A 57,671-nucleotide genomic window follows, 5' to 3' on the forward strand; every position below is an offset into this window, starting at 1 on the left:
AATCCACCGCCAAAGGCGTCAAGAAGTATCAAACTTCCGTTTTTTAGGCGACCTTGCTCATAAGCGTCATTCATAGCCATAGGTATAGAAGCTGAGCTTGTGTTGCCGTAGTTTGCTACTGTCACGACACACTGCTCATCGGTGAAATTTAATCTCTGTTTTACTGCTTCTATAATCCTAAAATTTGCTTGATGAGGGATAAAAAGATCTATTTTATCACTGGTTATCGAGTTTTTTTCTAAAATACCTTCAACGTCCTTAGTCAAGGTTTGAACAGCTATTTTAAAAACTTCATTTCCAGCCATCTGAAGATAATTTAGTCTATTTTCGATAGTCTCTTTACTAGCTGGATGAGCTATAGCACAACCAGGAGTTATAAGAAGATCGCCCTTAGAACCATCACTTGATGTATGGACATCTATAATATAATTATCTTTTGCTTCGCTGATTATAGCAGCTCCCGCTCCATCTCCAAAAAGTACGCAGGTGCTTCTATCTTGCCAATCGATTATAGTGCTTAATTTTTCAGCACCTATTATAAGAACATTTTTTTTAGCACCACTTTTTACAAGCGAATTTGCAAGCTCTAAAAGATAGATAAAACCAGTACAAGCAGCACTTATATCAAACGCCGTTATATCATACAATCCAAGTTTGTTTGCCACTTTACAAGCAGTCGATGGCATACAAAAATAATCAGGAGTTATAGTGGCACAGATGATAGCATCTATATCGCTTTTATCGATATCTGCCCTATCTATAGCAACCAAAGCGGCTTTGTAAGCTAGATCGCTAGTAAGCTCGTCTTTTGCTATATGTCTTGTCTTTATACCGGTACGTTTTACAATCCAATCGTCGCTAGTTTCAACTATTTTTTCAAGGTCTGCATTTGTCAAAATATGTGGCGGAACATAGGCTCCTACTGAAATCATCGATGCTTTTTTCATATATTACCTAAAGTTTATCTCGCAAAATGTGATAATTCATCTTCAATAGTCTTATTTATATCAGACCCGGCAAATTTTAATGCTTGAAAAATAGCATTTTTAACTGCCTTTGGACTACTTTTTCCATGGCTTATTATAACACACTCTTTAACACCAAGAAGCGGTGCTCCGCCATACTCATCGTAGTCAATCTGTGTTTTTAAATTTTTAAATATACCTTTCATCAAAACTGCACCTAGCATCGCAAAAGGTGATTTTTTAACATTTTCTTTAATAATTTTTTTGATGGCGCTAGCCACGCCTTCACTTGTCTTAAGCAAGATATTACCAACAAAACCATCACATATTATCACATCCACGCTACCATCAAAAATTTGATGCCCTTCAACGTTTCCAACAAAACTATCAAGCTTAGACATCATCAAGAACGCATCTTTTGTTACTTCGTTGCCTTTACAGTCTTCTTCACCGTTGCTAAGCAGTCCAACTTTTGGATTTTGGATTTTCATAATTTGTTTTGAGTATGCTTCGCCCATGACAGCAAACTGAAATAGATGTTCAGCTTTGCAATCTACATTGGCTCCGACATCTAAAACGAGAGTTTTTTTACCTATGCTTGTTGGCATAAGAGTAGCTATCGCCGGTCTTGTAACATTTTTTAGCCTACCTATTCTTAGAGTAGCTAAACTCATAGTAGCACCGCTATGACCGGCTGAAACTACTGCTTTACATTCGCCATTTTTTACTAATTCTATAGCTTTAAATATACTACTGTCTTTTCTTTTTAAAGCATCAGTAGCACTTTCTTCCATAGAAAATACTTCGGCTGATTCTACAAAAGTTATAAATTTTTTGTAATTATCTGGTATAAGGGGCTTGATCTTTTGGATATCACCGACTAAAACAGCATGAAACTCCTTTGTTTTTAGAGCATCTATCACGCCATTTACGATAGGATCTGGACCAAAATCCCCTCCCATAGCGTCTATTGCTATACTAATCATAGTATTTATCAATATTCGCCGGTTGTTTTATTTATACGATGTGGCATCTTCCAACTACCGTCTTTATCTTTTACAGGCATAGGAAGAGTTACTTTATAATGAGTTCTACGTTTTGCTGCACGTGTATGACTCACTCTACGTTTAGGTACTGCCATTTTATTCTCCTTCTAAAATTTTACATTCATCACAGTAAAAATAGTCGCTTTTGTAAGCTTCTATTTCACCTTTAAAAATTTCATCGATGTCAATCTCGCCATCATAAAATTCAATAGTATCACTAAGTACGTTATCTAAATCTTTATAAATACCGTTACTTAAATTTACAATTATATCTTCATCTAAATTTAAAATCAGATCTTTGCCACATCTATCACAATAGTGGTTTAATCTGCCAAAAATCTTTGCTTTACACTCTACCATTTGCGGGTTATTTTTTCTAAAATTCCCAGTAAATTTAATATCTTCATATATAACTTCAAATGGATATAGTGAAGTAGTTATTTTATCAAATGGTATTTTCAATGTTTATTCTTAAAATTTAGCAAATTTCTCTTTTTGCGAAGAAAAACGCTATCTCTATAGCTGCATTTTCCAAGCTATCACTTCCATGAACTGCATTTGCATCTATGCTTTCTGCAAAGTCTGCTCTTATAGTGCCTTTAGCAGCCTCTTTTGGATTTGTAGCTCCCATAAGCTCACGATTTTTTGCAACCGCATTAACACCTTCTAATACCATAACAACAACAGGTCCGCTAGTCATAAACTCAACTAATTCTCCATAAAATGGTCTAGCAGCATGAACTTCATAAAATTTTTTTGCATCTTCTGTGCTAAGTTGAACTTTTTTTGCAGCCGCAATTCTTAATCCGTTGCTTTCAAATCTATCGATTATTTTACCGATAACACCCTTTTTTACGGCATCAGGTTTGATTATAGATAAAGTTTGTTCCATTAAATCTCCTTTTAATGATGGTTGAAATTTTTTACAGAACGATGATTATATCAGATATTAACTTAAAAAAATAATAAAGCCACTTAAATGTGGCTCTATTATTTATGCGATAACTGGAGTTTGTGAATTTCGTAAGCTCGCGTCTATATCGCTTCTGCTTGGCTGACCAGTTACTACTTCGCTCCAAACGATACAACCATCAGTTGGACAGGCATCAGCACAAGCTGGAGTATCATTGTGACCTACGCACTCTACGCATTTATCTGCATAAACATAGTATGCATCCTCACCTGTTGGGTTATCGCTATCATCAACTATAGCGCTCACTGGACACTCGTCAATGCAAGATCCACAACTTATACATATATCTGTAATTTTTACTGCCATAAATATCTCCTGAATTTAGATTTGGTTTATAAGATTATCAAAATTTGACTAAAATATGACTTAATATACTATTTTTATTTGATTTCACTGATAATGTCAAGCACGGACATTTGGACTTTTTTATCTTTTATATCCACTCTAAAATAAATTTTAGCTAGTTTAAGATCTGAATTTTTTATTTTTACACTATCACCAAATGATGAATATCTAAGTCTTTTTGGATCTATACCATTGCTTATAAGCATTTTTAAAACATTATATGCTCTATCAGACCCTAATTTATAATCATCTAGTTTGTTATCGTAGTCATTAGCAAATCCTCTAATCTCTACAGATACTGACTCTGGCATTTTATTTATTATCATAGAGATTATCTTTATGAAATTTATCATATCAGGATTATAAATTTCAGCACTTTTATCATCAAATTTAACACCTGTAGGAAGATCTATAGCTACTTGATTTTCTGCTTGATCTAAAGAAATTTTATATCTTTCGTTATTTGTATTTTGCTGCTCTGCTGTATTGTCGCTATTTTGTATAGCGATACCTGGACCATCAAACTGTTTTTCATTTTTTGAGTTTTTAGAACTATCTTTTACAGCCTTAGTGTCTGGAAAATCAAATATCTTTATAATTTCAGTTTTTAGAGCTTCAACTTTTGCGGTATTTACGGCTGATATCGCGTAAAGCGCGATAAAAAGAGCAAGAAGAAGTGAAAGAAAGTCCGCATACGGAACAGCCCATTTTTCACCAGCTGGACACTCAGGACATTTCTTTTTTTTAGCCATTTGTTTTCCTAATTAAACTGTGAAACTCTAGGTTCGTTTTTATCTAAAAAGTTAAATAGCTTAGCTTCCAAGCTTCTTGGATTTGCGCCCTCAGCTATACCGACTAAAGCTTCTATTATCATAGTTTTTTCTTTTATTATATCTTTTGCATTTCCAAGTATTTTTTGCCCCCACGGCCCAAAAAAAGCGTAAGACCCCATAATTCCAGTAACGGTTGCTGTAAATGCTCCTGCGATACCTGCTGCCATAGCTGCTGGATCATCTAGTAGTTGAAGGGCGAGCATCAGACCCATAACGGCTCCTACTAGCCCAAATGTAGGGCAACTTTCGCCGGTTTTTATCCAAAAGTGTCCGCACTCATGATAATACTCTTCGGTTGTTTCTATGGCAAGCTCAAGATTTTCTTTTACCTCATCTATAGGCTGACCATCAACTAGCATACTAAGTCCGGCTTTTAAAAACTCGTCATCTATCTGAGCTGCTTTTTGCTCTAATGAGAGAATTCCATTCTTACGAGCTAGAGTACTATACTCTACCATTTCTGATATACGCTTTGACATATCAACGCCTGAGCCTTTAAATGCGACTTTGAGCTCCTTAAATGCTGCCTTTACATACTTTTTATTTGTAGCTGTTACAGCAGAAAACATCGCCGTCGGAATAACGATCAAAACCGAACTTATATGTATAACATGAAGTGGGTTTCCACCCTCTAATATATCGCCCACAGATATACTAGTAATGGCTAGAACCATACCTAATAGAGTTGATAAATCCATAAAATCCCCGATTGTTAAAATAGCTAATTATCGCATAAATAAGCAAAAAATTAACTTAATTTTAGCTTTAATACAGATAATTGTTTTAAATTTACTTTAAATCACCCCAGTTTTTAGCTATAGCCCAGTTCGCTATCAAAGGCACTTTTAGACTTACGGCGTTTTGCATAAGCTCTTTTACTTCAGATGCAAAATGCTCTGCTTTTTCATCACGCACTTCAAAGATCAGCTCATCGTGAATTTGCAAAAGCAGTCTTGCATCATCATTAAGCAGATCTTGAACTCTAAGCATCGCTATTTTTATGATATCAGCTGCGCTACCTTGAAACTTCGTATTTACTGCTTCTCTTTCGAACATTGCAGATTGCATAGGCGATGCATTTGAAAAATCAAACAGGCGTTTTCTACCTAGTAAAGTTTCGATAAAACCATTGTTTCTAGCTGATATTTTTAAGCTTTCTAAAAAATCTTTTATCGTTGAAAAAGCTTTAAAATATAGTTCGATATACTCTTTTGCACTTTTTTTATCGATCCCAAGCTCACCACTTAGTTTATTTGCTCCCATTCCGTAAATCAAACCGAAATTTATCGATTTTGCTATGGCTCTATTTTTAGGATTACTCTGTCCAAATATACTTATAGCCGTTCTTGCGTGGATATCCTCACCGCTGAAAAACGCATTAAGCAAAGCTGGATCTTCACTAAAATGTGCTAGCAACCTAAGCTCTATCTGTGAATAATCAAGAGAGATGAAACTATACCCCTTTTTAGCTTCAAAAACAGATCTCATATCCTTAGCAAGGCTTCCTCTAGCAGGTATATTTTGCAAATTCGGATTTTTACTAGAAAGCCTTCCGGTTGCTGTTCCTGTATGTATAAAATTCGTATAAACTCTATGATCTTCATCTTTTATAGCTAAATTTAAAAGAGGTTCGCAATACGTACTTTGAAGTTTATAAAGCTCCCTATAAACTAGTAATTTTTCTATGACGGGGTGAGTTTGCCTAAGCTCTAAAAGCACACTTTCATCGGTGCTATATCCCGTCTTTGTCTTCTTTTTAGTAGGAAGATTTAGATGTTCAAACAAGATAACGCCAAGCTGTTTAGTGGAGTTGATATTAAACTTTTCTCCGCAAAGCTCATAAATTTCAGAGGTTAAAGCTCTTAGCCGCTCATCGTTTTGTGCTATCAAATTTCTAAGCTTAAATGTATTTATACCGATGCCATTACTCTCCATATCAAGCAAAACACGGATAAATTTAAACTCTATCTCATCTGCGATCTTTATTAAATTCTTATCCATAGTATTCATAAAAGTGCGGTAAAATCTAAGAGTTATCCATGCATCTTCACTAGCGTATTTTAGTGCGTCTTCTAAATTTACACTCGCAAATGTTTCACCTTTTTTTACGATACTTTCAAATTTAATAGTATCGTAATCATAAAGTTTTTTTGCCAAACTATCCATACCTACGCTACTTTGCGGATCATTTAACCAAGCTAGTATCATCGTGTCTGCGTAATGTTTTGGCGGATTTAATCCAAAATTATTTTTGATGATTCTAAAATCATATTTTAAATTTTGCCCAACTACAAAACCTTTGTAAATTTGACTTATAGCCCATTTTGCACTACTCATTGAAATTTGCTTTGGAACACCTAAATAACTATGATTTAAAGGCACATAATAGCTTTTTTCTAGGTTAAAACAAAAGCTAAATCCGACTATTTTTGCAGTTTTTGCATCTATACTTGTGGTTTCAGTATCAAAGCTTATTAGCGTATCTTCATCTATGCTTTGCAAAATTCGCTCAAGCTCGTTTTCGTCATTTAAAAGCGTAGGTTCAAAACTCATCTCTTTTACTTCATTTGATGATTTTAATGACGCCAAAAGTCTATTTAAAGAGTAGTCTTTTAAGGTCTGTGTAACTTTCATGAGTGGATTTTCTTTTGGAAATACAGCCTCATCTAAACTAGGCGTAGCAAGCCCGTCATATAAAGTAGCCAACCGCTTTGACACAAAGGCGCTATCTTTGCTCTCATATAGCATATTTTTAATGCGTTCATTTCTGACTTGTGATAGATTATCATATAAATTCTCTATGTTTTCAAATTCATCAAGTAGCTTTTTAGCGCCTTTTTCACCTATGCCTTTAACGCCTGGTATATTATCGGCGCTGTCGCCACAAAGCGCTAAGAAATCTCTAACTTGCTCTGGATAAACACCATATTTTTCATAGCAACCATCTCTGTCATAAAGCTCTTTTTTTGCAGGAGAAAAAATGCTAACCCGGTCATCTATTAGCTGATACAGATCTTTATCGTGAGTTACGACTCTAAACTGAATATCTTTGCCTTTGTTGTTTTTGATAAAACTTGCGATGATATCATCTGCCTCATAGCCTTCTACTCTTAGGCTACAAAGCCCCATTTGTTCTATCATTTCTATGCAAACTAGAAGTTGAGCTTTAAGATCCTCAGGCGGACTTACGCGATTTGCTTTATAGTTTGGATCTATCTCATTTCTAAATGTTTTACCGCCACTATCAAGAGCAAAAACTATATAATCGCTTGGGAAGTCTTGTTTGAGATTGTAAATAAAATTTGCAAAACCATGCACCATACCACTTGGCTTACCATCGCTACTTTTTAGTCCGCTCATCGCGTAATAAAGCCTAAAGAAAAATCCAAATGTATCTATAATAGTAACTGTTTTCAACGTTTTCTCCTAAATTTATCACAAATCTTACAAAATCTAGCCGCTCGTTTTGCCATATTTTTAAATCCATAAAGAAGCACCAAACCTACGTAAGAACCAAAAAAATCTTCAAAGAAATATATAAAGCTCTTTTGTACTCCAAAATACGGCTCCTTAATCAATAATCCACAAGATAAAAGAAACGCAAAAAACAAAAATAGCCACTTTTTGTATCTATTTATATCCCAAAAAAATCCTATGATAAATCCAGGCAGTAAGCACAAGATCGCATGCATAATGCAAACTAAAAGCAATAAAACTATAGCCATATCATTCTCTTTTATAAAAGCATTTTAGCAGCTACGCTTATGATAGCGGTGTTTGATCTAAGGATATTTGGCGAGTTTAAAGCGTAACTTTTTGTAAATTTAGTTCGTTCAGCATCGCTAAATCCACCCTCACTTCCTACAAAAAGTATCTCATTTTTAGAAGCCATATCTAAATTTACTCCACCAAAATCCACCAAACTCACATTTTTATAAGCATTTAAAAGCTCACTTACACTAGCAAAAATTTCAAATTTGATTATAGAATTTCTACCGCATTGCTCAGACGATCCTATCAAAATACGCTCAAATCTATCAAAATCAAGCCTTATATTTTTTTGTGAAAAATCAGTATAAACAAAAAGTATTTTTCTAACGCCTATTTCATTTAGGCTAGGCAAAGTTTTTTCTATCACGCTTGGCTGGACTACAGCCCACGCTAAGGTAAGGTCGCTTTCGTAACTTTTAGCAAGACTTTTAAAAACTAGCTCACAGACCGCTTTTCTACTAAATTCTTTTATTTCATAAAGATAGCTATAGCCGTCTTTTAAATTTCTTATATCTAAACGCTCACCTACGCTAACACGCCTAGCTTTTAGGTGATTGAAATTATCGCCTTTTATCTCTAAGAAGTCATTTCCGGCATTTTCATCGTATAAAAATCTCAAAATAAAACTCCGATCAAAGTGGCAAAAACTACAAGAGCTATCTCGCAAACTATTTTTACTAGCATAAATTTTTTAAATTTATTAAATTCTTTAGTGACTTTGACTCTTTTTAATCTTTTAAATCCTATAGCCCCAAGCGGGATCAAAGCAATCTGGCAAAATATCATAACCCAAACAGAAATTCCTACACTAAAATGCGTAATAGCCAAATTTAAAATGCCGGTAAAAAACACAAAAGCCATAAAAAGATAGTAAGTCGGTAAAAAATACATAAGCCTTTTTATATAAGCAAATTTAGCCGTGTCGCCTACAAAAACGAGTATAATATGAAGTATTAGTAGCCCAAAAAGCACCTTTATAAAAAGTAGGTGTAAATTTAGACTCATTTCATAAACTTCACTCATAACTCACTCCGCTACTGGCGATGGCGGAAAATCTTTATCTATAGCGATGTTTGCATCGCTTTTTGCGATAGGCACATCAGGTGGGGGCGTAGTTTGATTTATATCTATAGATATAGGTTGTTTTTCGTCATTAGAACAGCTTGCTAAAAATAGAGCTAAAAATAGCAATAAAACTTTCACTAACACTCCTTTGGATTGGTAAATTTAATACCATTTTTTAAATTTTCATAAAAGTCTTGTTTGTCCCATTCTTCTTTGATACCGTCGCTAAAAATGATATCTTCTAAGTTTATCTTACCCATATTTGGATTATAAGCATCTTCTCTAAAACACTGCGCGTAGCCAGTCGCTGTTTCATGCACAATGATGCTATGAAGCTTTACGCCCTTTTCTCCATTTATCATATTAGTAAGCTCTAAAAGTCTGTCAATGAGAACAAAAAATACCCTACTAAACTGCTCAGCACTTGGATTTAAAGGTAGTTCTATCCAGCGACGCGAATGCCTTTTTATATCGTTTTTATACTCAATGTCATCTTTTGCATAAAGCGTAGTACTGTGATCAAAACTATCAATTATGGTTTTGATGCCTTGTTTCATAAGTCCAAAATCATAAACCATTTCAGCGTTATCAAGGTAGTTTGAGCTTAGCAATACTTCACATTTATAACTATGCCCGTGGATACTTTCCTTGCATCTTTTCGAGCTACAAAATCTAACTATATGAGCATTTTCATAATCATACATTTTTCTAATAATCATAAATTTCCTACGTAGTTTTGAGTTATTTTATCTAATATTTATTAAATTTAAGTCAATCTTATAATTTTTTGATACAAGAAATCAAATGCTATTATTATTAAAAAAGATAAGGCATAGATATTGCTGATTTTTGATTGATGATATGTGATTTTGAAATATTAAAATTAATTTTCTATTTTTAAGGCAAAGAAAACTCGGCAATTTTAATAATCCTTGCTCATTCTATGCTTACTTGATGGGAAGTATCTGACCAGTAAAAAAACATGGCTATAGAATGCTAAGGCTAGTGGGAGCGTCCTATGGGAATAGTATTTATGATATAGACAAGATTTTACTTGATACACAATACCCAAATCCCGCCATAAAGCCACAGTCGTTTTCATAAAAATCCTTAAAAACTAGCAAATAGAATTTGCGATGCTAACATAATTATTTTAATTTATTGGCAAATTTAGCTTTATTTCCCATATAAACAAAGCTTAGCACTTCGGCTACTGCTTGAAATAAATTTACTGGTATCATAGAATCCACATCACAAACCTTGTAAAGCTCCCTTGCAAGAGGTGGATTTTCCACTATTTGAATTCCATTTTCAGCCGCTATTTTTCTTATACGAAGCGCTAAATGATCTACGCCTTTAGCCAAAACTACAGGAGCTTTTTCCTTTTTCTTATCATAGCGAAGTGCTACTGCGTAGTGAGTAGGATTTGTGATAACGACATCAGCAGTAGGAATATTTTGCATCATCCTTTTACGCGCGGCTTGCATTTGAAGCTGTCTTATACGCCCCTTTACTCTTGGATCTCCTTCCATCTGCTTAAACTCATCTTTAACTTCTTGTTTGCTCATTCTAAGCCCTTTAAAATACTGAAAACGAACTATAAAAATATCTGCGATAGCTATGATCAAAAACAAAAGTAGCATAACTCCAGCTAAGATGAGCATTTTCTCTTTTAACCAAAATAGCTGGTTAAACATAGGAAAAAATATTGTATGAGGAAGCTCTTTTACAAATTGCAAGAAAAAGTAAAATGCCACTCCAAAAACGGCACTTACTTTTAGTATGATTTTGATAGAATCAACAAGTTTTTTAAGTGAAAATAAATTTGCTAAACCTTTTATAGGATTTATCTTACCAAAATTTGGCATCAAAGGCTCAGTTGTAAATAAAAATCCAAATTGCATTACATTTGAAAGAATTCCTGCTATCATGATAGAAACGGCAACTGGAAGTATGATGAGTATGACTTGAAGCATAGTATGGATAACTATTTTAAAAAATAGCTCTTTGGTAAGCTCTATACCAATCAAATTTTGATAATAAATATAAAGCTTGATAAGTCTCTCACCCATAAACGATAGCAAAAGCACAAGTGCGATTATACCGACTAAAAGCGTCACAAAACCGCTTGCGTCTTGCGATTTTGGGACATTACCTTTTTGTCTAGCGTCTTCTATCTTTTTACTGGTGGGCTCTTCTGTTTTTTCTTGATCGTCTGCCACGGCTATCTATAACTTACTATATCTTTTATATCGCGTCTGTATTTTTGGCTTATGGCATTTTTTCTATATCCAAAAGTAAGCACTAAAGCAACTCTTTTTTGTTTTGTATCTATACCTAAAACACCTTCTAGCTGATCACGCACAAAACCTTCAATAGGACAACTATCTATTCCTAAAAAAGCGGCTTGCATCATCATATTTTGCGCAGCCAAATAACACTGCGCCCTAGCCCAACCAAAAAGTTCTTTGTCGCTAGTGCCCTCGTTGTCTTTAAGCATATTTGCATATTTTTGTAAGTATGCTTTTTGTTCGTCTTCACTTTTATCTTTTCTACTACAGATTATGGATTTAGCATAGTCTGAACTAGCTCTTAGATCATCTATTTTAGCATATATTACTACAACTTTTGAGGCAGTAGTTATCTGAGCTTGGTTCCAGCATGCCTTCTTCAAATCTTGCAAAAGCTCTTTATCTTCAACTACTTCAAATTCCAACGGCTGCATACCCATAGAAGAAGGGGCTAGTCTGCCAGCCTCTAAAATATCATCAAAATCTGCACTGTTTATTTTTTTATTTTCATCAAAAACTTTACACGCATGACGAAAGTTTAAGGCTTCTTTGAAATTCATCTTAATCCTTTTAAATTAAATTTATTTTATGCTCTTTTTCTTTTGTTACCACGCCTATTATCTCAGCTTTTTCATAACCGGCATTTTTTAAATTCGTTAGTGCTCTATAAGCATCTTTTTGGGCTATACTTAAAATTAATCCGCCACTAGTTTGTGCGTCGCAAAGCAAGATATCTGGGCTTATTTGGCAAAATTTGGATATAAATTTAGCATTTTTGTAGCTACCTTCTGGTATAAGTCCAAGATCTGCGTATTTTCTTGCACTATTTAAGATAGGAACTAAATTTTGATATATATCAAAGCAAATATCATCTCTTAACATCTCGCTTAAATGCCCTAAAAAACCAAATCCAGTAACATCAGTAGCAGCATTTACCTTTATATCTTCTAATGCTTTAAGTGCATAAAAATTAAGCTGCGCCATTACATTTACTACTTCATAAGTCTCATCTATGCTTAAAAATCCACCTTTTAAAGCCGTGCTTAAGACACCACTTCCAAGAGGTTTGGTAAGTATCAGCAAATCACCTAATTTAGCCGTATTGTTCGCCCAAAAATCATTTGGATTTACGATGCCAGTTACGCTTAGGCCGTAAATATTTTCTACTGTTTCTATGCTATGTCCGCCGACTAAAACAGCGCCGCATTCGCTTATTTTATTTTTGCCTCCAAGCATAATCTCTTTTAAAATATCTCCGCTAAAATGACAACTATCAAAACCCACTATATTCATAGCCGTTATCGCTTTTGCACCCATAGCAAAGATATCGCTGAGCGAGTTTGCAGCTGCTATTTGTCCATATAAAAATGGATCATCGACCACCGGGGTAATAAAATCCAAAGTCTGAACGATAGCCGTATTAGCATCAAGCTTAAATACTCCTGCATCTTCATTGCTAGTTAGCGATGAAATGAGTCTAGGATCGCACCCGATTATGTCGCCGATACTCTGTGTTAGACCCAACGGGTCTAGTTTGGCTGCACAACCTGATGCTTTTATAAATTTAGTAAGATTTTTATTATTATAAACTAACTGTTTCATTTTCTAAAAGTATATTCATTATCTCAAAAGCATTGCTCATACTTCCTACTCCTAGTCTATCTACAAGCCCCATAGCTTCTAAACAACTACCACAACTCAAGATCTTGACGCCTAAGCTCTCTAACTCTTTTAAAGCGGCATAGCTAGGATGAGATCTACTAGTAGTCATCAAAACTGCTTCATTTACGCATACTATATACGCCGGTCTTTTACTAGCCTCTAAAGAATGAATAGAGCCTAAAAACTTAGCTAAAAGTCCTCTTCCAATAGGATCGCTTCCGACTTTATCTTCTTTTAAAAATAAAACTTTATCTTTAAATTTGATATCACAATTATAGTTTTGAACATTTTGGTCTATCAGCTCGTGAGTTTTTTTAAGAATAAGAGTATGATCGCCATCTTTTGAACTAACGCTAAACTCAAATTTATTTGTACTTAAAAATTTTTTAACATTTGTAAATGAAGCTTCACTATTTAGTAAAATCTCCAAATCATCGCCTATATTTAAATTCTCTATGCTATCTTTTGTCCTGATGATCGGCTCTGGACAATCTAAATTTCTACAATCTATTTTCACTATTTCTCCTTAAATTTTGTATATTCAAACCTTGAATCAATTATAACAAATTTTTATATCAATAACGATTAATAAAAATTAATTTCTCCTAGCGTACTCTTCATAGCCAAACTCACGCACGGTCTTTATCTCTCCATCTTTACATATCATAACTAAATTTGGAAGTTTTACGCCATTAAACGTACTATTTTTGACTATGGTGTAGTGAATTTGATCTTCAAAAATAACCCTATCGCCAACTTTGATCTCATTATCAAATTTAAAAATAGGATCGCCAGCAGCTGCTCCTATGACATCTCCTGCAAGACAAGTAGCGCCACCAAAACGATAAGCAAATTTACCATTACTGCTCTCACCACGCATTTTTGGGCGGTAAGGCATAAGAATGGTATCTGGCATATGACACTCAGCAGAAGCATCTATGATGCAAGTTTTTTCTTTGTTTTCTACGATATCAAGCACACTTGAGATCAAAAATCCGCACTGCCAACCTACTGCTTCGCCTGGTTCTATGAAAACCTCTACGCCATATTTTTTTCTAAATTTTTTTATAAGTTCTATGAGTAAATTTATATCGTATCCGCTTTTTGTAATGTGATGTCCGCCACCAAAATTTACCCATTTCATTTTTGGTATAAGATTTCCAAACTGTTCTTCAAATTTACATAAAACAAGCTCTAAACTTTTAGCACTCTCTTCACAAAGTGCATGGAAATGAAGTCCGTCGATACCATCTATATTTGCCTCATTAAAATTTGCTTTTGTTATACCAAGCCTTGAAAACTTAGCACAAGGATTATACATATCAACAGGGCTTGATGAGACTTCAGGGTTTATTCTTAGTCCTATACTTTTGCCACTTTTTATAGCTTTTACTTTAAATTTATCCCACTGCGAAAAACTGTTAAACACCACGTGATTAGATATACTTAAAATCTCATCTATATCATCATCGCTAAATGCTGGTGAGTAGGTATGTATCTCTTTAAATCCGTGGAATTTAGCGTATTTTGCCTCATGCAAACCGCTACAAGTCGCACCGCCAAGATACTTTGCGACCAACTCCATACCCCCGCTAAATGCAAAACCCTTTAAAGCACAAAGCACCTTTGCTCCGCTTTTTGTAGAAATATCTTTTAAAATTTGTAAATTTTTTTCAAGTTTAGCCTCTTCGCAGACATAAGCTGGAGTTTTTATCTCATCAAATTTCATATGCTCTCTTTTTTATTTTTGAAAGATTATACTAAAAAATATCTGAAATTTTGTAATGTTTTTGCGATAATAAATTTACAATATTAGTCTATTTTACAGACCAAAGTCAGCAGGTTTTCTTGTAAAATCAGAAGAAATTTGTTTGATATCATTTGTCTGTATGAGCCTTAAAACAGCCTCTTTGCAGTGAGCTAAGATCTCTTTTAGTGCTACTTTTTCTTCTTGAGCAAACTCACCTAAAACATAGCTGATAACTTCGCCTTTTGTGCGTCCTATACCTATGCGAACCCTATCATAATCATTTCCTATAAGACTATCTATAGATTTTATACCGTTGTGTCCGCCACTACTTCCACCATTTTTAAATCTTACACTTCCAAAAGGAATATCAAGATCATCGTGAATAACTATTATATGATCAGGTTTATAAAAATCGTTGATAGATTTGACACAAAGTCCGCTAGAATTCATAAAAGTAGTCGGTTTTGCAATGAGTTGTGAGCCTTTTTTAAAAAGCTCACCTTTGAATTTCGCAGAGCTAACATCGCTAAATCCGCCATCAAAAAGTAGCAGATCGGCTAACATAAAACCTACGTTATGGCGAGTATTTTCATACTCTTTACCTATATTTCCAAGCCCTACTACTAGAGTCATTATTTTGCTTTGATGACGCCTACTACAGCAACACGTCCAGCCTCAACTATACTAACGCCCTCAGGAACTTTAATATCACGAACAAGGATTGTGTTATCAACATCAAGCGGACTTACATCTATATCAAAACTATTTGGTAAATTTTTACCAGTACATTTAACAGTTAAACGTTTTTTAGATTGCAATAAAACGCCTTTATTTTTAAGACCGACTGGAGTTCCAAATACCTTAACAGGCACCATATATTTTGATACTTCATCATCAAGCACGACTTTTAGATCTACGTGTTTTAAAGCACTTGTTACTGGATGTTTTTGATAATCAACAACCACGACATTATAAGTTTTGCCACCAACATTTATAGGGAATTTCAAATCGCTTTTGCTTTTTACAGCTTTGATAAAATCATTTACTTTGAATGTAGCATTGATATTTTCAATACCTTTTGCGTAAATGTTAGCGATTAGATAACCATCTTTCCTAAGAGCTTTTGTACTTCTCTTATCTATACTCTCTCTAACGATACCTTCTAACATCGTATTTCCTTTTAAAATAAAATAGTCGTGGATTATATCTAAATTTAGTTAAATTTAGACTTAGTCTATAGGTTTTAGAGGTATGATATCATCTATCTCACAGCTTTTTGGCTCATCTTTGTCGCCCAAAGCTCTGTTAAGATCGGCATTTTTTAGCCTTAGTTCTAGATCATTTGAATTTGAAGCATTTTCTAATGCTTCTTTTTTGTCTATGATGCCTTTTTTATAAAGTTCTAGCAGATGAGCTTCAAATGTTTGCATGCCACTATTTCCACCAGACTCATTTATAGCATCATAAATTTCGTCGTCTCTTCCTTCTAAGATCATATTTGAAATTCTAGGACTTGAAAGCATAATCTCAAGTGCTGCTATCCTACCTTTGCCATCTAAAGTTTTGCAAAGTCTTTGACTGATTATGCCTTTTAAAACAGAAGCTAGTGAGAGCTTTATACGATTTTGTTCTTTTCCAGGAAACATTGCAACTATTCTATTTATAGTATCTTTTGCATCTACGGTGTGAAGAGTAGAAAGTACAAGGTGTCCTGTCTCAGCTGCGTGCATAGCTGTTTCTATGGTCTCAAGATCACGCATTTCACCGACTAAAATAATATCTGGATCTTCTCTCAAAGCACTTCTAAGAGCGTCAGCAAAATTTACCGTATCTTGCCCTACACTTCTTTGATTTATAATACAATTTTCATCTCTATAAACAAATTCAATAGGATCTTCTATCGTTATGATATGTGCTTTTCTATGCTTATTTATGTAGTTTATCATACTTGCTAAAGTCGTAGATTTTCCACTTCCAGTAGGTCCAGTAACTAGCACGATACCTCTATATACTTTTTTGCATATATCTTCAACAGCACTTGGAAGTTTAAGCTCTTCAAACGAAGGCAGATTTACCGGAATAGTTCTAAAAACAGCACTTACACCTTCCATTTGAAAAAAGATATTTACCCTAAACCTATAATCTTTATTTAATTTATAGGTAAAATCCACGCTCTTTTTTTCTACTAATTCACCAAACCTGCCACGAAGTAGTTCCTTAGCAAGAGTGAGTGCTTCTGAAGGATCTAAAACCCTTTCATTTTCTACTGGGATTATCTCGCCTTTGACTCTTTTTCTTATAACCCCACCAGCTTTTATATGAAGATCACTTCCTTTGGTATTTATGAGTTCTAAAAGATACTCATCTAGCTCTGCTTTTAGTTTAAAATCAAGCTCATTTATGTTTATATCATAATTCATAATGTTTTATCTTAGGTTTTTAAGTATCTCTTCAAAAGCATCGCAAAACGCTTTTAATCCATCATCAAGCAATGTTTTACAAATATCATCATAATCTATACCCGCATTTTTTGCATCTGCAAAGAATTTATCCAAAACACTATCTTCTAAAATCTCTTTTGGAGTGTGATCTGCTTTTATAAACGCTTTGATAGTATCAAGCGGAGCTGTGTTTATCGAATTTGGGTATAAAAGCTCTTTTATATAATAATCGCTTTCTAACTCGTTTCCTTTTACTCCAGTACTAGCAAATAAAGCTCTGACATTGCTAAGTCCTGCGTTTTGTATCATTTTATAAGCTTTTGCAGCATTATAAATACCATATTTTGACGTCTCTAAATTTGCCTCTTTTAGCTTGCTATCAAGCAATCTATCAAAACGGCTTACAAATATGCTTATAACGCCTTTTGGTAAAGGTGCTCCGGGAAATCTTTTAGAGTAAGCTTTGCTTCCTTGTTTAAAGGCTTCTAGGCATTCATTTACAGCAGATGTATTAAATATAAGAGTAGCATTTACGCTTATACCTTTTTTCATAAGCTCACTCATAGCCTCAAATCCAGCCTGAGTAGCAGGGACTTTTATCATCACGTTTGGCATTTTTATAGTGTTAAATAGCCTTTTTCCCTCTTTATAAGTTCCTTCGCTATCATCATATAAATTTGGATCAACTTCTAAACTCACAAAGCCATCATCGCCGTTTGCATAATTTTTAAGTAGCTTATTTGCAGCGTTTTTAATATCTGATGTAGCTAAAATTTCATAAAGCTCTTTTGGGCTTTTTCTCTTATAATCATTCTTCATCTCTTCATAAGCATTTGAAGAGCAAATAGCTGATTTAAAAATAGCAGGATTGCTTGTAGCTCCATTTATAGTAGAGTTTTGTATCAAATTTAAAAACTCGCCGTTTATAAAATCTCTTTCTAAAAAATCACACCAAAGTGAAAATTTAATATCTTTCATATGCATAAAACCTTTATAAAATTTGTCTGATTTCTCTTAGATCTTTTACATCTACTATGTGAGTTGCTGCTTTTTTAAGTATTTCGTTTGCGCAAAATGCTATACCAGTGCTTGCCTCTTTAAACATAGAAACGTCATTTGCTCCATCTCCTACGCAAGCCACTTCTTCGTCTTTTAAATTTAAAAACTGCTTTAAACGTGCTAACATTTTACCTTTTGAGTCACTAAACATCATCTCTCCGCCAACAGCTCCTGTAAGAATCCCGTTTTTGTGATGAAGTTCGTTTGCGAAGTTTATATCAAATCCAAGCTTAGCTTGTGCAACGTCAGTTGCGATATGAAAACCGCCACTAAATACAACCGTTTTTATATTTTTGGATTTTAGATAAGTTATGATCTCTTTTGCACCATTTATAAATGGTAAATTTGAAGCAATATGTGTAGCATCTTCAAGTTTTAAACCTTCTATAAATTTTACTCTTTTTACTAAACTTTCGTAAAAATCAAGCTCTCCAGCCATAGCTCTTTTTGTGATATCGCGAACTTCTTTATCTTTTCCAACTGCTTTTGAAAGGATGGTGATAGTCTCACCATCCATCAAAGTAGAATCAAAATCAAATACGCAAAGTTTGATCATCTAAAGCCTTAAAAATCACGTTTTAAAAGTGCTTCGACTTTTAATATAGTAAGGATATTATTGTCTCTTTTACCTATACCTTGGATCATTCCTTTATCTCTTGCTAAAGTCTCAGGTGGCTGATCTATGCGGTTTTTATTTATCCTAATAGCCTCTGTAAGCCTATCTATAACAAAGCCTGCAATATTATCATCATCTTTCATAACTATATAGCGTGTATTTGCAGTCATTTTTGTCGCTTCTAGATTAAATTTGATTCTCAAATCTATAAGTGGTATTACGCTACCTCTTAGATTAAACACGCCTAAAACATAGTCCGGAACACTAGGCACCCTAGTGTATTCTATAGGTTTTATTATCTCTTTTATATACAAAATAGGAATCGCAAATTCTTCCTCGCCAACTATAAAGCCAACAAGTTGCTCAACCTCTTCTTTATCTTTAGTAATAGGCTCTTCTATTTGTTGTCTCTGTTTTTGTAAAACTTCTTCTAATTTATCGCTCATTTTACTTTCCTTACATTAGCTTGATGTTTTTTCTAACAACATTTTCAAGGTATTCTGGAGAGTAAGGTTTTGTTATATACTCAGTCATACCAACTTCTACACCTCTTAAGCGATCGCTCTTACTGGTTCTACTAGTAACTGCTATGAGAGGTAAATTTCTATATTTAGAGTATTTTCTGATCTCTCCAGCTAGTGTATATCCGTCCATTCTTGGCATTTCTATATCTATTAATATAGCATCAAGTGCATGATCGCCTGATTTTACTAAATTTAACGCTTCAACGCCATTTGTCGCCTCTATAACCGTTATGCCTAGTGGTTCTAATGATTTTTGCATTATAGTTCTATCCATTTTCGAGTCATCGACTATAAGAACTTTATAATCACTAGGTTTTTCTTTCGTCGCAGCTTTAACAGTAGATTCTATGCTAGCTCTTATATCTATCTTGATCTCTTTTGCCATATCCATTATCATACCGACATCTACTATAAGCGTTACTTTTCCATCTCCTCTTATCGTACCGCCTGCTATTCCTCTGATATTTTGCAAATAATTTCCAAGCGATTTGATAACTATCTCTTCTTGACCTATCAAGTGATCAACGATGATGCCTAGCTTACTTTCAGCTACATTGATAACCACCACATAGGTTTGATCTCCACTTTCAAATACTTGCTTTACACCAAATAGATCGCTAAGTCTAACTAGGCTAAGCACCTCATCTCTAAGACGAAGAACGTTTTTACCTTCTATAGTATATATGTCTTCTACAGGTACTCTAACCGTCTCTTTGACACTTGCTAAAGGAATGGCATAAAACTCTTCTTGCGCACCTACTAGAAGCGATTGTATAATGGCTAGAGTTAGAGGTATTTTTAATTTGATTATAGTACCACGTCCTATCTCGCTATCTATATCTATGGTACCATTTAGCTTATCGATATTTGTTTTAACAACATCCATTCCTACGCCACGTCCGCTTACGTTTGTAACTTTTTTAGCCATAGAAAATCCAGGTTTAAACACTAGAGCATAAGCCTCTTTATCGCTCATAGCATCTGCTTCTCTCTCGGTAATAATACCACGCTCTACAGCTTTTGCTTTTAACGCTATAGGATCTATACCCTTACCATCATCAACTATTTCTATAACTATATGATTTCCCTCATTGTAAGCTTTTAGCTGGATAGTACCTTTTTCTGGTTTTCCTGCTTTAATCCTATCTTTAGGCTCCTCAACGCCGTGATCGCAAGAGTTTCTGATGATATGAACAAGCGGATCGCCTATCTCTTCAACAATAGACTTATCAAGCTCAGTCTCTTCACCGCTGATCTCTAGATCTATCTGCTTACCTAACTCACGGCTAAGGTCTCTTACCATTCTTGGGAATTTATTAAACACTTTAGCTATCGGAAGCATTCTTGTTTTCATAACAGCAAGCTGTATATCTGTGGTAACTAGACTTAAGCTTGAAACAACTTGATTTAACTCTTCAAGAAATTTCTCACCCTCATATCTCTCTTCTACATCATCATATATCTTAAGAAGTCTATTTTTACCTAAAACAAGCTCACCGATCAAATTCATAAGATTATCGAGTCTTTTTACCTCAACACGTATGGTCTGCTCCATAGCCGTGCCTCCGCTTTGAGCTACTTGATTAGCGGCCGGTTTTTCTTTAGATGACGGTGCTGGTTCAGGTTTTTTAGCTTCAGCAGGCTTTGCTTCTTGCTTTGGTTGTTCGTTTTTCTTATTTTCTTTTCTCGCTTTATCTTCGGCTTTTCTAACCTTTAAAAGTCTTTCTATCTCTGCTTCTACTTCTGCTTCGCTAAGATTATTTACATTTATATCCTCATCGTTAGATTCTTCTGATTCTTGCGGTGTGGCTTCTTCGTTTGCTTGTTCTTGGCTTTCTTCTTGCGGTGCGACTTCTTTGCTTGCTTGTTCTTGAGTGCTTTCTTCTTGCTTAGCAGGCATTTCATTGCCTTCGCTTATAGCAGTAAGCCTAGCGCAGATATCAGTGATATCTATACCAGCACTCGCATCACTACCATTGTCTCTGATGCTTTTTAATAGAGCTTTCATCATATCTACAGACTCAAGCACAACATCCATGATATCAGGAGTTATCTTTAAGTCTCCATGGCGTGCCTTATTTAAAACATCTTCCATGTGATGAGTAAGTTTTGTGAGTATATCAAAATTTAAAAAAGATGAACTTCCTTTAACAGTATGCGCAACACGAAATATACTATTTAAAAGCTCCAAATCTTCCGGATTCGCTTCAAGTTCTACTAGATCGTGATCAATCTGTTCAATAAGTTCAAACGCTTCAACTAAAAAGTCTTCGAGTATTTCTTGCATATCGTCCATAAATCACCTCTTATCCAAATATTTTTTATGAGCATCTATCACTTTTATGACCTCTTTGTAAAGCTGAGTAGCATTAAATTTAGTCAAGTATCCATCAGCTCCAGCCTCTTTTCCGTGCATTTCACTAAATTCATTGCTAAGAGACGAGTTGAAAATAATAGGAATATTTGAAAATCTATTATCTTCTTTTAGGCTAGCTGCAAAGTGAAAGCCATCCATTTGTGGCATCTCAATATCACTTATGATAACTCTTAGATTTTGATCTAAATCATCTTTATAAAGAGCGTAAAGATCATTTATCTTTTCTAACCCCTCTGCTCCGTCTTTTGCTTCAACAACCCTAAGCCCCATTTTCGTAAGAGCATCACCGACCAAACGTCTTGCAGTAAGACTATCATCTAACACCAAAGCTATACCGCTAAGTTGAGTCATCTCATCTACTTCCATTTCGATCTTTGGCTGATAAATTCCAAGTTCTTCAACTATGCTTTCTAAATCCAAGATCAAAAGAACTTCATCATTTTCTATCCTAGTTACGCCGGTTATCTTTGATTTATCAAGAGTACCATTTCCGACGCCGCCGCTAAAATTTGCCGGTTCAATATCTTTCCAGTTTATACGACGAATTCTTTTTGCTTCATGGACGATAAATCCTATAAATATATCGCTAAACTCAGCGATGATAACACGAGGTTTTAATATACTATCTTTTGGTTCGATTATATTCATCCATTTTGCTAAATTTATAACAGGGATAACCACACCGCGAAGGTCAAAAATACCTTCTATATAGTCTGGGACTCCCGGAAGTTCGGTAAGATTTGGCATTTTGATGATTTCTTTAACTTTGGCAACATTTACTCCGTAAATTCCTTCATAAACTCTATCTTTGCCTTGTTTAAATATACGAAAATCAACAAGTTCCATCTCATTCGAACCCGTTTTAAGAATATTATCATCAAACATTTGGGCTCCTTAAGATTTGAAATTTCATTTCATCTGTGTATTCTACTATAAAATACCTTTGCTCACACGCAAAACAAGGTAAATTTATATAAAATTTATCATCAAACTGCAAATTTACACCTTGATGATAGTGTCCTTCGATGATTTTTGGAGTTTGGTAGTTATAAATCTTAGCTCCAATAACAAACTCAAAATCAACTATTTTATAATCAAGTCGCTTTATAGCTTGAGCTGCTAAGATCAGCTTTGATATCTTAAATTTAAAAAATCTATCTATGAGATCCATTATCCATAAAAATGCTTTATTTCTCAAAAATCTAAGAGCCAAGCTCTCAAACGGCTTTAAAAAAATATCGCCGTGTGCTAAACTGACTTTTTGTCCAAATTTATCTGTAAAAATTTGAGGCTGAGCATAAATGTTAAACACTTCTATATTTGGGAAAATTTCAGCAAGATTATAATCATGATTTCCCTCGAAATAATAAATTTCCATCTCTTTACTGAGTTCGTTTAAAAGCTTAATTTGATCTTTAAAAAACTCTTTAGAATAAGTCGTATTTGAGAGATAATCAAACATATCTCCCATTATAAAAAGCTGTGGCGGCGTAGAGATGGCTTTATTTTTTAAAGATTTTAGAAAATTTAAAAAACCTTTTTTGTTTGCATTATCATGAGCATCGGCTATAAACAAAGCGCCGTCTAGAATTTCTCTCATATAGAGTCGCCGACTAAAGGAAGCCCCAAGCTTTCATCAAAACCAAACATCAAATTCGCATTTGCTAAGGCCTGAGATGAAGCGCCACGAAGAAGATTATCTATACTAGAATTTATCCAAATCTTGCCACCATTATTTATCGCAAAAATATCACAAAAATGTGTTCCGGCGACATCTTTGATACTAACAGGCTCACGCCTAATGCGTATAAATTTCTCATTTTTATAAAAATTTTCTAAAACGCTTATTAGGTCAATATCATTAAATTCAGGCTTTAAAATCCCATAGCTACTCACTAACATTCCACGAGTAAGCGGGATTAAATGTGGCACGAACATTACATCAATATTAGTATTATGAGCTAAATTTAGATGCTCTTTTATCTCATCGCTATGCCTGTGAGTAAGTGGCGAGTAGGCATTCATATTCTCATTTACGCTTACAAAATGGCTAGTTTGTTTTAGGCTCTTGCCCGCTCCGCTTAATCCGCTTTTTGCATCGATCATAACACCAAATTTAGGATCTAGCATATTGGCAAAAGGCAACAAACCCAAAAGCGAACAAGTAGGATAGCACCCTGGATTTGCTATTAAATTTGCGTTTTTAATCCTATCTCTATTTATCTCCACTAGCCCATAAACAGCGTCTTTTAGCCCATCTAAATCGATATGAGAGCAGTAATTTTTCTCATAATTTTCCTGGCTTACCCTATAATCAGCTGAGAGATCTACTATCTTTACGCCACTTTTTCTAAGTTTGCTAGCTAAACTCATAGCCTCTTTATGTGGCAAAGCCAAAAATACCAAATCGCATTTAGCTTTTATCTCATCAGCATTTGCCACCTCAATTGGCATATCGATCACGCCTTTTAAACTACTAAAGCTATCAGATAACTTCCCGCTACTACTAGCCCCAGCATAACAAAGCTCAAAATTTGGATGAGCCACCAGCATTTTAACTAACTCAAGCCCAGTATAACCACTAATTCCAACTATCCCTACATTTATTTTCATATTTAACCTTAACTAAATTTAATCGGTTTATAGCATACTGAAACTATCTCTATCTCACTTTTGCCATTTGGTAGGGTTAAAACCACCTCATCGCCCTCTTTTTTGCCTATTAGCTGCTTAGCAATTGGGGTAGATATTGAGATTAGCCCACGGCTAAGATCGCTCTCTGTTATACCTACAATCGTGTAAGTTGTCTCCACTTCGCTATCAATATCCATTATAGTTACAGTTGAGCCAAATTTAACCTTATCATGCTCATACTCGCTTGGGTCTATGACCTTTGCTCTACTTACTATATCGCTAAGCTCGGCTATGCGGTTTTCTATGAAGGCTTGCTTCTCTCTAGCGGCGTGATACTCGGCATTTTCTTTTAGGTCGCCGTGGCTTCTTGCTATATCTATCTCTTTTACTATTGCTGGTCTTTGGATTGTCTTTAGATCTTTTAATTCAGCCGTAATCTTCTCATAACCATAAATTGTCATTGGCTCAGTCATAAATTTTCCTTACAAATATTTAAATTTAGGATTTTATCCTATTTTATCTTAAAAGCATATCAGCCACGCCCTTTGCACTTCCGTGCTTTAAATATCCCCTAAGCTCATTACAAGCGTCTAAAAATTTAGCCCCATCATAGCTTTTATAGCTATTAAGTAAATTTTGTAACGTAACTTGCTCTTGGATTAACTCATCATGTAAAGGCTCTTTTCCCATAAAATCAAATATTATATTTGCAAGTCCTGCGTGTTTTAGCTTCACAAGCTTTCTAGCAAGCCATATATCAATCGCTTTTGCCTTATAGCAAAGCACAAAAGGCGTTCCTATAAGAGCCGCCTCAAGCGTAGCAGTGCCTGAGCAGATAAAGGCAAATTTACTTTGTAAAAGAGCTTTATGAGTATCAAAAACCACCTCAAACTCACTAATGTCACCATAAATTTCATCTATATCATCTTTTAAATTTGGCGGGATAACTAAGAGTTTTTTATGCTTTAGACTTAACGCAACTTCTTTATAAATAGGCATTAAGCGACTTATCTCACTCCTTCTAGAACCTGGCATAAATGCTATAACTTCGCTATTTAAAAGCTCTCTTTTTTGCACCTTTATCTCATCTAGCAAAGGATGACCTACATATACACTTTTACTATAATATCTCTCATCAAAAGGCAAAATAGAAGCTAGATTATCGCAGTATCTCTCCACCTTAGCCACTCGCCCACTTTTCCATGCCCAAACTTGTGGAAGTATGTAGTAGGTTATCTCACATTTTAAATTCGCCTCTTTTATCGCTTTTGCTAAAGGCAGATTAAAAGCTGGGCTATCAATTAGCAAAACCTTATCGCAAGTCTTAGCTAACTCCACCATCTGTTTTAACGCTCTTTTAGCCTTAAAAATCAGTGGTAAAATCTCCACAAACCCCATTGCGCTAAACTCTTTGCTATCATAAAGCACCTCGCCAAATTTCTTATCAAAAATCCCGCAAATCTCCACCCCGTCAAGATAAGCCAAAATCTCTTTAAGGTGTAGATTTGCCGAAGCTTCAAGGCAAGAAACTAAAATTTTCATAATTTCCCTTTTAAATTTAGCTCAAATTATAGCCAACAATTTAAAAATTGTAGGTAAAATTCATCAAAAAGGATATAAGTGAAAGAGATTTTAATAACAAACGATGATGGCTTTGAGGCAGCTGGGATACTAGCTTTGCGTGATACACTTAGCCAAATAGCTAATGTAGTAGTAGTCGCTCCAAGTAGCGAAAAATCAGCTTGTTCGCACTCCATTACTCTTACTCGCCCACTTAGATTTATTCAGCTTGATGATGGATTTTTCAAACTTGATGATGCTACGCCTAGTGATTGTATCTATCTTGCGCTTGAGACAATGTATAAAAATAAAAAGCCTGATCTTATAATAAGTGGGATAAATCACGGCGCAAATGTAGGCGAAGATATCACCTATTCAGGCACTTGCGGTGGCGCTATGGAGGGCACACTTCAAGGCATTTGCTCTATTGCGGTTTCGCAACTATATAAAAATGATAGTTTGGATAAATTTGGATTTAGCTTAGCTTGTGAAATTACCTTAGATTTAGTCAAAAATATCTTTGAAAATGGCTACCCATTAAGCGGTAGAGAGTTTTTAAATTTAAATATCCCCGCTGTCCCAAAAAGCGAGTATAAAGGGCTAAAAATCGTCCCAACTGGTCAGCAAAGCTACAACACAAACGCCCAAATCCATCGCAATCCAAGAGGGCTAGAGTATTACTGGCTGGGGACACCGGGGATTAGATATGCTGCTAATTTAGGCTATGAGTGCGATATATCGGTGCTTGATGAAAACTACGCTAGTCTAACGCCAATTAAGCTTGATATGACCGCTCATAAAAGCATAGAAACTATAAAAAAATGGATTTAAAATGGTTGATAGATTTACTAGAAGTCGCTGGATTTTTGGCGATAAATTTGAAAAACTCCAAAGCTCAAAGGTGCTAGTATGTGGCTGTGGTGGTGTAGGCGGTGTGTGTATCGATGCGCTTTATCGTAGTGGCGTAGGCAGTATCACGGCGATTGATTGCGATAAATTTGATATAACAAACCAAAATCGCCAAATAGGAAGCGACTTTTTAGGGGAGTTTAAAACTGATGTATTTGCTAGACTCTATCCTGGTATAAAAACGATGAATTTAAAGCTAACGCCTAGCGTGATAAGCGAATTTGATTTTAGCGAGTTTGACCTTATAATAGATTGTATCGATGATATCCCTGCCAAAGTAGCAATAGCCAAAATTTGCTCCAAAAGACTGCTTAGCTCAATGGGTGGCGCTAAAAGGCTAGATCCAACAAAAATAAAAGCCGCAAGTATCTGGAAAACTACAAATGATCCATTTGCTAGAAAAATACGATATGAGCTTAAAAAAGCTGGATTTAAGGGTGATTATAAGGTGGTATTCTCTACCGAAGCACCAAATTGCGTGAATTTAGGAAGTTTCATAGGTGTAACTGCTAGTTTTGGACTAAACTTAGCAAGCCTAGCTATAAAAAAGATCATAAATGCTTAATTTTTGGCAAAATTTTATGATTTTGCATAATCCGGTAAAAACAGAACCAAATTTGAGTAAAGTAGCAGGAAATAACGGCGAAAGCGAGTTTGCCGAGCTACTTGGGCAGATAAAACGAATTCGCGTATTTAAAAACAAACGCATAAAAGATAATGGCGCAGGTCTTCACGAAATAGATTTTATCGTGCTTGATGGTAAAAAAATTTATCTCATAGAAATCAAAAACTGGTCTGGAAGTGTCAGCGTAAATGAAGATGATCAATGGATACAAAATAGCAAACAAAAAAGTATAAATCACTCAAATCCACTCAAAAAACTACTTAGAAATACCTTATTTTTCGTTTCTCACTTAAGATCTCTTGGCTTTGATCTAAAAGGTTATGAAATATATCCGCAAGTTATTTTTATGAATAACTCTTTAAAACTCGCAAATGAGCTAAAAAACAGCATTTATATAAAAACAAGTAAAGATTTTGTAGCTATGCTAAACAGAAAAAATAGATTTTTAAAATTTAAAAAGCAAGTAGCGTTTGATGAAAAATTAGTAAATATCCTAAGCTCTCTAACAATATTTTCAAAACTATACTTATACGGCGGCGCTGAACTTTGCGGAAATATCAGGTACTTTGTGATAAATGGTAAAAGAACAAGATTGCCAAAACATTTTAGGGCAAATTGCTCTCTTAAATGGAACAGAAAAATTCCATTTAGCTTTTTAAGCTCACTGATAGGTAAAAAGAAAAAACTAAAGATAAAATCAAAAATATTTAAAGTAAAACCAAACGATAGCGTTGGATTTGTAGAAGTAGGAAAAAGTGGCGTTAAGCTCATAAAATTTGGAATAATCGAAAAAATAGTCAAAGACGACGAAGCTTAATGCAAATTTTTCAAAACACAGAGACTATAGCTTATCTGATTTTTAATAAATTTGTGGTTGAAAGCTTATAAATTTTTGAAGGTGGAAGCTCCTTAAAATCACCATCTAAAATAACATCCGCACTATTTTTTGCAAATTCTAAGTCAAATTTTTGCCCGTGAATATTCGCACTACTTGAATACGCCCAGCCTATTTCATCTAAAAATTTAGCATGATCGCAGTCTTTGACAACGCGAATAGCTTTTGAATTTGGATAAATAAAAGTCGTTTTTTTAGCACGTCTAACAAGGTTTTTAAACTTGCAAGGAACCCTAGTAAAGTTTTTTAACATTTCAAATTTGCTTACACAAATCAAGCAAGGCTGATTTAAAGGGCGATTTTTTAGCCTATTTAACTCTTCTAAGTTTTGGCTTAAAAATCCAGCCGTGGTATCAGTCTGAGCCAAATAAATCATAAAAGCTCTATCCTAGCTCCAAAATCAGCCACGCCCTTATAAACCGCACTCGTAACTATAGCGTTTATACCGGTTTTTGCGTATTCTTTGGCGTTTTTCTCATTGATTCCACCAGCTGCTAAGACTATGGCATCGGTGAAATTTGTATTTTTAAATTCAACCACTTTTTTTATATCATCTACGCTCATCTTATCGCACTGCACACCATCACTTCTAGCTTTTAAAGCCTTTAAGGCAAACTCTAAATCACTAGCTTCAACGATGATTTTTCTCTCACAAAGCTTCTTTTTAAATTTAGAGATATCAGATAAAAACTCATCTAAATTCCCATAAGCATTTGTGTGATTTTCAAAAAACAAAACACTATCGCTAAGCCCAAGCCTATGCACTTTTGCCCCGCCTTCAAGCGCAGCTTTTAAGCAGAGTTTTTTAGCAAAGGGAAAGACCTTTCTAGTGACTAAAACTTCGCATTTTGGACTAGCTTCTTTTACTATTTTTACTAGATTATTTGCGCTAGTTGCGATACCACAAGCATACTCAAGCAAATTTTGAATACTCTTATACACGGCATGAAGTTCGTTAAAATCGCCAATCACGCTTAAAACTTGAGCTCCACTTTTAACCCTTGTAGAGTTTGTAAAATCAGAATTAAACTCAAGCTCTCTTAGCCTACAAATCTGTTCTATCGCATCTAAAGAGCTAAGCACAATCTCGCCCCTTGAGAGCAAAGTTAGCTTAGCCTTAGCCATTACTTCCATAAGCTCAGTTGTAAGGTCATTAAAAGATATATCGCTATTTATAAGCTCTTCTAGCTCCAAACTACTAAATTTAACCATCTAAACGCCTATAAAGTTTGATTTATTAGCGTAATTTTATTTAAAAATTTTAAATCAGTAATTTTGTTTTTGAAAAACTCAATATTTTTATCAAGCTCTTTTTTTCTATTCATTGATATTTTGATAAATTCATTTTCTTTTTCAATTCCAACAAATTTTCTACCAAGCAAATTTGCTGCAATTCCTGTTGTGCTTGAACCGCTAAATGGATCAAAAACCAAGCTATCTTCATTAGTTGCCATCAAAATCAAACGCACTAAAAGTGCGAGTGGCTTTTGAGTTGGGTGTTTTCCACAACTTTTCTCCCAAGGTGCAATAGCTGGGAAACTCCACACATCCTTCATTTGTTTATTTTCATTGAGTTTTTTCATAACTTCATAATTAAAAATATGTTTGTGATTTTTGCTCTTTCTAGCCCAAATAATCTGCTCTGTTGAGTGAGTAAGATAGCGACAACTAAAATTTGGTGGTGGATTTGTCTTTTGCCAAGTGATGATATTTAGAATTTTATAATCTAATTTTTGTAAAGCTCTACCTATCGAAAATATATTATGATAAGTTCCACTAATCATAATGCTACCATTATTACTTAGTAAATCCTTAGCTAATTTTAGCCATTGAAAGTTAAAATCATCAATTTCATCTATATCGGTGCCTTTATCCCATTCTCCTTTATTTACACTTACTATTTGTCCGTTTTGGATACTAAGTCCATTATTTGAAAGAAAATAAGGTGGATCAGCAAAGATGAGATCAAATTTAGATTGAAATTTAGGTAAAATTTCAAAGCAATCACCTTGATAAAGATTAAATTTTCTATCTTCACTTAGAAATTCAAACATTTTTTACCTTATTTATAAAAATATCTAAATTTGATAAATTATAAATTTCTACACTATTATATGCTTCTTGAAGTTTGTTCCTTGCTTCAAGCCACCCTCGCCCGTCTGTGATCCAAACAAAATTAAAATTATTTTGTTTGAATATTTTCTGTGATAATTCTATATAAGCTCTAGCAACTTCATTTGGCTTAGAACCAGCACTATTGTAAAAATTTGTTTCTATTAAATATGTAACATTTTTATCTCTTATAATAAAATCAAATTTTTTAATATCTACACCTAAATTTATACCTAGATCACCAGCTTTTACTTGTTTATCAAATTTTATTTTATTATTTTGAAAAATATTAGATATCAATATCTCCATAGCCGTTCCACTACGATTTTTACGAGCATTTGTATCTAATCCAACCTCTATACCAAACACATAATCGCATAAATTTGTTATCTTGCCACTAGCAAAAATTTCTGCTAGTCCAGTTTGAATAAAAAAATCATATATTTTTTGTGGATTTTCGAAATAGGTATCTAATGGTATTAAATTCCCATCCATATCTAAAATATCTCTATTTTTATCTCTAACAGCAATCAACAAATTTAATATACTAAAACACTCTTTATTTTCACTAAAGAGAATATTAATAGCAGTTTTTAAATCTGATTTATTTAATAAAAAATTAAGCGTATTTAATTTAATTTCAATTTTTTGGATATTATCACTACACTTTTGAAAATTACAAAAATACGCCAAATTTTCGTTTGTTACTTGTAAAGAATTCATAAAGTCTGTAAATTTCGTGCTATTTACCATTATTTAAATACTCTTGCAAGCTTTTTACTTCTAAGGCTGCTTCATTTGCACTGATAGAGCTAGCGGCGACTAGAGCTGCGTTCATATTGGTAAAATATGGGATTTTAAATCTAAGCACCGCTTGGCGGATTTTCACAGCGTCGCTTGTGCTAGATTTGCTATCGCTAGTATTTACCGCTAGGGCTATATCGCCATTTTTTAGCCTGTCTTCGATATTTGGGCGACCTTCGCTGATTTTATAGACCATTTCACAAGGCACATTTGCAGCATTTAAAAATTTATATGTACCGCTAGTTGCAAGCACCATAAATCCTAAGCTAACAAATTCTTTGGCTAGTAAAACTCCACGCTCTTTATCAGTGTCAGCTAGGCTGATAAAGACTTTTCCACTGCTTGGAAGACTATTTTTGGCTGCGATCTGAGACTTGACAAAGCTTTTAGCAAAGCTATCACTTATGCCCATAACTTCGCCTGTGCTCTTCATCTCAGGACCTAAGATGAGATCAGCTCCACTAAGCTTATTAAATGGAAACACGCTCTCTTTTACGCATATATGAGAGCTAATACTAGGCTTATAAATGCTTCCGCTTTTGCTAACTACACCAAATTTATCATAAAATTTAAGTGCTTCAAGTAAATTTCCTTGCCACATAACTCTAGTTGCTACTTTTGCCATAGGAATTCCTGTAGCCTTGCTCACAAACGGCACAGTGCGACTAGCCCTTGGATTTACTTCTATGATATAAAGCTCGTTTTGATACACTGCAAATTGTATATTCATAAGCCCTACTACACCTAAATTTAGCGCGATATCTTTAGTACAAACCTCAACTTGACTTATGATATCTTTGCTTAAGTTTTGTGGTGGAAGTATGCTAGCACTATCGCCACTATGGATTCCTGCTTCTTCTATATGCTCCATAATAGCACCGATATATACATCTTTGCCATCACTTATCGCATCTACATCTAGCTCAGTAGCATCTTGTAAAAATTTATCTAAAAGCACAGGAGAGTTGTTGCTTACTTTTACAGCTTCATTCATATACTCTTTAAGCTCACTCTCACTATGGACTCTTCTCATAGCTCTACCACCTAAGACATAGCTAGGACGAACAAGAACTGGATAGCCTATAGCAGAAGCTTTTTGAACGGCTTCAGACTCGCTAGTTGCTGTATCATTTTGCGGCTGTTTTACGCCTATTTTGCTTATAAACTCACTAAATTTCTTTCTATCTTCTGCTATATCGATGACTCTAGCACTCGTGCCTATTATCTTAGAGCCTATCATTGTAAGGCGTTTTGAAAACTTAAGAGGAGTTTGACCACCAAAATGCACTATAACACCATCTGGTTTTTCACGCTCTATAACCGCTCTTAAATGTTCAAAATCTATCGGCTCAAAATACAAAATATCGCTAGTATCATAGTCTGTTGAGACGGTTTCTGGATTGCAGTTATACATTATAGTAGTGATGCCAAGGTCTTTTAGAGCATAACTAGCATGAACACAACAATAATCAAATTCTATGCCTTGACCTATTCTATTTGGACCACCGCCGATGATGAGAACTTTTTTATTGCTGTTATCTACTTTTAAATTTGGTAAATTTGGCGTGATATTTGTACTGCTATAAAGATATGGAGTAAGCGCTTTAAACTCACCGCTACAAGTATCGACTTCTTTGTATTCTAAATCTAGATTATGCTTCATTCTAGCGTAATATATATCGTTTTGGCTAAGCTCAAGATTATCTTTTTCATTTATAAGCTGAGCAAGCATCTTATCGCTAAATCCCCAAGTTTTGGCTTTTCTTAGAAGTTCTTTATTGTTTAAGATATCCATATCTACGCTTTTTTCAAATTCAGTTATCTCATAAATTTGATTTAAAAACCACGGATCTATTTTAGTTAGTTCATAAACTTCATCTACGCTTTTACCATTTCTAAAAGCTTGAGCTACATAAAGAATTCTCTTTTCATGTGCATTTCTAAGTCCAAATATGAGTTTTTCATCATCTAAATTTAGAAAATCAAATCCAGCATAGTTCTTTTCTAAAGAACAAAGAGCTTTTTGGATACTTTCTTTAAAGCTAGAACCTATCGCCATTACTTCGCCTACGCTTTTCATAGCAGTACCTAAGTAAGGGTTTGAGCCTGGAAATTTTTCAAATGTAAATCGTGGGATTTTAGTTACTATATAGTCGATTACAGGCTCAAAACTCGCCGGTGTGCCTGTTATATCGTTTTTTATCTCATCAAGAGTAAATCCCACAGCAAGCATAGTAGCGACTTTGGCTATCGGATATCCTGTAGCTTTTGACGCAAGAGCTGAGCTTCTGCTAACTCGTGGATTCATCTCGATCACTGTCATTCTGCCATTTTTTGGATTTATAGCAAACTGAACATTGCTTCCGCCTGTATCTACGCCTATCTCACGCAAGATTTTAAAGCTAGCGTCTCTCATATGCTGATACTCTTTATCTGTAAGCGTTAAAGCAGGAGCTATAGTGATACTATCTCCAGTATGCACACCCATAGGATCAAAGTTTTCTATAGAACAGACGATTATGCAGTTATCATTTCTATCTCTGATAACTTCCATCTCAAACTCTTTCCAGCCAAGCAAACTCTCTTCTATCAATATCTCACTTATAGGACTTGCATCAAGCCCCCCTTGAGCTAACTCACGAAAATCATCTATATTATAAGCCACGCCGCTACCCGCTCCCCCAAGAGTATAACTAGCTCTTATAATAAGTGGAAATCCTATGTCAGCAGCTGCATTTAAAGCCTCTTGCATATTATAAGCATACATTGATTTTGGAAGATCCATGCCTATTTTTAACATAGCTTCTTTAAATGCCACCCTATCTTCGCCTTTTTTGATGGCAGCCGGATTTGCACCTAGGAATTTAACATTTCCAAGCATATCTGCTTCATAAAGCTCCATAGCGACATTTAGTGCTACTTGACCACCCATAGTAGGCAAAATAGCATCAACGCTCTCTTTTTGTATAATGCGACTTATGCTCTCTTTGGTTATCGGCTCTATGTAAGTTGCATCCGCAAAATCAGGATCGGTCATTATGGTAGCTGGATTTGAATTTATAAGTACGACTCTATATCCTAACTCTTTTAATGTTTTTGCAGCTTGTGTTCCGCTATAGTCAAACTCACAAGCTTGACCGATAACTATAGGTCCGCTTCCTATAAGTAAAATTGTCTTGACATCTTCCCTTTTTGGCATTAATCTTCCTTTATAACAACATATAAATACGACGGAACCTCTATTTTATTATCCGGCTCAACTATAACACTTTTATACAGATCTTCTTCATTTACACTTATGACTTTTCCTACTGGAATACCTCCGAAAAATATACCATCTAACCCCGTAGTATAAACCATATCTCCAGGCTTAGGATTTAGCCATCTAGATATGTATTTTATAACTATATTTTTATTATTTCCTTTTGCGATACCAGCTATTTTATTATTTCCTATATATACGGAAAATATCGAATTTGGATCAGTCTGCAAAAGCCCTTGTGGGGTGCCGTCTTTATTTACAATGATACCAGCAGTCTTTCCTCTATATATCAACCCATAAATTTTATCCGGATCAAAATCTTTGAAATCCAACCAAACTTTATCATAATCGCCTATATTTACATAAGATAACGCTCTTATTTGTTTGATTTTTGGTGAGTATTGCTCCACGCTTCTATCGCTTAATATATTGTTTAGTTCGTATGCAAAAGTCGATAGCAATGCGGCTGATTTTTCTAGTTCCGCATTTTGAGCCCTTAAAGCTCTGATCTCTTCAACTTGACGAAAGTGTTCGTTTATTTTATTTTTTACTAAATTTATAAAATTATCATAAAAACCTATTGAAGAATTTGTGCTATTTACAAAAACAGATCTCACATTTTCACTAAAATATATAGAGAATAAAACAAAAAAACCGATAACTAAAATAAATTTTATCTTATTCTTCATTCATAAGTTGCTGAAGTAAGCCTATCTCCTCTAAAGCTTTTCCTGTTCCTTTAGCTACTGCTAAAAGTGGCTCGTCTGCGACATAGACCGGAAGTTTTACCACATCTGCAAGATATTTATCTAGCCCACGTATCAAGGCTCCACCTCCGGTTAATACGACGCCTCGCTCTACTATGTCACCTGCTAAATCAGGCGGCATCATCTCTAAAACCGTTTTTAAAGCATCGGCTATCTCTTTTAGTGGCTCTCTCATAGCTTCTCTTACATCTTCGCTAGTAAGCTCTATCCTACTTAAAAGTCCGCCTACTTGATCTCTTCCTTTTACTACTATAGAAAGCTCTTTTGGAAGTTGGATAGCAGAGCCTATTTTGATCTTTATCTCTTCTCCGGTTCTCTCTCCGATCAATAAATTATACTTTTCTTTTATGTAATTAACTATGCTAGAATCAAGTTTATCCCCGGCAGTTCTTACAGACTTACTGATGACAAGACCGCCTAAAGATACAACTCCTATCTCAGTAGTACCACCACCGATATCTACTACAAGGCTACCTTGAGGCTCACGTATAGGTAAATTTGCTCCGATAGCTGCGGCCATAGGTTCTTCTATCAAAAATACCTCTCTTGCTCCTGCGCTTAAAGCACTCTCACGAACAGCCTTTCTCTCTACTTGAGTAAGACCATAAGGTACAGAGATGATAATCCTAGGACGCAAAAAGCTTTTTCTTTTATGAGTTTTTTCTATAAAATACCTAATCATTTTTTCAGTCATATCAAAATCAGCTATCACACCATCTCTCATAGGACGGATAGCTTCTATATCACCCGGAGTTTTGCCAACCATTTCTTTAGCATCATGTCCAACTGCTAAAATCTTTTGTTTTCCATATTTTTCTCTTTGAACTGCAACAACGCTTGGCTCATTTATAACAATGCCTTTGTCTTTTACAAGTACAAGAGTATTTGCAGTACCAAGATCTATTCCCATATCGCTTGAAAAAAATCCAATAATTTGATCTAATATCATAATCGTCCTTTTAAATTTGTGTTTTTATTAGCAGTGGTTTGTCTTTACCCAAGACTACGTCTTTTGATATCACGACATCATAGCCTTTGAGTTCTGGAAGGTCAAACATAATATCAGTCATCATCTCTTCCATAATGCTTCTAAGTCCCCTAGCGCCTGTTTTTCGCTTGATAGCTAGTTCTGCTACTGCGCGAACGGCGTCATCATCGAATTTAAGATTTGCACCATCTATCGAAAATAGTTTTTGGTATTGCTTTAAAAGTGCGTTTTTTGGCTTAGTTAAAATTTGAACCATATCATCTATGGTTATCTCATTTAAAGTTGCAATCGCGTGCAAACGTCCTATAAGCTCTGGAATTAGTCCAAAATGAACTAAATCGTCTGGTTCAACTAAATTTATCAAATTTATCTTATCATTACGACCCCGTTTTTCTTGTCCAAAGCCAAGCACATTATTACCGATCCTTCGCTCTATGATGCCCTCTAATCCATCAAACGCTCCTCCACAAACAAACAGGATATTTGTAGTATCTATCTGGATAAATTCTTGATTTGGGTGCTTTCTACCGCCTTTTGGTGGGATATTTACTTGACTTCCTTCTATGATCTTAAGAAGTGCTTGTTGAACGCCCTCGCCACTTACATCACGAGTAATAGAGCGATTTTCGCCCATTCTAGCTATCTTATCTACTTCATCGACAAAAACTATACCTTGTTGCGCCCTTGTTACATCGCCATCAGCTGCTTGCAAAAGCTTCGTAAGTATATTTTCAACATCTTCTCCGACATATCCCGCTTCTGTTAAACTAGTAGCATCACAAATCGCTATAGGAACATCTAAAAACCTTGCTAAAGTCTGAGCCATAAGCGTTTTACCGCTTCCAGTAGGACCAATAAGCAAGATATTTGATTTTGATATTTCTGTATCGTCATTAGCATCTGTTTGTTTAAAAATTCTTTTATAATGATTATAAACACCTACGCTAAAAACTTTTTTGGCTTTTTCTTGACCTATCACATAGCTATCTAAAACTTCTTTTAAAAGTTTTGGGGTTATATCTTTATAATTTTTATTTGTATCTTTGCTGGTATAGTCGCTTTCTTCTCCGTGTATAGCAGCCCAGCCCGCGTCTATACAATACTCGCATATAAAAGCACTATCGGTTTCATTTGCTAAAAGCTTTCTATCGCTTCCTTCGCTTTCTCCGCAAAAACTACACTTTCTAGCCATTAATCTTTTCCTTTTTCAAGCGGTATTCCCCTTTTTGTATTGATTATAAATTCACACATTTTTTTTGCATATTCATTCGGATTTGAGCTCAAAAGCTCCATAGCTCTATCTTTCAAGCCTCCACCACTTCTAAATAAAAATTTATAAGCTTTATTTATCTCTTCAACAATCTCTTTATCAAATCTACGACGAATTCCTACTAAATTTAAACTTCTTATATAAGCCCTATTTCCTTCTGCCAAACAAAATGGTACTATGTCTTGAGATAAGGCAGAAGCACCTGCTATCATACAACTTTCGCCTATCTTTACAAACTGATGTACTGGCGTAAGTCCGCCGATAACGACGTGGTCATCTACTTCGACATGTCCGGCTAGAGTTACGTTATTTGCTAAAATTATATTATCTTTAAGTATGCAATCATGTGCGATATGAACGTATGCCATTATAAAAGCATTATCGCCGATCCTAGTAAAACCATCACCTTTTTTTGTTCCTGAGTTGATAGTACAAAACTCGCGGATAGTAGCATTTGAACCTATCCTAACACCGCCTAGATCTTTGGGCGAGTAACTTACATCTTGAGGTATATCGCCTACGATAGCATAGCTATAAATTTTACTTTTACTTCCTATATGCGTATCTCCGACTATTCTAGCGCCTTGTTTTACCACGACTTCATCGCCCAAAACCGCGTCTTTGCTTATAAACGCGTAAGGCTCTACCACGCAACCATCACCTAAAATCGCACCGTCTTGCACGACTGCTGTTTTGTGGATATTATTCATGAAAACCAGTCTTATTTATCGACTATCATAGCTTTTAGCTCGGCCTCAGCTACTAACTTATCATCTACATAAGCTTGACCGTCTAAAACCCAGATATTTCCTTTGTGTTTTAAAACCTCCAAACGATACTCTAGTCTATCTCCTGGACGAACCGGATTTCTAAATTTAGCCCTATCTATGCTCATAAAATATACTACTTTATTTTCTATGCTCATACTGCTTGTATCTTCTACGCTTTTAAATGCTAGAATTCCACCTGCTTGAGCCATACCTTCTATTATCATAACGCCCGGATATATAGGATGTCCTGGAAAATGACCTTGAAAAATTTGCTCTCCTATGGTCACGTTTTTATATGCTTTTACACTTTTGCCCACTTCTAGTTCGCAAACTCTATCTATCAGCAAAAACGGATATCTGTGCGGTAAAATTTTTTGGATTTCGACTACGTCTATCATAAATACGCCCTTCATTGATATAAACTCTGAATTTTATCAAAAATTAGCAAATAGTTATATAAAACGAAGTGTAAAATAGATAAAAAAATGAAAAATTTATATATGTTTTATATTTAAATTTGTCGTGTTATGTAAATTTTAAAATCACACAAGTAGTATTTTAAATTTGAATATTTTTTAAATTTTGTAGGATTAGGCAAGTGATCTGGAGAAATATTCTATCCTAAATTTAAATAATAGGTTATAATATATCCATATAAAATCCAAATTATAAGGGGAGAAAATAAATATGAATAATGAAGATAGAAGAGATTTCATCAAAAAAACAGCTACGATAACTGCTGCAGTAGCGCTTGGCGGAGCATCAAATGTATTTGGTGCGCAAAACTGGGATAGTTCAAAAGCAGGTGTAAAATCTCGCGGATGGGCTGCTTTTGATGAAACGGGAATTCTAAGACCTTGGGAATTTACAAGGCGACCACTAGGAGATGATGATATACTTATAGATATCAAATTTGCTAGTATTTGTCACTCAGACATTCATCAGATGAAAGGCGACTGGGGTAAGCAAGTCTATCCACAAGTCCCTGGCCACGAGATAGTAGGTATCGTTAGAGAAATAGGCAAAAATGTTACTAAATTTAAAGTCGGCGACAGAGCAGGAGTGGGCTGCATGGTAGATACGGATCTAAACAAATGTAAAAACGGCGGCGAGCAGTACTGCAAAGATACTATCTTTACCTACGGATATCTAGACAAAAGAGAGCCTACTACCATAAGTCAAGGTGGTTACTCTACAAATTTAGTCGTAAATGCTCACTTTGCGGTACATATCCCTGAAAACATCAGCTTCGAGCAAGCAGCGCCGCTACTTTGTGCAGGAGTGGCAACATACTCACCACTTATGAAATACAAGATAAAAAAAGGCGACAAAGTCGGCGTAGCTGGTATCGGAGGACTTGGACATATGGCTGTTAAGTTAGCCATTAGCAAAGGCGCCGAAGTCATCGCATTTACAACTACTGCAGACAAAGTAAAAGACATACTAAGTTTTGGCGCAAAAGAAGTAGTAGTCGTAGATAATATCTCAAAACTAGAAGCTTATAATCAAAAATTAGATTATATGATAAGCACTATCCCAGCGCAATTTGACATCGCAGCTTACGCTAGTTGCGTAAAACCATTTGGGACATTTACTCAAGTAGGAATGCCACCTAAATTTGAGCTAACATTGCAAAACCTAGGATTAGCCGCTACTAGAGTAAATTTCACAGCTTCGCTCATCGGCGATATGCGTGAAACGCAAGATGTCGTGGATTACTGCGCTAAAAACAAGATATATCCAAATATAGAGATCATAGATGCAAAAGAGATAAATGGCGCGTGGAAAAAAGTGCTAAACAAAGAAGCTAGATATAGATATGTGATTGACTCAGCTACTATATAGATAGGAATTTATGATTTTAAACTCACTTTCAAAAAAGACTAACGCATAAAGCCAAATTTGGCTTTATGAAATTTAAAAATCAACACAAATTTAAATCCAAAAAATAGCAAGGACAATAATGAATGAACGAATAAATCCAAAATGGGGCGCTGTGTGGGCGATGAGTTTAGGCGCTTTTGTGCTAGTTGCGTCTGAGTTTATGCCAGTTAGCTTACTCACCCTAGTAGCGAGCGATCTATCTATAACAAACGGAGAAGCAGGTCAGAGCATATCTGTATCTGGAGTTTTTGCTCTCATTACCGCACTATTTTTGACCTCAGTAGCAGGCAAGATAGATAGAAAAAGCATACTTTTGTTTTTTAGTGTTTTGATGGAAATATCAGGAGTGATAGTCGCATTTGCGCCAAACGGACTTACGCTGATGATAGGCAGAGCCTTGCTAGGGGTGTGCGTGGGTGGATTTTGGTCGATGAGTGCGGCTACTGTTATGAGGCTAGTGCCACAGATCTCAGTGCCAAAAGCTCTAGCCATACTAAATGGCGGCAATGCGCTATCTACGCTCATCGCAGCGCCTTTGGGCAGCTTTCTTGGAGAGATTATCGGTTGGAGAGGGGCGTTTTTTACCATAGTTCCACTAGCTTTGGTGACTTTTTTATGGTTATATAAAAGCATGCCAAATCTACCCACCACGCACAAAGATGGTCATAGACCACGGCTAGGAAGTGTTTTTAGCCTATTAAAAGAGCTTAAAATATCTCTTGGAATGCTTGGCGTTACGCTATTTTTTATGGGACAATTCACACTTTTTACCTATCTTAGACCATTTTTAGAGATGCAAACAAAAGTAGATGCTTTCACGCTCTCAGCTATACTTCTTTTTATGGGAGCTTGTGGATTAGGCGGAACATTTATCATAGGCAATATTCTAAAAACCAGGCTTTTTAGTTTGCTTGTTTTGATACCGATATTTATGTCTATCGTATCTATTTTGCTGATATGCTTTGCAAATTCACTTCTAGCGATGTTTATTTTACTAGGATTTTGGGGGCTTTTAGGCACATCAGCTCCTGTGGCTTGGTGGACTTGGGTAAGCAAAGTAGCGCCCTCAAGGGCCGAAGCAGCAGGCGGACTTATGGTAGCAGTAGTCCAGCTAGCCATAGCTTTTGGGGCTAGTTTTGGTGGCGCAATTTTTGATAGTTTTGGCTATAAGCTAACTTTTATAGCAAGTGCTTTTATACTAGTACTTTCAAGCCTAGTTTCTTTTATGGCTTATAAATACTCTAAAAGATAAATTTATCGTTTCAAATTTGGATTACAAATTTAAAGACATAAAATCGCTTTACAAAGAGCATCTAAAAGCCAAATTCAAATTTGGCTTTTTCAAATTTAAATCAAATTTAATTTTAATTCAAATTTAAACCCAAAAATCAAATAAATACAGATAAAAATATGAGTGTCAAAACGGCTAAAATTTAGCCGTTTTCAAAGGTCGCAAAACTAACTTCAACCTAAGCTTATCGTTTTAAATCAATTTTTGAGCCATTTAAAACATTGTGTTGTTGTTTTGGCTTTTTTCAGGGATGTCTTGGATGATGTCCCAGTGCTCTACTATCTTGCCATCTTTAAGGCGGAAAATATCCATAGCCGCTTGTCCCCTGTCATCAGCATTTAGCTTGATATGGTTGTGGATAAAGACCAAATCGCCATCTGCGCCGATATGCTTAATCTGTGCGCTGCTATTTGGAAATTCTTTGAAAAAGCTGCTTATACCATCTTTAAACGCACTTCTGCCATCTTTGAAATCTGGATTGTGTTGAATGTATTTTTCATCGACAATTTCATCTATAACAGAAATTTTGTGTTCGTTAAAAACAGCATTCCAGAAATTTTGAACTAAAATTTTGTTTTTAGCAGCATTAAGCTGGGAACTTGCTAAAGGCGCTGCTCCCATCTTGCCATGCATATCTATCTCAGACGCAGTAGCTATGCAAACTATAGCGATAAAACAAAGAATAAATTTTTTCATTTTTGTCCTTTTTGGTTGATTTTTAAAGACGGGATTATATTAAATTTAATTAAATAATGTCAAACATAAAAGCGCAATTTTATGCTTTAAATAATTTAAATTTATGGGTTAAATATCGGTTTTAGCGTGGTTTTATTAGATTTGGTCTTGGTAGAAACTTTTTGGAATTACAAGATTTTTGAAATGGTTTTGTTGATTATGAAATTCAAAAAAAGTATAAAAAATCAATCTAAATTTTATAAAACATAACTCCAGCTAGATCAAATTCTTTTGCTTCACCATTACTAAGCAAGATATCTAAATTTGCTTTTGAGCTAGGCGAGAAATTGTTCTCTATGTCAAATTTGCTTTGTGGTCTTAGTTTTAGAAGTTTTCTTAGCTCATCAAGGCTAAAATCGAGCTTTTCTCCAAGTGCTTTTTTTGTAGCTACGCAAACTTTAGACGCCGTTATCAGACTAGAAAGCTTGTATAATAAATCACTTGAAACACCTTTGACATCGTGCGCAGGCGGTCTATCGATGCTACTTATATCTACTCTATCAGGACGGATACTTTCGTAAGCTTTATTTAAAGCTTTAAACTCACTCTCATTGTCGTTAAAACCACTTACTACAAGGACTTCTAAGATGAGTTTTCCTCTGAATTTATCTCTAAATTCGCTCATCTTTTCTACTATCAAGTCGGTGCTATAGTTTTTTATAGCTCTGTCTATTTTCCTAAAAGTCTTTTGGACAACACTATCAAGGCTAAATTTGACTATATCTAAATCTAAGAGCGCATCAAATTTATCACTATGCAAGACTGCAGTTCCATTGCTTAAAATAAGTGTTTTTTGTGTAGTTTTAATGGCGTTTAGCTCTTTTATAAGCTCTTTTAAATTTGGATAAAGGCTCGGCTCTCCGTTTGCAGTAAGCGTGATAACATCTACGTTTGGAAACTCTTTTAAAGCTTCTTTTAGCTCACTTATGATGTCTTTTACTAAAGGTGGTTCTTCTATCATAGAAACGACTTTTGCACGGCTTAACTCACAATAAACACAGTCGAAATTACAGCACTTTTTAAATGGGCTTAAGTCGATCCCAAGCGAACTGCCAAACCTCCTGCTACTCACTGGGCCAAATATATATTTGTATGATTTTTTAGGATAGCTCATTTGCAATATTTTGCCGATTTTTCTTGAACTAATTTTATGAAGTACTTTGCGTTTTCAACAGGAACATCAGGAAGTATGCCATGACCTAAGTTGAAAATATGCCTTGATCCACGCATAATGCTTAATATCTCACTTACGCCCTCATCTATAGCGTCTTTATTATAAAGCCTTGTTGGTTCCATATTTCCTTGTAAAACATAGTTTTTACCAAGTATCTCTTTAGCATTTTTAAGTGGCGTACTCCAATCCACGCCAAATACGTCAAATTTACCTGTTATCTTACTCAAAAATCCACTGATCCCTTTTGGAAATACGATAACTGCGATATGTGCATAGCGCTCTTTTAAGAAATCTACTATCTCGTTTATATAGCTAAATCCAAACTCCATATACGCACTCTCTTCTAACGCACTAGCCCAGCTATCGAAAATCTGCACCGCATCTACTCCGGCTTTTATCTGTTCTTCAAGGTAAAGCTTTAGAGCATTCGTAACCTTACGAAGTATGGCGTGAAGAAGTTGTGGATTGTCATAAACCATCTTTTTACTGATGTTATAAGTCTTTGTGCTACCACCTTCTATCATATATGTAGCTATCGTCCATGGAGCACCACAAAATCCTATGAGAGCCTTATCCTTAGCTAGTTTATCTCTAGTCAGCTTTATAGTATCATATACATAATCTAAATTCTTTATAGCTTTTTCGGTGCTTAGTTTATCAAGATCTTCCATAGATTTTATAGGATTTTCAAACACAGGGCCTTCACCTTTTACAAATTTAAGATCCATACCCATTTCAAGAGGAACAACCAAAATATCACTAAACATTATAGCAGCATCAACGCCCAAAATATCTACTGGTTGAAGCGTTACTTCACTAGCTTTTTTATAGTCTTTGCATAAAGATAAAAAGTCGCCTGCTTGCTCTCTTACTTTCATATATTCTGGCAGATAACGTCCTGCTTGTCTCATCATCCATACCGGAGTATAGTCTGTGTGCTTTCCAAAACATGCATCTATAAATATCATTTTAAATCCTTAATGAGTTGAACTTTTATGTAAAAAATATAATCCCAAGCAAAGCGCTAGTATAGAAACTGCTAAATACGCCATCTCAAGCGGAGTAGTAAATTTAGCGTGCAATACTCTTTGAAAAAAATTTACAACCAAAACCATAACGATAACTTTACCTATTTTATCTTTTAGCTGATCTAAACTATGGACTTCTAAAACTCTAGCTTGTCTTGTGTTTTTTATGCCATCTATCTCGCTGATAAAAAGCTCATAAATTCCAAAACTAAATATAAAAAACACCAAAGCCATAAGATAAAGATCAATCGCCCCTATGATAAGCCCTACGGCATCACTGTGTAAATCTATGCTATGATCGCCTAAAACTAGGTATTGCCACGCTTGAAGCATAACTTTGATGATATCATAGCTTGCTACCATAAACATAACAAACGAGCCAATAAGCCCAAAAACGACTGGCAAAATCGTTACAAATCTTGAATTCCAAAGTAATTTTTCAAAAATTTTTTCCAGCATTAAAATCCTCATATATTTTTTAGCGTGGCATTGTATAAAAATAAATTAAATATTTTTTAAGACAAGCGACAAGAAGCTAGGGCTTAAACCCCGGCTTCTTGTAGTTCGCACCATTTTTGTGCGATTCTTACTGCATTTGTAGCTGCTCCTACTCGTATTTGATCAGCCACGCACCAAAGATGTAAAATATTATCTTGATAGTTATCTTTTCTGATACGTCCAACATAGGTCTCATTTGTATCGCTAGCGTGGATTGGCATAGGATATAGATCGTGCACAGGATCGTCTTGAACCACTACGCTTGGCGCATTTTTTAAAACCTCTACTGCTTTAGCTACATTTACGTCTTTTTCAAAATGTATAGTTATACTCTCACTATGACTTCTAAGAACAGGAACACGAACGCAAGTAGCACTTACTTCCATATTTTTATGTAATATTTTTTGTGTTTCATTGACCATTTTCATCTCTTCTTTTGTATAGTCGTTGTCTAAAAACACATCGATATGAGGTATTACATTTAACGCGATTTGATGTTTAAATGCTTTTGGTTCGCACTCGTCTAGTTTAAACTCAAAAAACTTTTGCATCTGATAGACTAGCTCTTCCATGCCTTTTTTACCAGCGCCACTAGTAGCTTGATACGTACTCACATCTACTCTTTTTATACCAAATGTATCATCAAGCGGTTTTAGCACTTGAACCATTTGTATGGTTGAACAGTTTGGATTTGCTATGATGCCTTTTACATTCCACTTAGTTATATCCTCAGGATTGCACTCAGGAACTACCAAAGGAACATCAGGATCCATTCTAAAATGGCTAGTATTGTCTATGACGACAGCTCCACTAGCAGCAGCTAAAGGAGCAAAATGAGCTGAAATACTTCCACCTGCACTAAAAAATGCGATATCTATCTCGTGTTCTTCAAAAACGCTATCTGTTAGCTCAAGAATAGTATAGTTTTTCCCCCTAAATTCGATACTTTCTCCAGCACTTCTGCTACTTGCTAGAGGCAAAATGCTACTAACTGGGAAATTCATCTCGTCTAAAACCCTAAATATATCTTCGCCGACTGCGCCTGTAGCGCCGACTACGGCTATTTTGTATTTTCTCATTAACTCTACCTTAATGCAAATTTAATGGCTTATTCTATCTAAATTTAACTTAAATTTATAAATTTTCTAAAGTCGTAATTACTTTGCTTTAAAGTTTAAATTCATATAGGCTAAAAATTAATCAAGATCTGTGAAATTTGATAATTTCTTAAGTTTATAAGTGTTACCATTGCACATAACTTTATATAAAAGTATATAAAGCAAATTTTCTTAAGGAGAAACAAATGAAAAAAGGTTTTACAATGATCGAACTTGTGTTCGTTATCGTTATTTTAGGTATTTTGGCGAGCCTTGCAGTGCCAAAACTAGCAGCTACAAGAGATGATGCTGAAGCAGCAAAAGCAGCAGTAGAGATGAAAGATGTAATTACTCAATTTACAGCTTATTACACTGTAAATGGAACTTTCAAACCTACTGATAGCACAACAACTACTAGTGCTACTAATACAAACGGCACTATCAGCGAAGATGATATGAAAAAGATATCTCCTACTTATGAACAAGCTACAAAAAAAACAGGAAATAACTGGACAAAATGTGTTAAATTTACTCTAAACGATGGAAGTAATGCTAATCCTGCAAACATAAAAGTCGCAAAAGCTGATAGTAATGCCGATTCATCATTTTGTTCAGCAGTTAGAGGAACTCAAGCATTTAAAGACTGGAGCAAATATGGTATCCAAGTAGGTGGTTCTAGTATATTTAAAGAAGAACCACAAAAAAAGAATTAAAAAATAACGATAAAAGTCTCTCTCTATGGAGGGAGGCTTAGTTTTTACATTATTTACCCATATTTCTCAACGCTAGATTATCAAATTTTGGATATCTAAAATAAGGACAAAATATGAAAAAAGCTTTTACTATGATAGAGCTTGTATTTGTTATAGTGATTATAGCTATCTTAGCAAGTCTTGCGTTACCAAAACTAGTTTTAACTGCAACCGACGCGAAAGCAACTAGCCAAGCAGGGACTTTAAAAGATGTTTTAATACAGCTAAAAACATACTACATAGCCAACGGCAATCTTATAGATTTCAAAACAAAAGGTCAAACACAATGGCAAGAAGCCATATTAGAAATGTCGCCACAATACAAACTATCACTTGAACAAAATCAACAAGATCCAACGAAAGAAGAGTGGATAAAATGTGTAGAGTTATGGCCTACTGGCAACCAAAACGCACAAGGGACAAATAAAGCTTCAAGAGCTTATGTCCATGTAAAAGCCACTAGCGACAACAGCTCTTTTTGCAAAGTTTTTAGAAATCTAGAAGCAGTTAGCAAATGGATATCATACGGAAATAATGGTGTTTCTATGGCAGATTCAAATATATTTTCTGATGGTAGCTGGACAGAAGATACAAATAGATAGCATACAAGCAAGATAAAAAGGCACAAATTACGCCTTTTTATCGCTAATTCTCATCTGCTTATTGATCTTTAAATTCCATTTTTAAATTTTTAGCCAAGCTCTTAAAGTTTTTTAAAGTGCCTTAAATTATTTCAAACAATTTTCAAAAATAACGATTAATTTTATCGCTTTAAAAATCGTCTTTGTTTTTGCAATTTTTGTCATTGTTGTTAGGCAAAATTTCTTATCATTTTAAATTTCAGTCGAAAATTGTTAAAATTTTGCAATTAAATTTATTTATGAAATTATTTTATAAATCCGCTTGCCAACACTCTATCAAATTCATCATAAAATACCGCAAGTTGCCCACTAGCAACTCCTGAAGCGTTATTTTGTTTAAGATTTACTTTTAAACCACTTTCAAATTTACTTACCAAACAAGGCAATTTCTCGCTACGATAGCGGATCTTTACGAAGCATTCAAAACTATCTTTATCTGTAAAGTTATTAAAATTTGAAGTCTTAAATTCGTAGTTTTCAAGCTCATTTTTTAGCCCTACGATTATCTCGTTTTTGGCTGCATCGATACCTAGAACATAGTGTGGCTCGTGAGCTCCACTAATGCTAAATCCACGTCTTTTTCCTATAGTGTAGTGCATATAACCGTTATGTTTTCCGATAGCCTTTCCGCTTACGTCTCTAACTACTCCTGGTAAGTTTGTATCAAAATACTCTTTTAAAACGTCAATGTAAGTAGTCTCGACAAAACAAATTTCACTACTCTCTTTTTGCGAAGCTAGTTCGGATATTTGAGGTATTTTTGCAGCTGCTGCTTTTATGTCTGATTTTAGTTTATCGCCTAAAGGAAATATGATATTAGGTAGTATCTGCGGATCTATATTTGCTAAAAAATAGCTTTGATCTTTGCTTTTATCAACTGCTGATTTTATAAGACCGTTTTCTATCCTAGCATAATGCCCAGTGGCTATTTTATCGCAGCCCAAGCTTTTAGCAAATTCCCATAAAGCACCAAATTTAATCATTTTATTACAAATCGCACAAGGATTTGGAGTGAGTCCTGTTTTATAGGCATTTACAAACGGCATAAAAACTTCTTTTTTAAATTTATCTTCTAAATTTAAAACGTGTGTTTCTATCCCTAAAAAATCTCCTACTTTTTTTACTTTTCTTATATTTTCTTCGTGATATCCAGGCTTTGTGTGTAACTTCATATAGCAACCTACTATATTATATCCCATATCTTGCAGATACTTAGCAGACATTGAACTATCCACGCCTCCACTGAGAGCAACTAAGATTTTCAAATTTGTTCCTTTAAATTGTATTGTAAAATAGTTGATATTATAAAATGCTTATTTAAAGTTTTTGTAAATAAGAGCGTAATATTTTTACATATTTTAAATTTTTAGCAAATGATTTTATCATAACCGCTTATAAAAACATAAAAATATTTTAATTAAATTTATATATTTTGATATAAATTTAAATTTAATAAATTAAGATACAAAACAAGCGATTTATAAGCGCTATTTTTGTAGAATTAACACAAAATTAACAAGGAATTTTAATGAAAAAACTTCTTTTGTTTTTAGTATCAGCTTGTGTTATGCTAGGAGCTAACGGCGCAAATCAACTAGAAGGCATAAACCAAGGTATGAGCCCTATATGGGACGATAACCGCCTAGTCGGCATAGACAGATACGATAGCTATTTTGGTTCGCTTTGGACATACTTGCAAGGAAACGACTACTTTTCTTACGGCGTGGCTATAGCGATAATAGCCGTTTTAATTGCATTTAGCGCACATTATATGGTTGTGGGTCCAAAACATTTTGATCATCATAGCGGAAAAGTGTATGCTTTTTCGAAATACGTCCGTTTAGTGCATTTGATCGCTGCTATCTCGTGGGTGATCCTAGTACCTACTGGCGTGATAATGATGTGGGGAGATCTATTTGGTGGTGGATTTTTTGTTCGTTTAATGAAAAACTTGCACGGGATAGCAACTATATTATTTGCTATAAGCATCGTTCCTATGTTTTTAATGTGGGGCAAAAGAATGCTTTTATCTGTTTATGATATAAAATGGATGATGATAGTGGGTGGATATCTATCTAAAATCAAAAATCCAGTTCCAGCAGGCAAATTCAACGCAGGTCAAAAAGCGTGGTTTTGGGTAGCGATGTTGGGTGGATTTGTGATGATATTAACAGGCGTGGCGATGTATTTTTTAAACTTCAACACTCCTATTTTAAGTAGCGTCTTTGGACTAACTCAAGTAGAAGTCTTAAGACTAGCAGCGGTAGTTCATAATATCATAGGCATAGTGTGTGCTGTCTTTTTACTAGTGCATATCTATATGGCTGTTTTTGCGATAAAAGGTGCGATACACTCCATAATAACAGGATATAAAGAAGAAGAAGAAGTCTATATACTGCACCATTATTGGTATCAAGAGCTTGTGAAAAATGGACTTATGAAGCCGTCTAAATTTGAAGCGAGTTATACGAATTTAAAATAAAATAGCCTAGTTTTAGGCTATTTGCTCTTTTGTTTAACTGACAAATAAATACTCTAATTTTATGATTTTAAATACTTAACTATCTCATCTATATCATCAATTACCGCATAAAGCTCTAAGCTAGAATGAGATATCACTTTATTAGGTAAAAGTTTTGTCTCAAAAAAATCCAAAAGAGGCTTCCAAAAATCACTGCAACAAAATATTATCTTATGTTTTCTAAGTCCTGTTTGAGCTAAAGTCAATACTTCAAAAAGCTCATCAAGCGTACCAAATCCACCAGGCATAATAACAAAAGCAAAACTTTTTTCTATGAGTTCGTCTTTTCTTTTTGATAAATTTGGTATAACTTTTGAGCTAGTACAGTATGGGTTTGTCTTTTGCTCAAATGGTAGCATAACGTTTATCCCGATACTCTCTCCACCGTTTAAAAAAGCTCCTTTATTTGCAGCTTCCATAATGCCACCACTTCCACCACTCACTATACCATAACCTGCTTTTGATATTTTATTTGCTAGTTCTACAGTTTTTTTATAATAAATATTATCTTCATCAAATCTTGCAGAACCAAAAATAGTTACAAAATCCACGTTTTTCCTTCATTTTTTCGTAATTATCAAAAGTTAGACTAAAAGACTCAAAAATATTAATGCACGTTAAATCCCAAGATCCTTGATGATAGTCATAGCTACTTTTTTTCCTTCACTTGCAGCTGTTACGACAAGGTCACTTCCTCTCCTACAATCACCACAAGCATAAATTCCTGCTTTACTAGTCCTAAGCTCATCATCAGTTGCGATCCTGCCTTTTTTATCGAGCTCTATACCATTTGCACTTAAAAACTTTAGATTTTCAACATCAAATCCCAAAGCACACACGATCACATCAGCATTTAGCATAGTTTCGCCACCTTTTACGATCTCTACGCTTGTTCCTTTTAAGATCGTCTTTGAGATATTTAAAGCCACGACTTCGTTATTGTCATTTACGACTATATCTTTTGGGGCAGCGTTAAATATAAAACTTGCCCCCTCTTCTCCTGCATTTACATACTCTTTTTTGCTTCCTGGCATACTAGCAAGATCTCTTCTATATATACAAGTAGCACTAGTGGCACCTTTTCTAAGAGCACTTCTTAAACAGTCCATAGCAGTATCGCCACCACCGATTACAACTACTTTTTTACCGCTTAGATCTAAGCTTACACCATCTTCTTTGTACTGCTCTTTTTGTATAATGCTTAGAAAATCAAGAGCTTTATAGCAGCCATTAGCACTCTCATTTGCAAGTCCTAAAATCTTGCCTGTTCTAGCTCCATAAGCTAAAACTACTGCGTCAAATTCGCTGATAAGTTCTTCAAATTTAGCATCATCTACAAAAGTATCCGTATGAAAAGTACAACCTGCTTCACTTAACAAGCCTACTCGTCTTTCGACCACGCTTTTATCTATCTTAAATCCAGGAATTCCATAAGCCAAAAGTCCCCCTGCCCTCTTACTAGCTTCGTAAATTTGTACGCTCACACCCTCTCTTATAAGATAAGTTGCAACTGAAAGTCCAGCAGGACCTGAGCCGATGATGGCTACTTTTTTGTTCTTAGGCTCTACTTTTGTAAATGGCTTCATACCATTATTTAAACCATTTTCGCTTATAAAAGTCTCGATAGCACCTATCGTTATAGCACCAAAATTGTCATTTAAAGTACAAGCGCCCTCACAAAGTCTATCTTGCGGACATACACGTCCTGTGATCTCAGGATAGGGATTTGTTTCGTTGCTAAGCTTAAAGGCTATATCTAAATTTGAATTTGCCACATTTAAAAGCCAAAATGGTATGTAGTTATGAAGCGGACAAGAAAAATGACAAAATGGATTTGCACACTGTACGCATCTGCTAGCTTGCTTAGTAGCGTTTTGCAAGTTAAAAATTTGATATATCTCTTTAAAATCCTTTACTCTTTCGTTCTCATCTCTTTTTATAGTTTTTTCTCTTGAATATTTTATAAATTCTTGCATATCAGTCCCCCTCAGCTGGATTTAGTGGAAGTTTGGACATATCTTTTGGTTTAACCATCCAAAACTCTCTTATGGTATCTCTAAAATTGTCAAGTATATATTTCGCCCTTACGCTTTTAGTCTCATTATAATACACTTTTAAAAGCCTTTTAAAGAAATGACGAACTTCATCTAACTCATCTGTATCTATACGCAAAGCGACGACTAGCTCAACATTTAGTTTATCTATAAACTCTCTTTTTTCATCCCACACAAAAGCGATACCGCCAGTCATTCCTGCGCCAAAATTTATACCTGTTTCACCAAGCACCGCTACAACTCCGCCAGTCATATACTCACAAGCGTGATCTCCTACGCCTTCTACGACAGCAGTTGCCCCAGAATTTCTTACGCAAAATCTCTCTCCTACTATACCACTAGCAAAAAATTTACCACCCGTAGCACCATAAAGACAAGTATTCCCCGCGACTGCAAAGTAGTTTTGCGGATCATTTGGGGCGATCACTATACGACCGCCATTCATACCTTTTCCGACATAATCATTTGCGCTTCCTTTTAGATAAATAGCCATTCCACTAGCTAAAAACGCTCCTAAACTTTGACCAGCGATACCATTTAAATTTATTCTTATAGTTTGACTAGCAAGACCTTTATTGCCGTAAAATTTAGCTATCTCACCGCTGATAAGAGTGCCAAAGCTTCTATTTTGATTGCAAATTTTCTTATCTACTACAACTCTTTCGCCTGGATTTTGTATAGTTTTATATATTTCTTTAAGTACGCTTTTTTCAAATTCATTCTTATCAAACGGCTCATTTTTCTTACCACTACTTTTATTATCGCCAGGAACTACTCTAGTAAGCTCACTTAGATCAAATTTAGAATTATTTGGCACTAAAAGCTCGTTTCTACCGATGATATCATCTAAACTCTCATATCCCATTTTAGCTAGTTCAAGTCTAACATCTTCAGCTAAAAGAGTGAAATAATTAACCACTCTATCTACGCTTCCTACAAATTTATCTCTCAAAGCCGGATCTTGAGTAGCCACGCCCTCGCTGCAACGATTTAGATGACAAATTTTTAAAACCTTACATCCAAGTATCACTAAAGCCAAAGTTCCAAAAGCATAGCTCTCTGCGCCTAATAGCGCCGCTTTTATGATATCAGCTCCTATCTTTAGTCCGCCATCAGTTTGAAGATGAACATTGCTCCTTAGATTATTTACTTTTAAAGCGTTATGAGCTTCGATAAGACCAAGCTCCCATGGATTGCCAGTAAATTTAATACTGCTCCAGTTTGCCGCGCCCGTTCCTCCATCTCCTCCGCTTATCACTATCTTATCAGCATAACACTTCGCAACCCCAGCAGCTATAGTTCCAACCCCAGCACTAGAAACAAGTTTGACTGCGATAACCGCTCTAGGATTTATCTGTTTAAGATCAAAGATAAGCTGAGCAAGGTCTTCTATACTATAGATATCATGATGAGGCGGTGGCGATATGAGAGTAACGCCAGGAGTCGTATAACGAAGAGTAGCTATGAGACCTGTTACTTTATATCCCGGAAGTTGTCCACCCTCGCCTGGTTTTGCGCCTTGAGCAAGCTTGATCTGAATTTCATCTGCACTTGCAAGATACTCAGGCGTTACGCCAAATCTTCCACTAGCGATCTGCTTTATACGTGAGTTTGCTGGACTTTTTAGTCTATCTTCAGCCTCTCCGCCCTCGCCTGAGTTACTCATAGCTCCTAGTTTATTCATAGCTAAAGCCAATGTTTCGTGCGCTTCTGGAGATATAGATCCAAGGCTCATAGCAGCACTATTAAAACGTTTTAAGATATTGCTGATAGGCTCGACCTTATCAAGACTGATAGGCTCACGATCGCTTTTGATATCCAAAAAGTCCCTTATCATCTTTTTGCCACGATTTAAAACCGCATCTCTTACTTTAGCAAAATCATTCATATCTGCAGTTATACTGGTTTTATGAATTTGATTTATGATAAATGGCGTATAATCGTGGAATTCGTCTTTATCAAGGTATTTATAAAAGCCGCCAAGTTTTAAAGGCAACAGATGATTTTTATAGTTAAAAGCTTCTTTGTGATACTTAAGAACTCTATTTTCTATATCTTCGTAGCCAAGACCGGCTATAAGAGCAACCGAAGGAGAAAAACACTCATCTACTATATTTTGACTAAGACCTAAGATATCAAATAAGGCTGAATTTTTATAGCTTCCGACTGTAGAAATTCCCATTTTTGACATAGTTTTTAAAAGTCCTGCATTTAGCGCGTGATGGATATTTTTAAGTCCGGCTTTTATATCTGTGCTGTCTTGCGATCTCAAAATCTCATAACCACTAGCAAAAAGCAAATACGGATAAACAGCGCTTGCACCGTAGCTTATCATCATAGCAGAGCTATGAGAGTCTAGTAGCTCACCGCTTACGGCGATGATACTGACTTTGTATCTAATACCTTCTTCTATCAAGGCTTGATGGACTCTACCTACTGCCATAGCCATAGGGATAGCGGCATTTTTCTCATCTAGCCCTCTATCGTCTAGTATGATGATATGGATACCGTTATTTACGGCATTTATGACATCATAAACAAGATCTTCTAAACTGCCTTTTAAATTCTCGCTAAATAATGTACTAAAAGTTTGGTTTTTAAATTCACTCTGATATCTAGGACTAGACTCATCACCAAAACTCTTTAGAACTTCAAACTTTTCTTGCATAAGGATAGGCGATATCGTTTTTATACGCTTTGCATGTAACTCACTCTCTTCAAGGAAATTTCTATTTTCGCCAAAAGTCACGTTTAAGCTCATTACTACCATTTCACGAAGTGGATCGATAGGCGGATTTGTTACTTGAGCAAATTTTTGCTTAAAAAAATCGCTAAATCTCCTTTGATGCTCACTAAATGCAGCCAAGCTCGTATCATCTCCCATAGAACCGGTTGCTTCTTTACCGCTAGTTAGCATTGAGTTTAAGATCATCTCTTTAAATTCATTAGTTACGCTAAAGTTTCTTTGCATCGCGTGTAAATTTGGTAGCTCATAATCACTATAGCTTTCAAAAGGCACTTCTACAAATTCTTCAAGATGTATCATATTTTCATTTAGCCATTTAGTATAGTTTTGGCTATTTTTGATATAGTCGTTGATCTCGTCGTTTTTCATAATCTTACCATACTTTAGATCTAGCCCTATCATCTGACCGCTTTGAAGTCTGCCACGCTCTTTGATACTTTCTTCATCTATATCAAGAACACCATACTCGCTAGATATCAAAACTCTATTGTCTTTTGTTATAATGTATTTTGCTGGACGAAGACCATTTCTATCCAAACAACAAGCTATAAATCTACCATTTGTAAAAGATACTGCAGCTGGTCCGTCCCAAGGAGCGAAGTTTGGGCTCGTGTATTCATAAAACGAACGAATTTTTGCATCCGTATAAGGGCTATTTTGCCAAGGTGCAGGCACTACAAGCCTGACGGCTTTGAAAAAATCCACATCGTTTTCTATCAAAAACTCAAACATATTATCTAGACTTGCGCTATCACTTCTATCACTTTTTGTTATAGGAAGCATTGTATTTAGCTCTTCAGCGGTAAATACACGACTTTTTAGACATTTTTCTTGAATGCTCAAATTTACACGGTTTGAGCTGATAGAGTTTATCTCTCCGTTGTGAGCGATAGTACGAAATGGCTGCGCTAAACGCCATTTTGGAAGTGTATTTGTAGAAAACCTCTGATGAAATAGAGCAAAACTTGTCGTAAAATCAGGATCGCTTAAGTCTTTGAAAAAAGTCTTTATATAAGTAGGCATAATAAGACCTTTATACACTATGACTTTATCTGAAAATGAACATATATAAAAGTCGTCATCTTCTTGCAGTGTTTTTTGGATCTCGCGTCTAGCTAGATAAAGCAGTGATTTAAAATACTTTTTGGCGATTATGGTATTTGGCGTGATAAAAAACTGAACTATCCTAGGAAGAGTTTCAAGAGCCAACTTTCCAAGTGCGTCTTCATTTATAGGAACATCTCTTTTTAGGATAACTTTTAGATCGTTTTTTAGACAGATCTCTTCAAATTTATCTATATGCTCTTTGGTTTTTAGAAAAACCATAGCCACGCCAAATTGCTCAGGAAGAGATACTCCGCAAGCCTTTGCCGATTTTTTCATAAAATTTATAGGCATAGAAAAAAGCAGTCCGCAACCATCACCACTTTTACCATCGCTAGCTATAGCGCCTCTATGCATCATACGCTCAAGTGCTGTTATGGCGTCGCTTGTATTTTGATAACTAGGAATATTATTTAAATTTGCTAGTAAGCCAAACCCGCAATTGTCTTTGAAAGAGTAAAGCCTATCCATATTGTTCATATTCGCCCCTTTTTAAATTCAAAAAATTGCGAAATGTTACCAAAAAAATACTTAAAATTTACTAAATACGATAAAATAGTTATTTAAAATTTTTATATACCTTATTTTTACTTAAAAATAAATAAAATAGTATTTTATTCTATAATTTTACACCATAGAAGCTCATCATTATCAAATTTTGTAGTGTGAAGTATATTGATCTTTAGATCTAAGCTTATATTTTTACCAGATTTAAATTCGTTTGATCTATATATCAAAAGCCATTTTATTCTTTTATCTAAATTTGAAAGTGCGTTTCCGCCTCCTTCATACATAACAAATTTACGCTCAAAAGCAGGGTCTAAACTACTTGAAATCTCAACATTTCTATCTTTTACGCTAAATAAAGGAATGCTTTTATCAAAATCCTTACTATGAGAATATACTAAAATATCAGGATTCACGCCACCGCTTATGAGTCTAGTATCAAGAGTAGGCAGATCGGTTCTAACACTATTTCCACCGATAATGAGCATATCTACTAAAGATCTTAGTTTATGAGTGTGGGTACGGCTTAAAAGATTTGATATCGTGCCGCCACTCGCGACTCCATTTTGGCTAAGGGCTATCTTAAAAAATGTAAAATTTCCATTGCTCCAAGTCCAAAACGGCTCTAAAAGCAAGTCCACTTCACTCTTACAAACTCCTAGTTTTGTTTGAATTCCGTGTTTTCTTAGTATGTCTTCACCACCGCTTGCTTGCTTACTAGTATCTTTTGTGCTTATAACAACTCTTTTAAATCCAAGTTTGCTTAAAAGCATAGCACAAGATGGCGTGCGTCCTTGATGAGAACATGGTTCAAGCGTTACATAAGCCACCATATCTTTGAGCAAATTTGAGTGATTTTGTAAGATAAAATCATAAATTTCATTTGCATTTTTAAGACGTCCTAAACTATTTACATAATCACTATTTATCTGACAAAGCGCTGATTTTACGGCATTTAACTCGGCGTGAGCGTTTCCTGCTTTTTCGTGTGCTTCTATAGCGAGTATCTCGCCACTGCTTGAAACTATGACGCATCCAACCGCTGGATTTGGATAGGTAAGGAACTGAAACTCCCAAGCTCTGTTTATAGCTAAGCTCATATAAAATTCATCACACATTTTTTATCTCTTTTTTCTAGTTTTTGTTATTATAATTTATTAATGATTAAAAAGCTATAGTAGATTATAAATTTGATTTTTATATGATATTACCTACAATTTATATAAATTTTGCCTACTTTATTTTAATAATTTATTTAAGCTTATTTTAAAATGAGAAGTATTAGAGATGATTGAATTTGATAAGGTTATTTAAAATATCAAATT

The 57,671-nt window shown here is 35.0% G+C and carries 59 protein-coding genes (1 of these 59 running past the window's edge); 8 read left to right on the forward strand and 51 right to left on the reverse strand.

The genetic code is table 11. The annotated features are described in order from the left end of the window. The 31 genes from CHLWT_RS07735 to lpxB form a co-directional block, all read right to left on the reverse strand. Positions 1–947, reverse strand: the 5' portion of a protein-coding gene (locus CHLWT_RS07735) for a beta-ketoacyl-ACP synthase III (protein WP_112000249.1). 40 nt of this gene lie to the left of the window's left edge; the window shows 947 of its 987 coding nt (coding positions 1–947); it begins with the start codon at positions 945–947; its stop codon lies off the left edge, out of view. Between the two features lie 14 nt (positions 948–961). After that, entirely contained in the window at positions 962–1,951 is a 990-nt protein-coding gene (gene plsX, locus CHLWT_RS07740; protein WP_111971172.1) for a phosphate acyltransferase PlsX, read from the reverse strand. 8 nt (positions 1,952–1,959) lie between these two features. Further along, positions 1,960–2,106, reverse strand: coding sequence for a 50S ribosomal protein L32 (gene rpmF, locus CHLWT_RS07745; protein ID WP_002848290.1), 147 nt, complete (start codon positions 2,104–2,106; stop codon positions 1,960–1,962). 1 nt (position 2,107) lies between these two features. Continuing rightward, positions 2,108–2,473: a hypothetical protein gene (locus tag CHLWT_RS07750; RefSeq protein WP_063997678.1), complete on the reverse strand. Its 366-nt coding sequence runs from the start codon at positions 2,471–2,473 to the stop codon at positions 2,108–2,110. A gap of 16 nt (positions 2,474–2,489) precedes the next feature. Further along, complete coding sequence (gene ndk, locus CHLWT_RS07755; RefSeq protein ID WP_063997677.1) at positions 2,490–2,903, reverse strand: nucleoside-diphosphate kinase; 414 nt, start codon at positions 2,901–2,903, stop codon at positions 2,490–2,492. 102 nt (positions 2,904–3,005) lie between these two features. After that, positions 3,006–3,290: a DUF362 domain-containing protein gene (locus tag CHLWT_RS07760; RefSeq protein ID WP_063997676.1), complete on the reverse strand. Its 285-nt coding sequence runs from the start codon at positions 3,288–3,290 to the stop codon at positions 3,006–3,008. Positions 3,291–3,364: 74 nt separating this feature from the next. Next, positions 3,365–4,081: a flagellar motor protein MotB gene (motB, locus tag CHLWT_RS07765; RefSeq protein ID WP_063997675.1), complete on the reverse strand. Its 717-nt coding sequence runs from the start codon at positions 4,079–4,081 to the stop codon at positions 3,365–3,367. A gap of 8 nt (positions 4,082–4,089) precedes the next feature. Then, positions 4,090–4,860: a flagellar motor stator protein MotA gene (gene motA / locus CHLWT_RS07770; RefSeq protein WP_111948015.1), complete on the reverse strand. Its 771-nt coding sequence runs from the start codon at positions 4,858–4,860 to the stop codon at positions 4,090–4,092. Positions 4,861–4,951: 91 nt separating this feature from the next. Further along, entirely contained in the window at positions 4,952–7,579 is a 2,628-nt protein-coding gene (gene polA, locus CHLWT_RS07775) for a DNA polymerase I (RefSeq protein ID WP_151062147.1), read from the reverse strand. Continuing rightward, positions 7,576–7,887, reverse strand: coding sequence for a hypothetical protein (locus CHLWT_RS07780; RefSeq protein ID WP_112000829.1), 312 nt, complete (start codon positions 7,885–7,887; stop codon positions 7,576–7,578). Before CHLWT_RS07780 ends, polA begins: the two co-directional genes overlap by 4 nt. A gap of 11 nt (positions 7,888–7,898) precedes the next feature. Beyond that, on the reverse strand, positions 7,899–8,552 hold the full coding sequence (locus CHLWT_RS07785; RefSeq protein ID WP_112000828.1) for a 16S rRNA (uracil(1498)-N(3))-methyltransferase: 654 nt from the start codon (positions 8,550–8,552) through the stop codon (positions 7,899–7,901). After that, the gene (locus CHLWT_RS07790) at positions 8,549–8,956 is read right to left on the reverse strand and encodes a hypothetical protein (RefSeq protein WP_111968907.1); all 408 of its coding nucleotides are present in this window, start codon (positions 8,954–8,956) and stop codon (positions 8,549–8,551) included. The genes CHLWT_RS07785 and CHLWT_RS07790 overlap by 4 nt, the downstream gene beginning before the upstream one ends. A gap of 3 nt (positions 8,957–8,959) precedes the next feature. Continuing rightward, positions 8,960–9,136 carry a hypothetical protein gene (locus CHLWT_RS07795; protein WP_244948771.1) on the reverse strand — a complete coding sequence of 59 codons (177 nt, stop codon included), beginning with the start codon at positions 9,134–9,136 and terminating at the stop codon, positions 8,960–8,962. Next, positions 9,136–9,717 carry a 6-pyruvoyl trahydropterin synthase family protein gene (locus CHLWT_RS07800; RefSeq protein WP_063997669.1) on the reverse strand — a complete coding sequence of 194 codons (582 nt, stop codon included), beginning with the start codon at positions 9,715–9,717 and terminating at the stop codon, positions 9,136–9,138. The genes CHLWT_RS07795 and CHLWT_RS07800 overlap by 1 nt, the downstream gene beginning before the upstream one ends. Positions 9,718–10,146: 429 nt before the next feature. After that, complete coding sequence (flhB, locus tag CHLWT_RS07805; protein WP_112000767.1) at positions 10,147–11,220, reverse strand: flagellar biosynthesis protein FlhB; 1,074 nt, start codon at positions 11,218–11,220, stop codon at positions 10,147–10,149. 2 nt (positions 11,221–11,222) lie between these two features. Then, positions 11,223–11,849 (reverse strand): NAD(P)H-dependent oxidoreductase, encoded by a 627-nt coding sequence (locus CHLWT_RS07810; RefSeq protein WP_112000768.1) that lies wholly within the window; start codon positions 11,847–11,849, stop codon positions 11,223–11,225. Positions 11,850–11,859: 10 nt separating this feature from the next. Continuing rightward, entirely contained in the window at positions 11,860–12,891 is a 1,032-nt protein-coding gene (selD, locus tag CHLWT_RS07815) for a selenide, water dikinase SelD (protein WP_112000769.1), read from the reverse strand. Beyond that, positions 12,872–13,468, reverse strand: a complete 597-nt coding sequence (gene yedF / locus CHLWT_RS07820; RefSeq protein WP_112000770.1) for a sulfurtransferase-like selenium metabolism protein YedF — start codon at positions 13,466–13,468, stop codon at positions 12,872–12,874. Before yedF ends, selD begins: the two co-directional genes overlap by 20 nt. A gap of 78 nt (positions 13,469–13,546) precedes the next feature. Continuing rightward, positions 13,547–14,680 (reverse strand): carboxynorspermidine decarboxylase, encoded by a 1,134-nt coding sequence (nspC, locus tag CHLWT_RS07825; RefSeq protein WP_112000771.1) that lies wholly within the window; start codon positions 14,678–14,680, stop codon positions 13,547–13,549. A gap of 93 nt (positions 14,681–14,773) precedes the next feature. Next, positions 14,774–15,334 (reverse strand): aminoacyl-tRNA hydrolase, encoded by a 561-nt coding sequence (pth, locus tag CHLWT_RS07830; protein WP_063997665.1) that lies wholly within the window; start codon positions 15,332–15,334, stop codon positions 14,774–14,776. Then, positions 15,334–15,870, reverse strand: coding sequence for a 50S ribosomal protein L25/general stress protein Ctc (locus tag CHLWT_RS07835; RefSeq protein ID WP_112000772.1), 537 nt, complete (start codon positions 15,868–15,870; stop codon positions 15,334–15,336). The genes pth and CHLWT_RS07835 overlap by 1 nt, the downstream gene beginning before the upstream one ends. 60 nt (positions 15,871–15,930) lie before the next feature. Beyond that, positions 15,931–17,121: a type IV pilus twitching motility protein PilT gene (locus CHLWT_RS07840; protein ID WP_063997664.1), complete on the reverse strand. Its 1,191-nt coding sequence runs from the start codon at positions 17,119–17,121 to the stop codon at positions 15,931–15,933. A 6-nt stretch (positions 17,122–17,127) separates the two neighbouring features. Continuing rightward, positions 17,128–18,126 carry a transaldolase gene (locus CHLWT_RS07845; RefSeq protein ID WP_112000773.1) on the reverse strand — a complete coding sequence of 333 codons (999 nt, stop codon included), beginning with the start codon at positions 18,124–18,126 and terminating at the stop codon, positions 17,128–17,130. Positions 18,127–18,133: 7 nt separating this feature from the next. Next, positions 18,134–18,757, reverse strand: coding sequence for a phosphoserine phosphatase SerB (serB, locus tag CHLWT_RS07850; RefSeq protein WP_063997662.1), 624 nt, complete (start codon positions 18,755–18,757; stop codon positions 18,134–18,136). Positions 18,758–18,765: 8 nt separating this feature from the next. Further along, entirely contained in the window at positions 18,766–19,263 is a 498-nt protein-coding gene (locus CHLWT_RS07855; RefSeq protein WP_063997661.1) for a chemotaxis protein CheW, read from the reverse strand. Positions 19,264–19,273: 10 nt separating this feature from the next. Beyond that, a complete protein-coding gene (locus CHLWT_RS07860) occupies positions 19,274–21,637 on the reverse strand; it encodes a hybrid sensor histidine kinase/response regulator (RefSeq protein WP_112000156.1) in 2,364 nt (787 codons plus the stop codon). A 3-nt stretch (positions 21,638–21,640) separates the two neighbouring features. Next, positions 21,641–22,603 carry a chemotaxis protein gene (locus CHLWT_RS07865; protein ID WP_063997659.1) on the reverse strand — a complete coding sequence of 321 codons (963 nt, stop codon included), beginning with the start codon at positions 22,601–22,603 and terminating at the stop codon, positions 21,641–21,643. After that, positions 22,596–23,318, reverse strand: coding sequence for a UDP-2,3-diacylglucosamine diphosphatase (locus tag CHLWT_RS07870; protein WP_063997658.1), 723 nt, complete (start codon positions 23,316–23,318; stop codon positions 22,596–22,598). The genes CHLWT_RS07865 and CHLWT_RS07870 overlap by 8 nt, the downstream gene beginning before the upstream one ends. Next, complete coding sequence (gene argC / locus CHLWT_RS07875; protein ID WP_112000155.1) at positions 23,315–24,331, reverse strand: N-acetyl-gamma-glutamyl-phosphate reductase; 1,017 nt, start codon at positions 24,329–24,331, stop codon at positions 23,315–23,317. The genes CHLWT_RS07870 and argC overlap by 4 nt, the downstream gene beginning before the upstream one ends. An 8-nt stretch (positions 24,332–24,339) precedes the next feature. Then, positions 24,340–24,825: a transcription elongation factor GreA gene (gene greA / locus CHLWT_RS07880; protein ID WP_112000154.1), complete on the reverse strand. Its 486-nt coding sequence runs from the start codon at positions 24,823–24,825 to the stop codon at positions 24,340–24,342. 43 nt (positions 24,826–24,868) lie between these two features. Next, complete coding sequence (gene lpxB / locus CHLWT_RS07885) at positions 24,869–25,894, reverse strand: lipid-A-disaccharide synthase (protein WP_112000153.1); 1,026 nt, start codon at positions 25,892–25,894, stop codon at positions 24,869–24,871. Between the two features lie 78 nt (positions 25,895–25,972). Between lpxB and surE the strand changes: the two genes are divergently transcribed. Genes surE through CHLWT_RS07900 form a run of 3 tightly spaced genes read left to right on the forward strand, consistent with a single transcriptional unit; the run spans position 25,973 to position 28,263 of the window. Continuing rightward, the gene (gene surE, locus CHLWT_RS07890; RefSeq protein WP_112000152.1) at positions 25,973–26,743 is read left to right on the forward strand and encodes a 5'/3'-nucleotidase SurE; all 771 of its coding nucleotides are present in this window, start codon (positions 25,973–25,975) and stop codon (positions 26,741–26,743) included. 1 nt (position 26,744) lies between these two features. Continuing rightward, positions 26,745–27,386 (forward strand): ThiF family adenylyltransferase, encoded by a 642-nt coding sequence (locus CHLWT_RS07895; protein ID WP_112000151.1) that lies wholly within the window; start codon positions 26,745–26,747, stop codon positions 27,384–27,386. After that, positions 27,379–28,263, forward strand: a complete 885-nt coding sequence (locus CHLWT_RS07900) for a nuclease-related domain-containing protein (RefSeq protein ID WP_111968814.1) — start codon at positions 27,379–27,381, stop codon at positions 28,261–28,263. Before CHLWT_RS07895 ends, CHLWT_RS07900 begins: the two co-directional genes overlap by 8 nt. A 31-nt stretch (positions 28,264–28,294) precedes the next feature. Here CHLWT_RS07900 and CHLWT_RS07905 read toward each other — a convergent pair whose 3' ends face one another. From CHLWT_RS07905 to fabZ, 10 genes are read right to left on the reverse strand one after another with little or no spacing between them, the layout of a single operon-like run. Beyond that, positions 28,295–28,717 carry a Sua5/YciO/YrdC/YwlC family protein gene (locus CHLWT_RS07905; RefSeq protein ID WP_111971324.1) on the reverse strand — a complete coding sequence of 141 codons (423 nt, stop codon included), beginning with the start codon at positions 28,715–28,717 and terminating at the stop codon, positions 28,295–28,297. Then, positions 28,714–29,553 carry a ModD protein gene (modD, locus tag CHLWT_RS07910; RefSeq protein WP_112000150.1) on the reverse strand — a complete coding sequence of 280 codons (840 nt, stop codon included), beginning with the start codon at positions 29,551–29,553 and terminating at the stop codon, positions 28,714–28,716. Before modD ends, CHLWT_RS07905 begins: the two co-directional genes overlap by 4 nt. Before the next feature lie 8 nt (positions 29,554–29,561). Continuing rightward, a complete protein-coding gene (locus CHLWT_RS07915; protein WP_112000149.1) occupies positions 29,562–30,395 on the reverse strand; it encodes a DNA-methyltransferase in 834 nt (277 codons plus the stop codon). Next, a complete protein-coding gene (locus tag CHLWT_RS07920; RefSeq protein ID WP_112000148.1) occupies positions 30,388–31,206 on the reverse strand; it encodes a type II restriction endonuclease in 819 nt (272 codons plus the stop codon). The genes CHLWT_RS07915 and CHLWT_RS07920 overlap by 8 nt, the downstream gene beginning before the upstream one ends. Further along, complete coding sequence (gene carB, locus CHLWT_RS07925; protein WP_112000147.1) at positions 31,196–34,456, reverse strand: carbamoyl-phosphate synthase large subunit; 3,261 nt, start codon at positions 34,454–34,456, stop codon at positions 31,196–31,198. Before carB ends, CHLWT_RS07920 begins: the two co-directional genes overlap by 11 nt. Continuing rightward, positions 34,456–35,208: a rod shape-determining protein MreC gene (gene mreC, locus CHLWT_RS07930; RefSeq protein ID WP_063997643.1), complete on the reverse strand. Its 753-nt coding sequence runs from the start codon at positions 35,206–35,208 to the stop codon at positions 34,456–34,458. Before mreC ends, carB begins: the two co-directional genes overlap by 1 nt. Next, positions 35,198–36,235, reverse strand: coding sequence for a rod shape-determining protein (locus CHLWT_RS07935; protein ID WP_034962103.1), 1,038 nt, complete (start codon positions 36,233–36,235; stop codon positions 35,198–35,200). The genes mreC and CHLWT_RS07935 overlap by 11 nt, the downstream gene beginning before the upstream one ends. A 10-nt stretch (positions 36,236–36,245) precedes the next feature. After that, positions 36,246–37,466 carry an ATP-dependent Clp protease ATP-binding subunit ClpX gene (clpX, locus tag CHLWT_RS07940; protein WP_063997642.1) on the reverse strand — a complete coding sequence of 407 codons (1,221 nt, stop codon included), beginning with the start codon at positions 37,464–37,466 and terminating at the stop codon, positions 36,246–36,248. After that, positions 37,466–38,254 carry an acyl-ACP--UDP-N-acetylglucosamine O-acyltransferase gene (lpxA, locus tag CHLWT_RS07945; protein WP_063997641.1) on the reverse strand — a complete coding sequence of 263 codons (789 nt, stop codon included), beginning with the start codon at positions 38,252–38,254 and terminating at the stop codon, positions 37,466–37,468. The genes clpX and lpxA overlap by 1 nt, the downstream gene beginning before the upstream one ends. A gap of 11 nt (positions 38,255–38,265) precedes the next feature. Then, positions 38,266–38,712 carry a 3-hydroxyacyl-ACP dehydratase FabZ gene (gene fabZ, locus CHLWT_RS07950; protein WP_112000146.1) on the reverse strand — a complete coding sequence of 149 codons (447 nt, stop codon included), beginning with the start codon at positions 38,710–38,712 and terminating at the stop codon, positions 38,266–38,268. A gap of 289 nt (positions 38,713–39,001) precedes the next feature. Here fabZ and CHLWT_RS07955 point away from each other — a divergent pair, with 289 nt between their 5' ends. Together CHLWT_RS07955 and CHLWT_RS07960 are read left to right on the forward strand one after the other, a co-directional pair. Further along, positions 39,002–40,159, forward strand: a complete 1,158-nt coding sequence (locus CHLWT_RS07955) for an NAD(P)-dependent alcohol dehydrogenase (protein WP_176320873.1) — start codon at positions 39,002–39,004, stop codon at positions 40,157–40,159. Positions 40,160–40,277: 118 nt separating this feature from the next. Further along, positions 40,278–41,450, forward strand: coding sequence for an MFS transporter (locus CHLWT_RS07960; RefSeq protein WP_112000144.1), 1,173 nt, complete (start codon positions 40,278–40,280; stop codon positions 41,448–41,450). A 252-nt stretch (positions 41,451–41,702) separates the two neighbouring features. Here the strand turns inward: CHLWT_RS07960 and CHLWT_RS07965 are convergent, their stop codons facing one another. From CHLWT_RS07965 to CHLWT_RS07985, 5 genes are all read right to left on the reverse strand, one after another. Beyond that, positions 41,703–42,185, reverse strand: a complete 483-nt coding sequence (locus CHLWT_RS07965) for a nuclear transport factor 2 family protein (protein ID WP_211360602.1) — start codon at positions 42,183–42,185, stop codon at positions 41,703–41,705. 229 nt (positions 42,186–42,414) lie between these two features. Then, positions 42,415–43,338, reverse strand: coding sequence for a radical SAM protein (locus CHLWT_RS07970; RefSeq protein ID WP_112000157.1), 924 nt, complete (start codon positions 43,336–43,338; stop codon positions 42,415–42,417). Continuing rightward, positions 43,335–44,366 (reverse strand): uroporphyrinogen decarboxylase, encoded by a 1,032-nt coding sequence (hemE, locus tag CHLWT_RS07975; RefSeq protein WP_111947990.1) that lies wholly within the window; start codon positions 44,364–44,366, stop codon positions 43,335–43,337. The genes CHLWT_RS07970 and hemE overlap by 4 nt, the downstream gene beginning before the upstream one ends. 9 nt (positions 44,367–44,375) lie before the next feature. Further along, positions 44,376–44,885, reverse strand: coding sequence for a YqhA family protein (locus CHLWT_RS07980; RefSeq protein ID WP_034962086.1), 510 nt, complete (start codon positions 44,883–44,885; stop codon positions 44,376–44,378). An 83-nt stretch (positions 44,886–44,968) separates the two neighbouring features. Continuing rightward, positions 44,969–46,003, reverse strand: a complete 1,035-nt coding sequence (locus CHLWT_RS07985; protein ID WP_112000143.1) for an aspartate-semialdehyde dehydrogenase — start codon at positions 46,001–46,003, stop codon at positions 44,969–44,971. 224 nt (positions 46,004–46,227) lie between these two features. Between CHLWT_RS07985 and CHLWT_RS09605 the strand changes: the two genes are divergently transcribed. Together CHLWT_RS09605 and CHLWT_RS09485 are read left to right on the forward strand one after the other, a co-directional pair. Then, positions 46,228–46,734 (forward strand): type II secretion system protein, encoded by a 507-nt coding sequence (locus CHLWT_RS09605; protein ID WP_280525905.1) that lies wholly within the window; start codon positions 46,228–46,230, stop codon positions 46,732–46,734. Between the two features lie 113 nt (positions 46,735–46,847). Next, the gene (locus CHLWT_RS09485; RefSeq protein WP_244948772.1) at positions 46,848–47,375 is read left to right on the forward strand and encodes a type II secretion system protein; all 528 of its coding nucleotides are present in this window, start codon (positions 46,848–46,850) and stop codon (positions 47,373–47,375) included. Between the two features lie 284 nt (positions 47,376–47,659). Here CHLWT_RS09485 and mnmA read toward each other — a convergent pair whose 3' ends face one another. Continuing rightward, the gene (mnmA, locus tag CHLWT_RS08000; protein WP_112000142.1) at positions 47,660–48,679 is read right to left on the reverse strand and encodes a tRNA 2-thiouridine(34) synthase MnmA; all 1,020 of its coding nucleotides are present in this window, start codon (positions 48,677–48,679) and stop codon (positions 47,660–47,662) included. Positions 48,680–48,942: 263 nt separating this feature from the next. Here mnmA and CHLWT_RS08005 point away from each other — a divergent pair, with 263 nt between their 5' ends. After that, positions 48,943–49,896: a formate dehydrogenase subunit gamma gene (locus CHLWT_RS08005; protein ID WP_112000141.1), complete on the forward strand. Its 954-nt coding sequence runs from the start codon at positions 48,943–48,945 to the stop codon at positions 49,894–49,896. 59 nt (positions 49,897–49,955) lie between these two features. Here the strand turns inward: CHLWT_RS08005 and CHLWT_RS08010 are convergent, their stop codons facing one another. The 4 genes from CHLWT_RS08010 to ribD form a co-directional block, all read right to left on the reverse strand. Beyond that, positions 49,956–50,486: an LOG family protein gene (locus CHLWT_RS08010; RefSeq protein ID WP_111947985.1), complete on the reverse strand. Its 531-nt coding sequence runs from the start codon at positions 50,484–50,486 to the stop codon at positions 49,956–49,958. A gap of 66 nt (positions 50,487–50,552) precedes the next feature. After that, positions 50,553–51,911 (reverse strand): glutamate synthase subunit beta, encoded by a 1,359-nt coding sequence (locus CHLWT_RS08015; protein ID WP_111947984.1) that lies wholly within the window; start codon positions 51,909–51,911, stop codon positions 50,553–50,555. 1 nt (position 51,912) lies between these two features. Continuing rightward, entirely contained in the window at positions 51,913–56,310 is a 4,398-nt protein-coding gene (gene gltB, locus CHLWT_RS08020; protein ID WP_111968820.1) for a glutamate synthase large subunit, read from the reverse strand. Between the two features lie 143 nt (positions 56,311–56,453). Then, entirely contained in the window at positions 56,454–57,464 is a 1,011-nt protein-coding gene (gene ribD, locus CHLWT_RS08025; RefSeq protein ID WP_112000140.1) for a bifunctional diaminohydroxyphosphoribosylaminopyrimidine deaminase/5-amino-6-(5-phosphoribosylamino)uracil reductase RibD, read from the reverse strand. Between the last annotated feature and the right edge of the window lie 207 nt (positions 57,465–57,671).

The organism is Campylobacter hyointestinalis subsp. lawsonii (genome assembly GCF_013372165.1).
GTDB classification, from domain to species: domain Bacteria; phylum Campylobacterota; class Campylobacteria; order Campylobacterales; family Campylobacteraceae; genus Campylobacter; species Campylobacter lawsonii.

Bases quoted from the DNA above. Each gene is read 5' to 3' on its own strand.
- plsX (WP_111971172.1), bottom strand. From the start codon at position 1,951: ATGATTAGTATAGCAATAGACGCTATGGGAGGGGATTTTGGTCCAGAT.
- rpmF (WP_002848290.1), bottom strand. From the start codon at position 2,106: ATGGCAGTACCTAAACGTAGAGTGAGTCATACACGTGCAGCAAAACGT.
- ndk (WP_063997677.1), bottom strand. From the start codon at position 2,903: ATGGAACAAACTTTATCTATAATCAAACCTGATGCCGTAAAAAAGGGT.
- CHLWT_RS07760 (WP_063997676.1), bottom strand. From the start codon at position 3,290: ATGGCAGTAAAAATTACAGATATATGTATAAGTTGTGGATCTTGCATT.
- motB (WP_063997675.1), bottom strand. From the start codon at position 4,081: ATGGCTAAAAAAAAGAAATGTCCTGAGTGTCCAGCTGGTGAAAAATGG.
- motA (WP_111948015.1), bottom strand. From the start codon at position 4,860: ATGGATTTATCAACTCTATTAGGTATGGTTCTAGCCATTACTAGTATA.
- CHLWT_RS07780 (WP_112000829.1), bottom strand. From the start codon at position 7,887: ATGGCTATAGTTTTATTGCTTTTAGTTTGCATTATGCATGCGATCTTG.
- CHLWT_RS07790 (WP_111968907.1), bottom strand. From the start codon at position 8,956: ATGAGTGAAGTTTATGAAATGAGTCTAAATTTACACCTACTTTTTATA.
- CHLWT_RS07800 (WP_063997669.1), bottom strand. From the start codon at position 9,717: ATGATTATTAGAAAAATGTATGATTATGAAAATGCTCATATAGTTAGA.
- CHLWT_RS07810 (WP_112000768.1), bottom strand. From the start codon at position 11,849: ATGAATTTCAAAGAAGCCTTAAACTTTCGTCATGCGTGTAAAGTTTTT.
- selD (WP_112000769.1), bottom strand. From the start codon at position 12,891: ATGAAACAGTTAGTTTATAATAATAAAAATCTTACTAAATTTATAAAA.
- nspC (WP_112000771.1), bottom strand. From the start codon at position 14,680: ATGAAATTTGATGAGATAAAAACTCCAGCTTATGTCTGCGAAGAGGCT.
- pth (WP_063997665.1), bottom strand. From the start codon at position 15,334: ATGACTCTAGTAGTAGGGCTTGGAAATATAGGTAAAGAGTATGAAAAT.
- CHLWT_RS07835 (WP_112000772.1), bottom strand. From the start codon at position 15,870: ATGTTAGAAGGTATCGTTAGAGAGAGTATAGATAAGAGAAGTACAAAA.
- CHLWT_RS07840 (WP_063997664.1), bottom strand. From the start codon at position 17,121: ATGAATTATGATATAAACATAAATGAGCTTGATTTTAAACTAAAAGCA.
- CHLWT_RS07845 (WP_112000773.1), bottom strand. From the start codon at position 18,126: ATGCATATGAAAGATATTAAATTTTCACTTTGGTGTGATTTTTTAGAA.
- serB (WP_063997662.1), bottom strand. From the start codon at position 18,757: ATGATCAAACTTTGCGTATTTGATTTTGATTCTACTTTGATGGATGGT.
- CHLWT_RS07855 (WP_063997661.1), bottom strand. From the start codon at position 19,263: ATGAGCGATAAATTAGAAGAAGTTTTACAAAAACAGAGACAACAAATA.
- CHLWT_RS07860 (WP_112000156.1), bottom strand. From the start codon at position 21,637: ATGGACGATATGCAAGAAATACTCGAAGACTTTTTAGTTGAAGCGTTT.
- CHLWT_RS07865 (WP_063997659.1), bottom strand. From the start codon at position 22,603: ATGTTTGATGATAATATTCTTAAAACGGGTTCGAATGAGATGGAACTT.
- CHLWT_RS07870 (WP_063997658.1), bottom strand. From the start codon at position 23,318: ATGAGAGAAATTCTAGACGGCGCTTTGTTTATAGCCGATGCTCATGAT.
- argC (WP_112000155.1), bottom strand. From the start codon at position 24,331: ATGAAAATAAATGTAGGGATAGTTGGAATTAGTGGTTATACTGGGCTT.
- greA (WP_112000154.1), bottom strand. From the start codon at position 24,825: ATGACTGAGCCAATGACAATTTATGGTTATGAGAAGATTACGGCTGAA.
- lpxB (WP_112000153.1), bottom strand. From the start codon at position 25,894: ATGAAAATTTTAGTTTCTTGCCTTGAAGCTTCGGCAAATCTACACCTT.
- CHLWT_RS07895 (WP_112000151.1), top strand. From the start codon at position 26,745: ATGGTTGATAGATTTACTAGAAGTCGCTGGATTTTTGGCGATAAATTT.
- CHLWT_RS07900 (WP_111968814.1), top strand. From the start codon at position 27,379: ATGCTTAATTTTTGGCAAAATTTTATGATTTTGCATAATCCGGTAAAA.
- CHLWT_RS07905 (WP_111971324.1), bottom strand. From the start codon at position 28,717: ATGATTTATTTGGCTCAGACTGATACCACGGCTGGATTTTTAAGCCAA.
- modD (WP_112000150.1), bottom strand. From the start codon at position 29,553: ATGGTTAAATTTAGTAGTTTGGAGCTAGAAGAGCTTATAAATAGCGAT.
- CHLWT_RS07915 (WP_112000149.1), bottom strand. From the start codon at position 30,395: ATGTTTGAATTTCTAAGTGAAGATAGAAAATTTAATCTTTATCAAGGT.
- CHLWT_RS07920 (WP_112000148.1), bottom strand. From the start codon at position 31,206: ATGGTAAATAGCACGAAATTTACAGACTTTATGAATTCTTTACAAGTA.
- carB (WP_112000147.1), bottom strand. From the start codon at position 34,456: ATGCCAAAAAGGGAAGATGTCAAGACAATTTTACTTATAGGAAGCGGA.
- mreC (WP_063997643.1), bottom strand. From the start codon at position 35,208: ATGAAGAATAAGATAAAATTTATTTTAGTTATCGGTTTTTTTGTTTTA.
- CHLWT_RS07935 (WP_034962103.1), bottom strand. From the start codon at position 36,235: ATGATATTAGATCAAATTATTGGATTTTTTTCAAGCGATATGGGAATA.
- clpX (WP_063997642.1), bottom strand. From the start codon at position 37,466: ATGGCTAGAAAGTGTAGTTTTTGCGGAGAAAGCGAAGGAAGCGATAGA.
- lpxA (WP_063997641.1), bottom strand. From the start codon at position 38,254: ATGAATAATATCCACAAAACAGCAGTCGTGCAAGACGGTGCGATTTTA.
- fabZ (WP_112000146.1), bottom strand. From the start codon at position 38,712: ATGATAGACGTAGTCGAAATCCAAAAAATTTTACCGCACAGATATCCG.
- CHLWT_RS07955 (WP_176320873.1), top strand. From the start codon at position 39,002: ATGAATAATGAAGATAGAAGAGATTTCATCAAAAAAACAGCTACGATA.
- CHLWT_RS07960 (WP_112000144.1), top strand. From the start codon at position 40,278: ATGAATGAACGAATAAATCCAAAATGGGGCGCTGTGTGGGCGATGAGT.
- CHLWT_RS07965 (WP_211360602.1), bottom strand. From the start codon at position 42,185: ATGAAAAAATTTATTCTTTGTTTTATCGCTATAGTTTGCATAGCTACT.
- CHLWT_RS07970 (WP_112000157.1), bottom strand. From the start codon at position 43,338: ATGAGCTATCCTAAAAAATCATACAAATATATATTTGGCCCAGTGAGT.
- hemE (WP_111947990.1), bottom strand. From the start codon at position 44,366: ATGATATTTATAGATGCATGTTTTGGAAAGCACACAGACTATACTCCG.
- CHLWT_RS07980 (WP_034962086.1), bottom strand. From the start codon at position 44,885: ATGCTGGAAAAAATTTTTGAAAAATTACTTTGGAATTCAAGATTTGTA.
- CHLWT_RS07985 (WP_112000143.1), bottom strand. From the start codon at position 46,003: ATGAGAAAATACAAAATAGCCGTAGTCGGCGCTACAGGCGCAGTCGGC.
- CHLWT_RS09605 (WP_280525905.1), top strand. From the start codon at position 46,228: ATGAAAAAAGGTTTTACAATGATCGAACTTGTGTTCGTTATCGTTATT.
- CHLWT_RS09485 (WP_244948772.1), top strand. From the start codon at position 46,848: ATGAAAAAAGCTTTTACTATGATAGAGCTTGTATTTGTTATAGTGATT.
- CHLWT_RS08005 (WP_112000141.1), top strand. From the start codon at position 48,943: ATGAAAAAACTTCTTTTGTTTTTAGTATCAGCTTGTGTTATGCTAGGA.
- CHLWT_RS08015 (WP_111947984.1), bottom strand. From the start codon at position 51,911: ATGCAAGAATTTATAAAATATTCAAGAGAAAAAACTATAAAAAGAGAT.
- gltB (WP_111968820.1), bottom strand. From the start codon at position 56,310: ATGGATAGGCTTTACTCTTTCAAAGACAATTGCGGGTTTGGCTTACTA.
- ribD (WP_112000140.1), bottom strand. From the start codon at position 57,464: ATGTGTGATGAATTTTATATGAGCTTAGCTATAAACAGAGCTTGGGAG.